General features: G+C 68.9%; 46 protein-coding genes, 1 pseudogene and 1 CRISPR repeat array (1 of these 48 running past the window's edge). Of the genes and pseudogenes, 32 read left to right on the plus strand and 15 right to left on the minus strand.

The window, feature by feature from the left end:
• The first annotated feature begins 2,154 nt into the window (after positions 1–2,154).
• A CRISPR array of direct repeats spans positions 2,155–3,235; the repeat unit is 29 nt; unit sequence GTCCGCTCCGCGCACGCGGAGGTCCACCG.
• Between the two features lie 1,197 nt (positions 3,236–4,432).
• The 3 genes from ABZ721_RS33035 to ABZ721_RS33045 all read right to left on the minus strand — a co-directional run bounded on the left by ABZ721_RS33035 (position 4,433) and on the right by ABZ721_RS33045 (position 6,850).
• Complete coding sequence (locus tag ABZ721_RS33035) at positions 4,433–4,684, minus strand: hypothetical protein (RefSeq protein WP_358792463.1); 252 nt, start codon at positions 4,682–4,684, stop codon at positions 4,433–4,435.
• 15 nt (positions 4,685–4,699) lie between these two features.
• Positions 4,700–5,176, minus strand: a complete 477-nt coding sequence (locus ABZ721_RS33040; protein WP_358792464.1) for a hypothetical protein — start codon at positions 5,174–5,176, stop codon at positions 4,700–4,702.
• Positions 5,177–5,323: 147 nt separating this feature from the next.
• A complete protein-coding gene (locus tag ABZ721_RS33045) occupies positions 5,324–6,850 on the minus strand; it encodes a hypothetical protein (RefSeq protein WP_358792465.1) in 1,527 nt (508 codons plus the stop codon).
• 956 nt (positions 6,851–7,806) lie between these two features.
• Between ABZ721_RS33045 and ABZ721_RS33050 the strand changes: the two genes are divergently transcribed.
• The gene (locus ABZ721_RS33050; RefSeq protein WP_358792466.1) at positions 7,807–8,445 is read left to right on the plus strand and encodes a hypothetical protein; all 639 of its coding nucleotides are present in this window, start codon (positions 7,807–7,809) and stop codon (positions 8,443–8,445) included.
• Positions 8,446–8,686: 241 nt separating this feature from the next.
• On the opposite strand, the gene ABZ721_RS33055 is transcribed toward ABZ721_RS33050, so the two are convergent.
• From ABZ721_RS33055 to ABZ721_RS33065, 3 genes are all read right to left on the minus strand, one after another.
• The gene (locus tag ABZ721_RS33055) at positions 8,687–9,496 is read right to left on the minus strand and encodes an inositol monophosphatase family protein (RefSeq protein ID WP_358792467.1); all 810 of its coding nucleotides are present in this window, start codon (positions 9,494–9,496) and stop codon (positions 8,687–8,689) included.
• Positions 9,493–10,056 (minus strand): DUF5919 domain-containing protein, encoded by a 564-nt coding sequence (locus ABZ721_RS33060; protein ID WP_358792468.1) that lies wholly within the window; start codon positions 10,054–10,056, stop codon positions 9,493–9,495. Before ABZ721_RS33060 ends, ABZ721_RS33055 begins: the two co-directional genes overlap by 4 nt.
• 306 nt (positions 10,057–10,362) lie before the next feature.
• A complete protein-coding gene (locus ABZ721_RS33065) occupies positions 10,363–10,860 on the minus strand; it encodes a winged helix-turn-helix domain-containing protein (RefSeq protein WP_358792469.1) in 498 nt (165 codons plus the stop codon).
• 737 nt (positions 10,861–11,597) lie between these two features.
• Here ABZ721_RS33065 and ABZ721_RS33070 point away from each other — a divergent pair.
• From ABZ721_RS33070 to ABZ721_RS33125, 12 genes are all read left to right on the plus strand, one after another.
• Positions 11,598–12,080 carry a WhiB family transcriptional regulator gene (locus ABZ721_RS33070; protein WP_358792470.1) on the plus strand — a complete coding sequence of 161 codons (483 nt, stop codon included), beginning with the start codon at positions 11,598–11,600 and terminating at the stop codon, positions 12,078–12,080.
• The gene (locus tag ABZ721_RS33075; RefSeq protein ID WP_358792471.1) at positions 12,077–12,244 is read left to right on the plus strand and encodes a hypothetical protein; all 168 of its coding nucleotides are present in this window, start codon (positions 12,077–12,079) and stop codon (positions 12,242–12,244) included. Before ABZ721_RS33070 ends, ABZ721_RS33075 begins: the two co-directional genes overlap by 4 nt.
• A 467-nt stretch (positions 12,245–12,711) precedes the next feature.
• Positions 12,712–12,975: a DUF5999 family protein gene (locus ABZ721_RS33080; RefSeq protein ID WP_358792472.1), complete on the plus strand. Its 264-nt coding sequence runs from the start codon at positions 12,712–12,714 to the stop codon at positions 12,973–12,975.
• A 226-nt stretch (positions 12,976–13,201) separates the two neighbouring features.
• Entirely contained in the window at positions 13,202–15,379 is a 2,178-nt protein-coding gene (locus ABZ721_RS33085) for a DUF2637 domain-containing protein (RefSeq protein WP_358792473.1), read from the plus strand.
• A gap of 257 nt (positions 15,380–15,636) precedes the next feature.
• Entirely contained in the window at positions 15,637–16,113 is a 477-nt protein-coding gene (locus ABZ721_RS33090) for a hypothetical protein (protein ID WP_358792474.1), read from the plus strand.
• Positions 16,110–16,418: a hypothetical protein gene (locus tag ABZ721_RS33095; RefSeq protein ID WP_358792475.1), complete on the plus strand. Its 309-nt coding sequence runs from the start codon at positions 16,110–16,112 to the stop codon at positions 16,416–16,418. The genes ABZ721_RS33090 and ABZ721_RS33095 overlap by 4 nt, the downstream gene beginning before the upstream one ends.
• A gap of 130 nt (positions 16,419–16,548) precedes the next feature.
• Positions 16,549–18,789 carry an ATP/GTP-binding protein gene (locus ABZ721_RS33100; protein ID WP_358792476.1) on the plus strand — a complete coding sequence of 747 codons (2,241 nt, stop codon included), beginning with the start codon at positions 16,549–16,551 and terminating at the stop codon, positions 18,787–18,789.
• A 24-nt stretch (positions 18,790–18,813) separates the two neighbouring features.
• Positions 18,814–19,230 (plus strand): conjugal transfer protein TraB, encoded by a 417-nt coding sequence (locus tag ABZ721_RS33105; protein WP_358792477.1) that lies wholly within the window; start codon positions 18,814–18,816, stop codon positions 19,228–19,230.
• Positions 19,231–19,310: 80 nt separating this feature from the next.
• A complete protein-coding gene (locus ABZ721_RS33110; RefSeq protein WP_358792478.1) occupies positions 19,311–21,464 on the plus strand; it encodes a chromosome segregation protein ParM in 2,154 nt (717 codons plus the stop codon).
• Positions 21,465–22,078: 614 nt separating this feature from the next.
• Entirely contained in the window at positions 22,079–22,639 is a 561-nt protein-coding gene (locus ABZ721_RS33115; RefSeq protein ID WP_358792479.1) for a hypothetical protein, read from the plus strand.
• 126 nt (positions 22,640–22,765) lie between these two features.
• Positions 22,766–23,599, plus strand: coding sequence for a hypothetical protein (locus tag ABZ721_RS33120; protein ID WP_358792480.1), 834 nt, complete (start codon positions 22,766–22,768; stop codon positions 23,597–23,599).
• Between the two features lie 100 nt (positions 23,600–23,699).
• On the plus strand, positions 23,700–23,942 hold the full coding sequence (locus ABZ721_RS33125) for a hypothetical protein (RefSeq protein ID WP_358792481.1): 243 nt from the start codon (positions 23,700–23,702) through the stop codon (positions 23,940–23,942).
• Between the two features lie 59 nt (positions 23,943–24,001).
• Here the strand turns inward: ABZ721_RS33125 and ABZ721_RS33130 are convergent, their stop codons facing one another.
• Positions 24,002–24,502, minus strand: coding sequence for a hypothetical protein (locus tag ABZ721_RS33130; protein WP_358792482.1), 501 nt, complete (start codon positions 24,500–24,502; stop codon positions 24,002–24,004).
• Between the two features lie 465 nt (positions 24,503–24,967).
• On the opposite strand from ABZ721_RS33130, the gene ABZ721_RS33135 reads away from it, so the two are divergent.
• From ABZ721_RS33135 to ABZ721_RS33175, 9 genes are all read left to right on the plus strand, one after another.
• Positions 24,968–25,147 (plus strand): hypothetical protein, encoded by a 180-nt coding sequence (locus ABZ721_RS33135; protein WP_358792483.1) that lies wholly within the window; start codon positions 24,968–24,970, stop codon positions 25,145–25,147.
• A gap of 94 nt (positions 25,148–25,241) precedes the next feature.
• Entirely contained in the window at positions 25,242–25,928 is a 687-nt protein-coding gene (locus tag ABZ721_RS33140; RefSeq protein WP_358792484.1) for a GGDEF domain-containing protein, read from the plus strand.
• On the plus strand, positions 25,928–26,329 hold the full coding sequence (locus ABZ721_RS33145; RefSeq protein ID WP_358792485.1) for a hypothetical protein: 402 nt from the start codon (positions 25,928–25,930) through the stop codon (positions 26,327–26,329). Before ABZ721_RS33140 ends, ABZ721_RS33145 begins: the two co-directional genes overlap by 1 nt.
• On the plus strand, positions 26,326–26,874 hold the full coding sequence (locus ABZ721_RS33150; protein ID WP_358792486.1) for a hypothetical protein: 549 nt from the start codon (positions 26,326–26,328) through the stop codon (positions 26,872–26,874). Before ABZ721_RS33145 ends, ABZ721_RS33150 begins: the two co-directional genes overlap by 4 nt.
• The gene (locus ABZ721_RS33155; RefSeq protein ID WP_358792487.1) at positions 26,874–27,416 is read left to right on the plus strand and encodes a hypothetical protein; all 543 of its coding nucleotides are present in this window, start codon (positions 26,874–26,876) and stop codon (positions 27,414–27,416) included. The genes ABZ721_RS33150 and ABZ721_RS33155 overlap by 1 nt, the downstream gene beginning before the upstream one ends.
• A 3-nt stretch (positions 27,417–27,419) precedes the next feature.
• Entirely contained in the window at positions 27,420–27,650 is a 231-nt protein-coding gene (locus ABZ721_RS33160; RefSeq protein ID WP_358792488.1) for a hypothetical protein, read from the plus strand.
• Between the two features lie 439 nt (positions 27,651–28,089).
• Positions 28,090–28,890 carry an ISL3 family transposase gene (locus ABZ721_RS33165; protein ID WP_358792489.1) on the plus strand — a complete coding sequence of 267 codons (801 nt, stop codon included), beginning with the start codon at positions 28,090–28,092 and terminating at the stop codon, positions 28,888–28,890.
• A 424-nt stretch (positions 28,891–29,314) separates the two neighbouring features.
• Positions 29,315–31,102: a reverse transcriptase domain-containing protein gene (locus tag ABZ721_RS33170; RefSeq protein WP_358792490.1), complete on the plus strand. Its 1,788-nt coding sequence runs from the start codon at positions 29,315–29,317 to the stop codon at positions 31,100–31,102.
• A 151-nt stretch (positions 31,103–31,253) separates the two neighbouring features.
• Positions 31,254–32,033 (plus strand): transposase, encoded by a 780-nt coding sequence (locus ABZ721_RS33175; RefSeq protein WP_358792491.1) that lies wholly within the window; start codon positions 31,254–31,256, stop codon positions 32,031–32,033.
• Positions 32,034–32,450: 417 nt separating this feature from the next.
• Here the strand turns inward: ABZ721_RS33175 and ABZ721_RS33180 are convergent, their stop codons facing one another.
• Positions 32,451–33,038: a hypothetical protein gene (locus ABZ721_RS33180; RefSeq protein WP_358792492.1), complete on the minus strand. Its 588-nt coding sequence runs from the start codon at positions 33,036–33,038 to the stop codon at positions 32,451–32,453.
• 3,735 nt (positions 33,039–36,773) lie between these two features.
• On the opposite strand from ABZ721_RS33180, the gene ABZ721_RS33185 reads away from it, so the two are divergent.
• From ABZ721_RS33185 to ABZ721_RS33200, 4 genes are all read left to right on the plus strand, one after another.
• The gene (locus tag ABZ721_RS33185; RefSeq protein ID WP_358792493.1) at positions 36,774–37,604 is read left to right on the plus strand and encodes a ParA family protein; all 831 of its coding nucleotides are present in this window, start codon (positions 36,774–36,776) and stop codon (positions 37,602–37,604) included.
• Positions 37,604–38,653 (plus strand): hypothetical protein, encoded by a 1,050-nt coding sequence (locus tag ABZ721_RS33190; protein ID WP_358792494.1) that lies wholly within the window; start codon positions 37,604–37,606, stop codon positions 38,651–38,653. The genes ABZ721_RS33185 and ABZ721_RS33190 overlap by 1 nt, the downstream gene beginning before the upstream one ends.
• A gap of 542 nt (positions 38,654–39,195) precedes the next feature.
• Positions 39,196–39,663 carry a hypothetical protein gene (locus ABZ721_RS33195; RefSeq protein WP_358792495.1) on the plus strand — a complete coding sequence of 156 codons (468 nt, stop codon included), beginning with the start codon at positions 39,196–39,198 and terminating at the stop codon, positions 39,661–39,663.
• A 583-nt stretch (positions 39,664–40,246) separates the two neighbouring features.
• The gene (locus ABZ721_RS33200) at positions 40,247–41,902 is read left to right on the plus strand and encodes a hypothetical protein (RefSeq protein WP_358792496.1); all 1,656 of its coding nucleotides are present in this window, start codon (positions 40,247–40,249) and stop codon (positions 41,900–41,902) included.
• Between the two features lie 14 nt (positions 41,903–41,916).
• Here ABZ721_RS33200 and ABZ721_RS33205 read toward each other — a convergent pair.
• A pseudogene (locus tag ABZ721_RS33205) lies at positions 41,917–42,105 on the minus strand (IS630 family transposase); the annotation flags it as partial.
• Between the two features lie 34 nt (positions 42,106–42,139).
• On the minus strand, positions 42,140–42,724 hold the full coding sequence (locus tag ABZ721_RS33210) for an IS3 family transposase (RefSeq protein WP_358792497.1): 585 nt from the start codon (positions 42,722–42,724) through the stop codon (positions 42,140–42,142).
• Between the two features lie 804 nt (positions 42,725–43,528).
• Between ABZ721_RS33210 and ABZ721_RS33215 the strand changes: the two genes are divergently transcribed.
• The 3 genes from ABZ721_RS33215 to ABZ721_RS33225 are packed head-to-tail and all read left to right on the plus strand — an operon-like array spanning position 43,529 to position 45,883.
• Entirely contained in the window at positions 43,529–44,539 is a 1,011-nt protein-coding gene (locus ABZ721_RS33215) for a DUF6192 family protein (RefSeq protein ID WP_358792498.1), read from the plus strand.
• A gap of 2 nt (positions 44,540–44,541) precedes the next feature.
• On the plus strand, positions 44,542–44,970 hold the full coding sequence (locus tag ABZ721_RS33220) for a RacP protein (RefSeq protein WP_358792499.1): 429 nt from the start codon (positions 44,542–44,544) through the stop codon (positions 44,968–44,970).
• Between the two features lie 58 nt (positions 44,971–45,028).
• Positions 45,029–45,883, plus strand: a complete 855-nt coding sequence (locus tag ABZ721_RS33225; RefSeq protein ID WP_358792500.1) for an IS5 family transposase — start codon at positions 45,029–45,031, stop codon at positions 45,881–45,883.
• A 360-nt stretch (positions 45,884–46,243) separates the two neighbouring features.
• Here ABZ721_RS33225 and ABZ721_RS33230 read toward each other — a convergent pair whose 3' ends face one another.
• Both ABZ721_RS33230 and ABZ721_RS33235 read right to left on the minus strand, forming a co-directional pair.
• Positions 46,244–46,741 (minus strand): DUF6233 domain-containing protein, encoded by a 498-nt coding sequence (locus tag ABZ721_RS33230; protein WP_358792501.1) that lies wholly within the window; start codon positions 46,739–46,741, stop codon positions 46,244–46,246.
• 136 nt (positions 46,742–46,877) lie between these two features.
• Positions 46,878–47,105, minus strand: coding sequence for a hypothetical protein (locus ABZ721_RS33235; RefSeq protein WP_358792502.1), 228 nt, complete (start codon positions 47,103–47,105; stop codon positions 46,878–46,880).
• Positions 47,106–47,451: 346 nt separating this feature from the next.
• Between ABZ721_RS33235 and ABZ721_RS33240 the strand changes: the two genes are divergently transcribed.
• From ABZ721_RS33240 to ABZ721_RS33250, 3 genes are all read left to right on the plus strand, one after another.
• Positions 47,452–49,371 carry a beta-propeller fold lactonase family protein gene (locus tag ABZ721_RS33240; RefSeq protein WP_358792503.1) on the plus strand — a complete coding sequence of 640 codons (1,920 nt, stop codon included), beginning with the start codon at positions 47,452–47,454 and terminating at the stop codon, positions 49,369–49,371.
• A gap of 593 nt (positions 49,372–49,964) precedes the next feature.
• Positions 49,965–50,393, plus strand: coding sequence for a YidB family protein (locus ABZ721_RS33245; RefSeq protein WP_358792504.1), 429 nt, complete (start codon positions 49,965–49,967; stop codon positions 50,391–50,393).
• 1,851 nt (positions 50,394–52,244) lie between these two features.
• On the plus strand, positions 52,245–53,540 hold the full coding sequence (locus tag ABZ721_RS33250; RefSeq protein WP_358792505.1) for a replication-relaxation family protein: 1,296 nt from the start codon (positions 52,245–52,247) through the stop codon (positions 53,538–53,540).
• A 227-nt stretch (positions 53,541–53,767) separates the two neighbouring features.
• Here the strand turns inward: ABZ721_RS33250 and ABZ721_RS33255 are convergent, their stop codons facing one another.
• The 3 genes from ABZ721_RS33255 to ABZ721_RS33265 form a co-directional block, all read right to left on the minus strand.
• Complete coding sequence (locus tag ABZ721_RS33255) at positions 53,768–54,448, minus strand: hypothetical protein (RefSeq protein ID WP_358792506.1); 681 nt, start codon at positions 54,446–54,448, stop codon at positions 53,768–53,770.
• A gap of 884 nt (positions 54,449–55,332) precedes the next feature.
• Positions 55,333–55,854, minus strand: a complete 522-nt coding sequence (locus ABZ721_RS33260; protein ID WP_358792507.1) for a hypothetical protein — start codon at positions 55,852–55,854, stop codon at positions 55,333–55,335.
• Positions 55,854–57,671, minus strand: partial view of a Helicase associated domain protein gene (locus ABZ721_RS33265; protein WP_358792508.1) — the 3' portion only. Its footprint extends 588 nt past the window's final position; only the last 1,818 of its 2,406 coding nucleotides appear in the window; its start codon lies beyond the right edge, outside the window — the gene reads right to left on this strand; it ends in the stop codon at positions 55,854–55,856. Before ABZ721_RS33265 ends, ABZ721_RS33260 begins: the two co-directional genes overlap by 1 nt.

The following is a 57,671-nucleotide window of genomic DNA, read 5'->3' on the forward strand; positions in this document are numbered from 1 at the left end:
CGCTCGTTTGCGCAGCTCAGCGGGATAGGAGGAAGGGCGTGCCATGACTCGATCCTTTCATGGAATCGAGTCTCTACCGAACCCGGAACGGTTCACATCCCGCCGTTCCAGATCCGGCGGTGCTGCTCCTGGCTCTGCGCACCGTGAAGTTGACTGCGCGCGCACGGAGGTTCTTCGCAGGGGACCAGGCATGACGTCTCGCTACGCTGTCTCCATGTATATGGCGGTATACCAGCCATCGCCTCTTGACAAAAGAATCGCAAAGCGCGACCAACACTGCAGGTCAAAACGGGTCCGCTCCGCGCATGCCGAGGTCCACCGACGCCGATGCCGGAGTTCATGCCCACGTTCGAGTCCGCTCCGCGCATGCCGAGGTCCACCGGACACCTGCCGGTTCTTGACCTTGCGGGTGAAATCCGCTCCGCGCAGGCGGAGGCCGACCGAAACGGGCGGGTCTATCCGCCGCCCCGAAAGAGTCTGCTCGCACGTGGAAGTCCACCAAACCCTGAAGGCCTGCTCGACCGCCCCGGCGTCCGCTCGGCGCACGCGGAGGTCCACCGATGTGCGCAGACGCACCCGGAGCACCAGCTCCGTCCGCTCCGCGGACGCGGAGGTCCACCGCACGCGTACGCCGGGCTGCGCATCTACAAGGGGTCCGCTCCGCGCACGCGGGGGTCCACGCGGGGGTCCGCCGGACGAGCTCATGACTGGCTCAAGGCCAGCAAGTTGGCTTCGTGCACGCGCGGAGGTCCACCGATCGAGCCGATGATGCTCCCGACGTTCTTCCCGCCCGCTCCGCGCCCGCGGAGGTCCGCCGCAGGTCAAGGAGTTGTCCGGCCTGCTGCTGGCGTTCGCTCCGCGCACGCGGAGGTCCACCGGCCGGCGACCCCTACACCGCGGGAGACCCCGAGTCCGCTCCGCACACGCGGAGGTCCACCGATCCCGCTGTCGATGCTCCGCAATCTCAAGGAGTTCGCTCCGCGCACGCGGGGGTCCACCGGCGATCAACCACCTGGGCCGGGAGCTGCACCTGTCCGCTCCGCGCACGCAGAGGTCCACCGACGCCGATCTGGAGCAGGTCGTCCACGGCCACGTCCGCTCCGCGCACGCGGAGGTACACCAGTAAAGGGCGCCTACCTGGAGGCGGCCAAGGCGTCAGCTCTACGCACGCGGAGGTCCACCGTCGATCACCTGCCCCGACTGCCGCACCTGGCGGTCCGCTCCGCGCACGCGGAGGTCCACCGTCCATCAAGTTGTCGAAGAGGATGACCGCGGGTTCCGCTCCGCGCATGCGGAGGTCCACAGCTGGCACACACTAAGAAGTGGATCCGCCGCGGGACCGCTCCGCGCACGCGCAGGTCCACCGAACAGCGAAACATTCCGCTCGATCGTGCTGGCGTTTGCTCCGCACGCGGAGGTCCACCGCCGTACCCGTACTACGTTTCGGACGCGATGATGTCCGCTCCGCGCAAGCGGAGGTCCACCGCCCAAGGCGCGTCCGACCGGTGCGCCCCGCCCGTTCGCTCCGCGCCTGCGGAGGTCCACCGTTGAAGGTCAAGGCCACCCGGGACCACCCGATGTTCGCTCCGCGCCTGCGGAGGTCCACCGGTGTGGAACGGCGACCTGTCGGCGGCCCCGGAGCTCGCTCCGCGCATGCGGAGGTCCACCGCTCATGCAGCCCGGCATCACCGCGGTGACCTGGTCCGTTCCGCGCACGCGGAGGTCCACCGAACAGTTCGGCGTCGAAGCGGCGGCAGCGGGCGTCCGCTCCGCGCACGCGGAGGTTCACCGAACAGCGAAACGTTCCGCTCGATCGTGCTGGCGTTTGCTCCCCGCGCGGAGGTTCACCGCCGTACCCGCATTACGTTTCAGACGCGGTGATGTCCGCTTCGCGCACGCGGAAGTTCCCGGCCATCGGTTCGCTGCTCGGGATGGCGCCGCTGTCCGCTCCGCGCAGGCGGAGGTCCGTCGGGTCTGGTCCGCTCCGCGCATGCGGAGGCACACCGCTTTCTGATGTCAACGACGCACTGGTGCCACGGTCCGCTCCGGGCATGACGTGTCGCTACGCTGTCTCCGTGTATATATGGCGGTATACCGGCCATTGCACCTTGACAAAGAAATCGCAAAGCGCGACCAACACTGCAGGTCAACAACGTCCGCTCCGCGCACGCGGAGGTCCACCGTAGCCGAAGATCCCTTCGTCGGGCCGCTGGGGGGTTCGCTCTCCGCGCACGCGGAGGTCCACCGACCTCGTTGTCGACCGTGCCCTCCAGCCCCAGGTTCGCTCCGCGCAGGCAGAGGGCCAGCGCACATTGAGGTGGTGCCGACGGTGGCGACGCCGCCCGGTCCGCGCACGCGGAGGTCCACCGCCAGAACCCCGCCCGTCACCTGTCCGACGCCGGTCCGCTTTCGCACGCGGAGGTCCACCGACTCCCAGCGTCACCATCTCGCGCGTGCCGTTATCCGCTCCGCGTACGCGGCGGTACACCGTCGTCCATCCCGGCCACGTCCAGAACCATGATGTCCGCTCCGCGCACGCGGAGGTCCACCGACCACCGTCCGTGCCCCCTACCACCCCGAGTGGTCCGCTCCGCGCACACGAGGTAACCGGCTACCGCGCCTTGGTTGCAAAGGTCGACGAACGCCGCAGTTCAAAAAGGGGTCCGCTCCGCGCACGCAGAGGTCCACCGCACCTCTGCAACATACCCGGCTGTCATGGCCCGTCCGCTCCGCGCACGTGGAGGTCCACCGCCGTGCGGGTTGGGGAACGCGATCATGCGGTCGTCCGCTCTGTGCATGCGGAGGTCCACCGGCGATCAACCACCTGGGCCGGGAGCTCCACCTGTCCGCTCCGCGCATGTAGAGGTCCACCGTCGGCCGTGACCACGCTGGTCCACGAGATCAGGTCCGCTCCGCGCATGCGGAGGTCCACCGTTCAAAGAGGGACTGTGGGTCGGCGTCTTCGCGTCCGCTCCGCGCACGCGGAGGTCCACCGCTCTTCTGGCACCACTTGCAGTGGTACGACCTGTCCGCTCCGCGCACGCGGAGGTCCACCGTCGGTGATCGCCGGGCACAGCGTCCACGTGGGGTCCGCTCCGCGCACGCGGAGGTCCACCGGCATCGTCACGGACGAAGCCCAGCCGACGATTGTCCGCTCCGCGCAGGCGGAGGTCTACCGGGGTGCTGCTCGCGGTGTGTCCGGCGGCGTCCGCTCTGCGCACGCGGAGGTCCGCCACAGACGGTGCCTGCGGTGAAGTTCGCCGCGCAGTGGGCTCCGCGCGCGGAGTACACCGAGCCTGTTCTGCACGTCGAGCTGCAGGGATTGGTCCGTTCCGCGCATGCTGAGGTCCACCGGACGAGCTCATGACCTGGCTCAGGATCAGCAAGTTCGCTCCGCGCACGCGAGGTCCACCGGTACTGACGATCGCAGGAATGATCGTCATCGTGTCCGCTCCGCGCACGCGGAGGTCCACCGTTCTACAAGGGCACAATCACCGCCGCCGTCCGCTCTGCGCGTGCGGAAGTCCACCGCGCCTGGCCGTCGTGAGATGTGAGGCTGAGAAGTCCGCTCTGCACATGCGGAGGTCCACCGATCCCCCGAACATTCTTGGCGCCCGCCGTGGCATCCGCTCCGCGCACGCGGAGGTCCACCGACCGGCTGGCCGAGTTCATCTCGGCTCGTCCGCACGAGGCCGCTCCGCACAGACGGAAGTCAACCGATCAAGGGGCTGACGCGCGCTGGCGCGTAAGGGTCCGCTCCGCGCATGCGGAGGTCCACCCCCGCCGACCAGGAGCAACGTCGGCCGGTGCAGGTCCGCTCCGCGCACGCGGAGGTCCACCGTAGGCCGTGAAGCTGAACCGGTTCGGCAGACCGTCCGCTCCGCGCATGCGGAGGCCCACCGAAGTCCGCTCGCCGGCCGGTGGGCCGCAGCACGTCCGCTCCGCGCACGCGGAGGTCCATCGCGGGAGGTCAACCTGCACTACACGGGCAACGGGTCTGCTCCGCGCGCGGAGGTCCACCGCGGTCCGCTTGGAGATCACGGACGGAGATGTCGTCCGCTCCGCGCACGCGGAGATCCACCGCAGGGCGGGACGACGTTCCCGGCTGACGTGAAGTCCGCTCGCCCGGGTCCGGCCCGCTCCGCGCACGCGGAAGGCCCACCGGACCGGGTCCGGGAGCTGGAGCACCTGCGGGAGTTCGCTCCTGCACGCGGAGGTCCACCGCCGGACTATGTCGACCTGGTGGAGGCGATGGGGTCCGCTCCGCGCATGCGGAGGTCCACCGAGCGCTGGCTCGCGCCACGCGATGACAACGCGGTCCGCTCCGCGCACGCGGAGGTCCACCGCCGTCCGGGATCGCGCCGGGCATCGAGCGCGGGTCCGCTCCGCGCATGCGGAGGTAAACCGGCGGAGGCGTGTGCGGCTGCCCCGGTCAGTGCCCGGGAGGCACGGGGCGGCTGCGCTTGGCAACCCGCCGGAGGTTCATCCGCAGATTCCGCAGTGGTCGTCGGATGTGCTCGTGGACCCATAGCTGCCGACGCGTGGGTTCGGCGTCGCTGTGGCCCAGCGACATGCTCAGGACCGGTTCGGCCTGGTGGCCTGCGCGGGAGGGTGAGCCGGGAGGGTTGTAGCCGAGGCGGGCGTGCGCCATGAGGTCGGCGAGTTCCTGTTCGGCAGGCTTCACGGCGTCCCCTTCTGGTCACGAGCAGTCATTGAGGGTTACCACGGTCTCGTTGAGGTTCGTTGCGGAACCCGTGTCCCAGTGTGTGGCATGCAGGAGCAGGATGTCGGCCTGGTAGCTGGTCCGGTACACGCCTGGGCGGCAAAGCGAAGACAGTTTCGATATCTTGCGGGCGCCCAGGCCGGGCGCGCTGTCGAACTGCTGGCTGCTGACCGAGGAGAACGTGCGGGTCCCGGGGTCTTGCTTGAGGAGGGAGATGGTGAGCTTGCTCTGCTGCACCGCTTTGTCGCACACGATGTCGACCTGCGCGATGATCTTCCGGCCGGACAGGTACGGCTTGCTGACGTAGTAGTGGCAGGCCCCACCGGGCTGGTTGCCATGCTGTTGGACCTGCCCACCGGAGGCGTTCCCAGCCCCGTCTTCCGGCTGGCAACCGGCCAGCAGGACCGCAGCTGCGGCCAGGGCCAAGGCGGCGGGCGTGCGAGGTGATCCCATGACGCCTCCAGAATCAGGGAATAGTCACCGTTCAGGATCCTGCATCTGGACGCCCGCGGTCAGAGGGCGGACCGGGCCGTGCGGCGCGGCGGACTCGAGCCGCCGCTGGCGCCCGTCGTCATCAGCCCAGGAGAGCTCGCAGCACGATCACCCCGGTTGCCGGTGTTCGGGGGGAAGGTGACGCCGCTGACGTGGGCGGGGAGACGGCGGCCGCGATGTCGGGCCAGCGGTCCAGCATGGTTCCGCCGGTGCCCGGGAAACCGGCAGTGCAGCCGCTCCCCCGTCGACGGCCCGCTGGATCTCGCAGTCCCGGCAGGCCCCGGACGGATCGTGCCGGCTGCTGTGATCGAGGCACAGGCCCTGCTCCAAGCGCTGGGCTCGCCCGCGGGCGGCGAACTTGTCGGCTACGACCTCCCCGCACACCGCGCAGCGCTCGCCGTTGGACCAGCGGACCCCGGACTCGCAGTCCCGGTCCCCGCAGCCCCACCGCGGCAACGCCACCCCGAGCAGCCATCGGCCCGGGTCGCGGATGTCCGCGGTCATGACCGCGGCGAACCGCGCGGTCAGCCGCTGGCGCAGTCGCTGCGGATCCGTCCCGGCTGTCAGCTGGCGGCCGGCCTCCCGGGCAACTTTCCGCGCCACGAACGGGTTGTCCACCCGGGCTAGCAGCAGATGCACCGGCTCCAACACCGCGTAAATCTGCTCGCTCATGGTCAGCGCCGGTCCGGTGTAAGCCGGCCATACCGACCCACTACCGATGCTGCTGTGGTGTTCATCGGTTGGGCGGATACGGGAGGGCTGGCGGTTGTCCTCCGCGCGCAGCGCGAGACCACCCACCACCAGTCCCCGCCTGTTGGTGTCGGCCGGGTTGTCCGCAGCCTCTACTACCGGTACCTCGCCTACGGCGGATGAGGAGTGCGCGTTCGTTGTCGGGTCAGTCAGTCCTACGTCTTCCCTATACGCGAGGGATCCCTCACCAACCGACAGACCCGATCCCTCACCAACCAACGAACATGCAGAGCGATCCGCAACGTTATCCACAGGCTCCCGCAGGGGCTCCTGGACCGTCTCCTTCGCCGCGGCCGCGACGGGCTCACCGTCCTCCACACCTGCTCCCGGAGCGATGTCACAGGCGACGAACCGGTGGCGCCCCTGCACACCGGCCCGCCGCTGCACCGACACCCAGCGCGCCGCCTCCAGCTCGTCGACGACCACCCCGGCCGCCGCCACGCTGAGCGATTGGCCGGCCCTCTTCCCCGAGTGGTGGACCAGGTGCCCGGCGAGCTCCCCCTCGGTCAGCGCGATGCCCATCTTCTCCGTGAACGCGATCACCGCGTAAGCACGCAGCTGTCGAGGCGTGAGGTCCTCCGCGGCCGCCACCGGCAGCCACACAAACGACTCCGTCCGCCGCAGCGGCCGGGTCGTGCGCACCGCCGACGTGCCGGTGCCGCCCGGCAGCGTCCGACGCTCCGACCGCAGCTCGACCACCCCGTCCGGCGCCGCACGCGACAGGGACGTGAGGCCGCGCTCCACCGACGCTTGGGACAGGTGCAGGTACGAGGCCATCGTCGCCGCCTTCGCTTGGCACCCTTCCGGGCGCGCCCCGAGCGCTTTGACCTTCAGATAGACCGACAACGCCACATCGGGATGCGCCGCTGACAGCACCAGCCGCACCGGGACCCTCACCCGCTGCCGCCGCACCGGCCCCTCCCCCGCCGCCGACACCGGAGACCGCTGACTGGGCACGAAAGCGGCCTCGACCGGCTCCCCGCTCATCGGACCACCGCCACAGCAGGGCGGTACACAGACCCGGACAGGTGGGCGGACTTCACGGACGGGGCCAGGATCCGCTTCTGCCGGACGCTGGAACGCCGGGTCTCGCTCCATCGCGGTCGAGCCTTCCCCCGACACGAGAGGGTGCGAAACCGGGCGAAAACGCCACACGGGAAAGCCTCGGCAAAGCCAGAATGGCTCATCCGGGCATGCCTGAGCTGACAAATGGCAGCACTATGCTGCATCATTGCGCTGCGGCCTTTCTTCGGAGGGCAGCACGAAGCCCCTAGCGGGTGCTTCGGATCCTGGGAGGATCAACTCGCCCGACCCGGGCCGGCGCCAACCGGTCCGAACTGGGCCCTCGCTCGGCTTGCGCGCTGAGCGGCGACTTGAAGGCTGCTAAGCCTGGTGTGCTACCACCAGGAGCGGCCGGGCGGCAGCACCCATGAGAGCCAGCTGCCGCCCAAGAAGACCTATGCCAAACAAACTCCCAAGCCAGAAGTGCGCCCATACGGGCCGGAAGCTGGAGGGGCGCCCAGCCGGAGCGTCACGAGAGTGACTGCTGCCACGGCGGGCGCCGAGAATGTCTGAGGGGCCTTGCGGGTACGCTGACCCATGTCGAGACCCCTGTCAGTGGTCGTCGGCCGTGATCCCCGGAGAGCCACCTCGCGGGGATTAAGCCTGTCTGCACGCTTATGAATCTTGCCGAGGGCCACCCTACCCCTCACGCCCCGTGACAGGGCCAGCGCACCCAGAACGTGTCGCCGCCCCTTCAGGGCCTCCTGACACAGCGCCAGCGGCCCAAAAGTGCCCGGCAGTCTCAACTCGCCAACCCTGAACACGGCATGATGACCCCCATGACCACGCCCGATGCCCCGCCTGTCGACAGCTACGCCCCGCCGGCCCGGCGCCGCGCATTCGTGCAGGCGATGGAGCAACTCGTGGCAGAGCGCGCCCCAGGCGCTCCGGTGCGCGTGTACGTGAGCACGCCTCCCACGGTGCTCTCCCGCCCGCACTGGGACCGGCGCTTCGCCGCTGTACGAGACTCCCTTCCCCACGGTGTTGACCTGCTCTACTATGCGACGGCGTTCCCATCCGACGTGGACCTGGCCGAGGCATGGCCGCCGTTCGCTACGACCCTCGACGGGCTCGTCGTGATCGGCAAACGCAACAAGCCGGGGGGCATGGGCCCCACCCTGATCCTCGGACCCGTGGCCAGGATCGAGCTCCGTACCGTGGTGGCGGCAGGAAAACCAGTGCTGCTCCACACGATGGAACATGGCCTGGTGCCCGTCCTGGACTGCAAGCCGCGTCGTACTGGCACCGTTGAAGGCCGGCAGCGCCTGAAATTGACCATCCCGGGCGCTTGGGACCCCCAAGCGCCGACCCTCACCGCGGCCCTGGCTGCGCTGCGCCCAGCCGAGAGCACGAACCCGGCTGCCCAAGACGTCTCCACCCCAGAACATTTGGCTCACCCCTTCACCACCTCTCGATGACGCACCCCGGCCGCACTCTTTGTGGAACAACGATGAGCCGATCACCTATGAAGAGCTGCCAATGCCGTTGGGCCTGGCCATCGGAATCCTCCCTCTGTGCGTGCAACGACTTCACTGCGCAGCCCGCCTGACGGGACGCGTTGTCTCACGAGCGGGCCGGAGGCTTTGGTCGGAGCTTCGATCGCGGTGGCAATCTCGCGGAGACTGAGCCCCATTGCGTCAGCTGTCCCAGGCGATTCCGTCACGCCGCCGGCCTTGTGGCCGACGTCATATCCGCCAAGACCTTTAGGATGTCCTCCCGAAGGCCTGGTGCGACCGCGACTGTGGCGCGCGAGGACAGCATGTGTGGTTCTCCCTTGCTATCCATGACCAGAGCCCCCGCTTCTCTCGCGATTGCGGTTCCAGCAGCCATATCCCATGGATGGTTGCTGAGTGCGATACACGCATCGAGTTTTCCCGAAGCGACCCAAGCCAGGTCGATAGCGGCCGATCCGAACATTCTGACTCGCAACACACGCTCCGAGAGGATTCGAGTCATCGCGAGACGCTCGCGGTTGCGTTCATTCGCTCCTTCCCCTACGGCGTAGTCCCCGATAGAGACGATCGCTTCTCCCAAGGACGATGCCCGGCTGGCCTGGATACGGATATCCCCGTTGTGGACGCCGTGTCCTCGGGCGGCCTGAAAGCGTTGCCCAAGAAATGGTAGGTCGATTACTCCCAGCACTGACTCATTATTATCGATCAAGCCAAGGGAAACGGCACATAGAGGCAGTCCATTGACCAGGTTGGCGGTTCCATCGACCGGATCAAGGGCCCAAGTGAGCGGTCCTTCGATTCCAGATCCTCCATTCTCCTCGCCGAGGAAGCCAATCTCCGGGGTCTCCCTTGTGAGAAATTCCCGGACTTTCTCCTCGACTGCGAAATCGATATCCGAGACCATGTCGCGGTCGCCCTTCGCAGTCACAGTGCCTACGGCGGTCTTTCCTACTACAGCCGTGGCTAGGTCAACCGCCTTGGAGGCAATGCGAAGGAGCGCGCGAAGATCGGTCACTCGGTTTCCCGCCTGTCCCAGAGTGTCGAGAAGATTTGGTCAAAGGTAGAGTAGAGCCCACCGGAGATTCGACGCTTGCGGATGAGGAGAGTCGGAGAATCTACGCCACGTATTCCGGGCAAATATGGCTGCGCTACGCATAGCTGTGAGTCAATTAGGAAAATATTGAAACGGATCGGCTCATCGTATACGCCGAATTCAAGACGATTTGCTGCGGCAGGCGTCAATTTATCCGCCACGCGCTCTTGCAGGATTGTGAGATTCATAGCCGTGAGCGCAGAAAGGCGACCCTCTGGGTATCCTTCCTCTTGCTCGCGTTCGGCGATAAAATGGCCATATGGCTTAAGGAAGAGGCAGCGAAGAGTCGCGCCGTTCTCGATTATTTCACGCAGTCGCGCATCGGAGTACGTCTGGCATAGCATGTTCAATGAAAGCCCAGAAGCCCGAATATCTAGTGCGCTATCAAGAAGTTCCGAAGTGGGAAGTTTCGCTTGGAACTCGGATCGGCTCGCGTAAACGCCAGCCAGATCGGCAAACTGGTCACCCACGATCTGCGTCAAGGCATCGCGAGGTTCCCCTTCTGTGAGCCCAGGAGGCGACTGTCTTACCAGTAGCTCAGCTGCGACCACGACGTCGCCCGGGGGGACGGCAGTCGTCTCCCACGCGCTAACTGCGTCAGGAGTGACGGGCCAACCAAGCATCGTCGTCAGCAGCGCGGCGAACTCATCCAGGGGCAGCGCCTTGGCGGTGCGGGCCGCAGTCAACTGGTTTCGCGCAAGTTGCCCCAGATCTGGTCGGTACGAATTCCGTCCGTGCAGTGAGACGACGGCCCCGTTCATTAGCATGCCTTTCGGTCGGTAGTGAAGTCAGGCTCCGGCGGCGCGCCTCGTTGGAGTGGCGGGGATCTCTGCCTGAAGCGGGGCGGAGTCCCTCTGGTACGGCTGTCCGAGCCGACCGTACAGATCGATCAACTGCGTCTGCAGTACTGCGACTACACGCCGGAGCTCGGCCAGCTCGGCGCGAAGGTTCATCAACTGCTCCGGGTCGCCGGCCTGCATCTCATTGACCTGAGACTGCACTGCGGCAAGGCCGGTCGCCAGCCGTTCCACGGATTGGTGCTCGCTTTGGGCGTCCTGAGGTAGCGCTAGCACGTAGACCGCCTTGCCGGGCTGGCCGTAGAGCAGCCCTTCGGCGCGGAGCTCGCGCACGGCGCGGCGGACCACGGTGCTTGATACGCCGTACTCCTTCTCCAGGTTCACAGTTGAAGGGATCGCGCTCCCGACCTCCAATCGCCCGTCGTGAATCTGCCGACGGAGGTCGTTCATGATCCGTTTGTACTCCGGCTGGCCGATCTCGTCGCCCACTAGACCTCCCATGTGCACCTGGTTGTACATGCCGTACCTAGTCCAACACATACGAGCAGCCGGACCAACGGCGGTGGGGCGGCGGTTCATAGCGGGCTCCCTTGCTTGACAACCATGTGCACATGGATGAGCATAGTGCATATGGCAACGCGGCGCCGCTCTTCTGGCGCTTCGAGGTCGCAGTGCTTGACCGCCCGGAGATCCCCCCGGCAAGCCCGGGGCCGAAGGCAGCGGCCGGTATTTGAGAACTCCATAGCGTGATCCACTACCGCAGTACCGGCCGTGATCGCACCGGCCGGGGTGAGTGGAGACCCGTCGCGAGGTGTCATCACCGCTGGTGGTGGCAGTCCACACGCAGACCGCCGGGCGCAGCGTCAGCTGTGATCAGGTGCAGTAAAGGCCAGGTGCTTATTACCGGCGGTCAATGCGGAGGGTGGGCATCCTCGCGACGTAAAAGAACCGTGCGCGGCAGACATCGCCCTGGAGAGATCTCCCAGGACGCACGACGCGATTCCGCGCACGCCCGAAGATCTGGGGTTACGGCTAGGGAGCCCTGACCACCGCGCCACCACTCACTACTTGTAGCCCTGCGCTACCCGTGGTCGCCGTACCGCACCTTGGGTGCGGGACGGCGGCACGCGGGGGGCCGGCAGGGCCCCAATGCGACGAACCCCCAGGGATGAGACCCCCGGGGGTTCGCCTTTGCAGGTCACCCTCGCGAAAGGACTGACCCACACATGAACACAATGACAGCATCCCGGGCCTGGCACTTGCGTCGGCCGGCCTTGCAGGCGGCCGTCGATGCCGGCAGCCGCTGCAACGGCCTGGATCCGGATCTGTTCTTCCGCGGCGACGGAGAACAGCACATCACCTGGCAGGCCCGACGGACCGAAGCCGTCCGGGTGTGCGCCACCTGCCCGGCGAGGGCAGCGTGCCGGGAACTGGCGCTGCGGGACGCCGACGGCGACGCGCAGGCCGACGACCGGGTGCGCGGCGGACTGACCGGCCCCGAACTCGCCGACACCCGCGACCGCCAGGAGCAGCGCCTGGCCGCCGCGAGCGCCACTGATCGAGACCAGGAGTGGGCCACCCTGGTAGCCCTCACCAAGGAGATGCGCACCAAGGCCGTACGCAGCCCGCGCGTTCGTGAGCTGGCCGAGCAGGCCCGTACGATCCGTACGGCCCGCCGGGCACGAGCCGGATGGAGCACAGCGGCATGAACATTGAAGAGGCCCTGCGCCGCTCCCGCTTCATTCCCTCGCCCGCACCAGCCCCGGACGCTCTGGACGCGGCGCGCACTCTGGCATCCCGTCAGCAGCCGAACCGGCAGGCGCAGGACGACTTGGCCGCCGCCCGTGCGCGCCGGACGGGCGGCGCCCGGTGAGTACTCCCGCCGACCAAGGACACGCCGCACGAGCATTAGCCGCTGCGACCGCCCAGCGGATCGCAGCCGCCAAGGCTGCCGCGGCTGCCGCGGCTGCTGCGGCAGCCGCCCGCCGCGCAGCGGGCCGCAGCTGATGGGCGCCGTTCCGACGCCACCGCGCTTGTTCGACCGTTATATGGCGGCTGCTGCCGCCCACCGGATGCACGGCGAGACCTGCACCAGGTGCTCGCCGGACGCACGGTGCATCGACGGCGAGCGTTTGTACGAGTCGTTCGCCCGTCTTCAGGACGCTTACCTCGTCCAGCAGAAGCGGGGGCGAGGCTGACCGCACGGCGGGACACCAACCCAACTGCTTCCCCGCACCTCGCTGTTCCACCAGGTCGGCCGCCCGCACCCCGGGCGGCCGACCTTTCGCATACCCCTCGCCCGGGGCAGTCTCGGGCCCTCTTCTCCTCGTAGGAGTGCTCATGCGCAGCGCCCAGTTCGACACCGCGTCCCCGGCCGACACCGGCCGCCAGCCCGAATCGCTCTGCACGCACACCCCGACGTGCCCTACCGCCGACAGCTCGGACCGCGAGGCCGCATGTGTGATCGCTTCGTACCCCGAACAGGGCTGGGCGCTGTTGTGTAACGCCGTCTTGTTGTTTGAGGACACCGGTGAGCTGCTGCCCGACGGGCGGGTCATCCCCCCGCACCGGCCGCTGGGTACCGAACAGCTCGCTACGGCCTGACTGCTGCCTGATCTGCCCGTGAGGCCGCCGTTGCCTGGCTGCGCCACCACTTTGGACAGGACAGCAGTGCGTTGCCCGCTCGGCGCTGACCGCTCCAGTACAACGGCCCTCCGAGTCCCCGGCATTTCAGCTGCCGGGGGCCCGGAGGGCCTGGTCACGACCCTACCCACCGCCGTAGATCCACGGTGACCTCTTGCACGGAGGCGCCCGGAAGAGAGGACACCTCGTGGCCACCAGGACCGCCACCCGCCGCAGGCGCCAGCCCGCGGCGAACATGAAGCCCCGCAACACCGGGCGCGCTAAGGCACCGGCAACGCCGGCCTCCATCCCCGCCCAGGTCGCCGCCCCCGAGATCACCGCGCCGCTGGTGTACCCGGCGGCCGACCCGGCGGCGGCCGACGCGGCCGACCGCGCTGCCGACCTCCGGGACCAGGCCCTCGACGACGTCGCGCAGATCCTCGCCGACGGCGAACTGCGCGCCATCGAACTGCTGGACGGTGCGCGCAGCGAGGCGGCCTCGGTGATCGAGGCCGCCACCACGGAGCAGTCCCGCCTCCTGGCCGCCGCCGCGACGGACGCCGACCGGGTCCGTACGGAGGCCGTCACCACAGCGGCCGCCGACGCCGACCAGGTCCGCGCCGACGCCGACGCCACGGCGGAGCAGCTGCTCACCGACGCGCGCCGCACGGCCGACACCATCGCGGCGACGGCGGCCGGTGAGGCCGACCAGATCCTCACCGACGCCCACGCGGCTGTCGAGCAGCTGCTCGCCGACGTGCGCCGCACGGCGCAGGAGGTCACCACCACGGCGGCCGCGCAGGCGGAGCAGGTCCGCACCGAGGCCGCGCAGGCCGCGGCGAAGGTCCTCGCCGACGCGGAGATGGAGCGCGCCGAGCTGCTGGCCGGTGCGGAGCGCACCGCGGCTGAGACCCGCACCCGTGCCGCCACCGACGCCGAACAGGTGCTGGGGCGGGCTCGGGGCGAGGCCGACCGGATGCGCGAGAGCGCGGATGACCAGGCCGTGCAGGTACGGGCCGGAGCGGAGAAGGTGGCCGCCGGCCTTCGTCAGGATGCCGACCGCGCCCTGGCCGACGCTCGCATCTGCGCTGAGGAGCTGCGGGCCGCCGCCGACAGGGACGCCGTCCGGTTGCGCGAGGAGGCCGCAGCTGATGCGAGGACGGCCCGGGAGGCGGCGGCGCAGGCCACGGCCGAGCAGGCCGCCTCCGTACAGGCCCGCGCCGAAGCGGACCGGGTCCTGGAGGCGGCGACGCAGCGCACGGTGCAGCGGGCGCGGCGCCGGGAGATCCGGACCGAGTCGCGTGCCGCGCGGCGCAAGGCCCGCAACGATGCCCGGCCTGCCGGCGGGGTGCCGCCGCTGTCCGGGCAGGAGCTGGTCGGCGTGGTCGCGATCGTCCTCGCGGCCGCGACCGTCTCCACCCTCGGGCTGCTCTCCTCCTACACCGCGCTGGAGACCAAGGCGGCGACGTGGGGCTGGGACTGGCCGTGGCTCCTGCCGGTCGGGATCGACGTTGCGATCCCGGCGTTCACCGGCGCCAACCTGATCCTGATCCGGATGGGCATGGAGCTGCGCTGGATCCGGTGGGTGCCCCGGGCGCTGACGGCGGTGACGGTCTACCTGAACTGGCAGGCGTCGACCACCGCCGGAGGCCGCCTCGGGCACGCCGCTCTCACGCTGCTGTGGGTGATCTTCTCGGAGATCGCCTCGCACGTGTACGGCACGCGGATCGGCGCGGTCACCGGCAAGGTGCGGATGGAGTCGGTGCGTCGCAGTCGCTGGCTGCTCGCCCCGATCGCGACCGCTCGCCTGCGGCGCCGGATGATCCTGTGGGAGATCAACTCGTACGACGAGGCGCTCACCCGCCTGCAGGAGCAGACGTATCTGCGAGCGCAGCTCAGGGAGAAGTACGGGCGACGGTGGCGGAGCAAGGCTCCGCTGGAGCATCGGATGGCACTCAAGCTCGGTGAGGCGCCCGCCGCGCTCGCCGACACGCTCACCCCCGAGGACGCGCTCACGGTCGAGCGGGTGGAGGAGAGCGCCCACGCTCACCCGGACATGAGCGCGCTCACCCCCGGGGAGACGCGGGGCGAGCGCGAGCGCCCGGCGCTCACCTCCGGCGCTCACGAGGGTGAGCGCGCCACGGACGATGACGACGCTCACCGAGCGGAGGGCGCTCTTTCGCGCAGGGAGAGTGACGCGCTGACCGAGCGCCGCCACGCTCGTATCCGTCTGCTCTACACCGAGCTCGGGCGCCGCCCCGAGTGGACGGAAATCCGCGACGCGCTGACCGACGCGGGCCTGGACGGTACGACCGGAACCCCGGTCTCCCGGCCGACCGCCCAGCGCCTGCGCGCTCAGGTCGAAGAGCCCGCCCCGGGCGCGTAGGTGAGCGCCCGGTGAGCGCGTGACGCTCACCCGGTGAGCGCCGATGCGCTCACCTCTGGCAGCACCCCTGCCGCTCATGGTCGCCCCCGGCCCGCGCTCGCACCCCGAGCGCGGATCGGTGACGGCCACGGCCGGCAGGCCGCTCGCCCGCACCCCGCCCCGAGCGCGGCAGCGGGCCAGGGCACGAACCCAGCACTACCCCACCCCGCGCAACAGCCTCGGGGACCAGCAACCCCGAGACCTGGAGGTCTTTACGCATGCACAGCAACGACCCGAATCACGCACCCCTGCGCGATGTGGCGCAGAACCCCGAGGCGACCGCCCGGTACCTGGCCGATGTCCAGCGGGTCCTGCTGGACATCGGCAGGAACCTGGAGACCCTTGCCCTGGAGACCCGCGTCCACTGCCGCGACACCCATGTCGACGGCGACCGGTTCTACGACGCCTGGATGCGCGCCCAGCCCGTGGAAAGGGCCCTGAAGAACGTGCTCAAGCACGTCGAGGACGTCACCAAAGGCCTGGAAAAGAGCACCTTCAAGCGCCGCGCCCACGATGAGGCGGTGGCGAATACCGCCAAGAAGAGGAAGGAGAAGGAGCTGGAAAAGAAGCGCAAGAACGCCCCGCCGCTCCAGGCCGCTCCGAAAAATCCGCCGCAGCAAGGTGGACAGGGCCAGAATTCCAGCTATGGTGTTCCTACGTCGATTTACGACCTGGGTAACAGGGAGTCGGCGTGACGCGCCCTCTCAGCAGCGTCGAACGCTCACTTCAAGGGCGGAACGACTGGCTGCAGGAAGAAGAGCGCAAGGCGATCGAAAGTCGCGGCGAGATCGGCCGAATGGAATTCTGGCTCCGCCTCACTCGGTCCGCAATCATCAAGGAAGTTAAGGCCAATCGCGGCGATGTCATTGCCGGATTCACGATGGTCTGCCGCCTCTTCCAGCTCGTGGTGCAGAAGCGGGCCGCGGGCGACCCGCGACTGTTCGACCACCTGATGCAGTACGCCGACACCGTGCTCAAGCAGCACGGCCCGCGTCACTGACACACCCAACCAGGAAGGCCCCGCCGGACTCCGGCGGGGCCTCGCGCGCGTAAAGCGTGCACACGTGCACGTGCACACGCGTGCACACGAGACCCCACCCTCTGTCAACCCCCTTGAAGGGAGGTGCACCGTGTCCGACGACACGGACGACACCGGCGGCGGAACCCTGGTCCAGGGCCCGTGGAGCGGCGCTGCCAGCTACACGCTGCCGCCGATCCCGGATTTCATCGACACCATTCCACCGCCGGAGGACATTCCCGCCGCTCCCCCGGAGGCTCCGGAAGAGACGACGATGCAATTGCCGAGGATCCCGGCCGCTCCGGACCCGGCGATGGCATTGCGCTCGGAAGGAATTAGCCCGCCGGAAGTCGAAGAAGATGAAGGCGAATACGAGGAAGGCGAATACGTCCAGCCTCGTTCTCTCACCGATCGTCTCGGTGACTGGCTGGAACTCCGGTTGGAAATAGCGCGGACAAACCACGAAAGCCAGGCTGCTTTCCGTGAGGCTGAAATGGCACGGAAGGTCGCGCTGCTGGGGGGCCGCACCGCGCAGGAAGTCGCGATGATGGAGCAGAACGCAAAGCTCCACACCGCGATGATGAAAGCGAAGGGCGACAAGGCGGCGGCCCGCACAAAGGCCGACGCGAGCCGCATGCAGTCCACCGGCTCCGGTATGGGGGCGGACAAGGGCCGCTCGAAGGCCGGCGGTGGGAGCGGGTCGTCCCCGCGCGGCGGGGGCGGCAGCGCCGGTGGGCCGTCCCGCAACAACGCGGGGCCCGGGGCGCATGGCTCCAACTCCGGCGGTAGCGCCGGGCGTTCGGGGCCCGGAGCGGCCGGGACCGGCAAGGGCGGCCCGAAGGGCCCTGAGCGGCCCTCTGGCGGCCGTTCCAACGGCTCCGGGCGCACCCGGCCCGGCGGGGGCTCGAAAGGCTCCAACGGCGGCTCTGGCAGCTCTGGCAGCTCTGGCAAGGGCGGCGGCTCGAAGGGAAACGGCTCGAAGGGTGACGGCGGCCGGGCGCAACACAACAACCCGGCGTCCAACGCCCGTGCGGAGCGGGCCCGTAGCCGTGCTGAGCGGGCCGGAACCCGTCAGGCCGGGCGTCAGGAGCGGCGCAGCGCCGGGCACAGTGCCGGGGTCGTCGACCGGGGCAAGAACCGGGACCAGGCGCGCGCCAACCGGCAGAAGGAGTGGGAGGACCGCCGGGCGAAGAAGGCGGAGCGGGACACGGCGCGGAAGGCGAAGCGGGAAGCCGCAGCGGCGGCCGATCCGAACCGCACCACGCTGGGCCAGGCCGTCGGCGAGGAGGCCCAGCGCCGCTGGGACAAGCGCCGCGCCGACGCGACGGCCGGCGCGGCCAGTGCGAAGAAGGTCAACCTGACCAAGAATCCCAAGGGAAAGGGCGCCGCGGGAACCGGCGGAACCGGCACCACGGGCACGGGTGCCGCTGGCGCCGCCGGAGGTCCCGGCGGCGCCGCGGCCAAGGGGGCGACGGCCGGGGCTGCCCCCGGCGGCGGAAAGGGCACACCATCGGCCGCTGGCGGGGCGCCGGGCGGCTCGAGGAAGCGCCGCTGGTTCCGTCGTCGTGCCAGCGGTGCGGGCGGGGCCGGACGCCCCGGCCGCACCCGCCGTGCCGGACGTGCCGGACGTGCCGGTCGTGCCGGACGGGCTGGGCGTGCCGGTCGTACGGCGGGCGCCGGTCAGCGCGGCCGGTCCGAAGGCTCGGACAACCGGTTCGGACCGCCGCCCACCCCGACGATGGAGTGGCCCGACCACCCCACCCGCCCGCCGCAGCCCGCCGCCGGCGAGGACGAGGACGACATCGTCGACGCGGACATCGTCCCCGACGCCCCCGCAGCCCCTGCCAAGGGCCTGCCGCCCGCACCGGAGCCGCACACCGCACGGCCCGGCACCAGCCGACCCACCAGCACCGAAGGGAGCAGCGTGAGCAGCGCACCGGTCAACAAGCCGTCCGGGCAGGGCAATCTCAGCGCCCAGCACCGCACGGACATCACGTTCGACGAGTTCCTGATGGGGATGGCGAACATCGCCATCAAGGCCGCCTCTGACCAGGAGCGCGCCGAAGCCCTGATGGAGGCGCTCGGCAGGGTCGCCGACGCGCTGCGGGACATGGCCGCGGACCTGGTCGGCGATCACAACATTTCCACCGCCGTCACCGACCTGATCACCGACCTCGCGGACTCCGCGGCCCGGATGAAGGCGCAGGCGCAGCGGTGCGCGGAGCAGTGCGGCCTGGCCAAGGAGGCCGCCCGGCTCGCGGCCACCCAGGTCGCCCGCGTCTACGGCCAGGACATGGCCGCCAAGGAAGACGCGGGCCTCGCGCACGCGTCGGCCGCCGCCCACCACGACTAGAAATCAGAAAGGGGACCTGTACTGATGAGCGATCTCGTACCCCGCCCCGCCGCAGCCGCGCCCGCCCCGGCCGACGGCGACAACCGCTACAAGGCCGTGCAGAACAAACTGAGCCACCTCGCCCGGGCCATGGACGACTCCACCCTCGAGCTGGAGTCGCTGCAGCGCAGCATGCAGGCCAACGCGAAGCACACCGAGAACGTCGCCCGCGACATCGAGAACGCCGGCCTGGACGGCAAGTTCGTCGAGGTGACGAACCTCGTGACGGTCGCCCTGGGTGGCGCCGCCGTTCAGGTCAGGCGGCTGTGCGACACCGCGCAGGAGACCGCCGACCTCACCCACGAGACGAAGAGCACCCACTGCGAGCTCTACGGGGCGCTGGACGACATCCGATCCAACCGGCGCGAGAAGACGCCCCGGCCGGGCTTCTTCGACCGCTGACCCCGCCCCTCCCCCACCTCGCCCCGGGCGGCCCCGCAGACTTTGCGGGGCCGCCCGACCTGTTCCCGAAGGAGCCCACGGTGTCCACGCCGCGCAGTGTCGTGCTCGAACGTCTCGCCTACACCCTTGCCGCGCCCGTGCTGGCCGTGGCCCCGAACCTCTACCCCGACAGCCCCGTCAACCAAGTGATCCAGCTGTCCGGCTTCTGCGGGATCGGCGGCTGGTTCCTGGCCGCCAAGAGCGACGAGCACGGCGCCGGACGCAAGATCTTGCGCTGGTCCCCGCTGGTCCTGGCCGCCGCCATCGACATCGCCGCCGGACACACCACCGGCTTCGGCCCGTACGGCCTGGACGGGCTGCTCGCCGCCGGATGGGCGGCGGCCGGCTACCTGGTGATGCCGTTCTCCCGGCACGCCCGCACCCGTCACCGCCCCGCCCTCGCCACCCCGGCCCCGCAGCTGGCACCCGCCGAAGCCTCGGAGCCCGCTGCGGCGGTGCCGGCCGACGACGCCGACCTGCTCACCCGCGAGGTGCGGAGGATGTGGGAGAACGCCGGGATGCCCGGCCGTACCCACGTCGTCAAAGCCACCAGGCACCCCGGGATGCGGCACGACATGACGATCCTCCTGCGCGCCGCGGAGACCGGGCGGCCGATCACCGGCCTGTCCGAGGCCGCCGTCGCCGCACCGTTCGCCGTGCCCGCCGCCGACGTCGTCCTGATGGACGTCGCGGTCCAGCCCGGCCGCCAGAGCGGGCCGGGCTGGCTGGAGGCCCGCATCACCCCCGACGCCAACCAGCGCCGCCGCACCAAGCCGACCGACCAGGAGCGCTGGACGGACAAGATCGGCACACCTCAGGGCGGCGCCCCGGGCTCCGAGCTGGTCCACAAGACCCGCGACGACGTGCGGGGGGTGACGTTCTACCGGGCGAAGATGGCCGACGCCACCACGTCCCCGCGCATCGACCTGGCCAAGGTCTGCCGCGGCCTGAAGCTCCCCGAAGACGACAGTTGCGTGTTCGTCCTCATCGACGGCACCGAGTTCCTCATCAGCGCCTTCGACAAGCCGCCGCTGTCCGCGATCTTCCCCGCCGCCCGGGAACTGCTCACCCCGGACGCCAAGGGCATGTACGTGTGCGGGTTCACCATCACCGGCCAGCCGGTGAAGAACATGGTGTTCCAGCACGACAAGAACGCCGCAGCCCACGGCCTCATCCTCGGGGTGTCCCGGTCCGGGAAGACGCAGTTCTTCGCGATCAACATGGCCGCGCAGTCCCTGGACGGCCAGGTGGTGTGGCTCTCCACCGTCCGCAAGGACGAGAAGACGTCCACCCTGGGCAAGCACATCGACCGGCAGGGCTCGAACGCCCTGTGGATGGCCCGCTCCCTGCGCGCGGCGAAGGCTCTGTGCGAGATCCGCGCGGAGATGCCCTGGCCGCACGACGGCGAGGCGCACGACTACAAGCCGGGCGACTCCCGTTGCCCCTACCGGCAGCTGAACGTGTACGCGGACGAGTTCATGACCGCAGCCCAGGACGGCGACTTCGGCGAGTTCATCCAGAAGGACGGCGACGACCTCACGGTCACCGGGCTGAAGTACGGCATCGGCTTCAACCCCGCCGGCCAGTCGCCGTTCGCACATAACGGCTTCAGCACGGAGATGAAGGACAACCTCCGGCAGAACAGCCGGCCGACCATCTTCAACATGGGCTCCCCCGGCGCCACCCGCAAGGCTGCCGAAGGAACGATGGACAACGCCTACGACGTGCCGACCATCCCGGCCCGCTACGCCCAGCAGGAAGGCTCCGCGATCGAGCGGGCCATGCGCGGCGAGGCCGACCCAGAGAACGGGGTCAGCACCGGCGGGGTTGCCGTCATGGTCTTGGACAACGGGCGCGCCGTCCTCATGCGCTCGCTGTACGCGGACTTCGACACCGACCTCGCCGACCTGTTCCCCGACGACGTCAACCACCTCACCGACCACGAAATCAGCGAGCTGACCCAGCGCGGCCTGTGGTTCGACTGGAACGAGCCCGTACGGCCCGGCGAGTTCTGGCCCGAACCCCAAGCAGACGACAACGGCTCCGGTGACGACGACGGTGGCTACCGCCGGCGCGGCGGCGGCAACGGCTCAGGCGGCAAGCGCGCAGGCAAGTCCGGTAGCAGCCGGTCCGAGTCCCAGATCACCTCGCCCCGCCAGGCACTGGAGGCCATCAGGAGCCTCAACAACACCTGAGCCTCTCCCATCCCACCACCAGTGGGGCCGGCCCGCCCGAGCACAGACGGCCCCACCCGAACCCCCCCCAGGACCCCGCCGCTTCCCTGCTCCTCTCCCCCGGCGGCAGGCCAACACCGCGGACGCCCTGCCACAGGGCGGCCGCGACCGCTTCGGCGCCCTCAGACCTGCCGTGGTCGGCTGCACCCGCGCTGCGACCGGCCTGACCCCAACCGTCAACACCGCCTCGCGCCACCGGCCGGATTGCTTGGGCGCGTCTGACTACGCCTCGGTCCAGGGCGGGTCGGGGGTGTAATTGAACCCGTCACAAAAGCGGCAGTCCCACTCCGAAGGGATCTCCCACTTGTCCGTCCACCAGCCGACCTGCTTACCCACGAAGTAGTTGTCCCCGCCGCACCACCCGCATTCGAAGACGAACTCCATCCGGCCCCCTCTCCCCTGTACGGCCCGCCTGCGTACAGGCTGCCCGCCCTGCGTGCGTGACGGCAACAGCGCAGCCGAGTGCGTGCGTTGGGCCAGGGCCGGCCGTCCACACCATCTCCGTGCCCGCCCAACCGGAGCCACCGACATCCCCTGTCGGCGGCGCCCGTTGTCGTGCCCTGCCTGGAGCCCCGATGCCCCACACCCCGCCCGCCCCCGCGATAACCCACCGGGCCCCGCCCGCCACGCCGGTCGTGGCTCCCGCGCCGCCCGCGGCCCTGTCCCTCGAGGAACGCCTGGCGTTCATCAACGCGGCGATGACCGTGCGGCTGGAGGAGGCCGGCGTCGCCTACGAGGTCAACACCGCGCACATCGACACCGTGCCGGTCGACCTGGCCGACGTCGTCACCGTCCCGCTCACCCCCGGCCTTCAGCCGCCACCCACCCCGTACCCGACCCCGGTCGCAGCGCTCCTGCAGCGTGCCCATCAGCGTCTGCTCACCGGCGGCTGGTGCACCGGCGCCCTGGTCGACGCGGCAGGCGCGCGCTGCCTGTACGGCGCGATCCGCATCGAAGCCCGCGGCCACCGGGGCCTTGAGGCACGCGCGGTGGACCTTCTGATGGAAGCGATCCGCCGCCGGTTCGGCGAGGACGTCGACTCCGTGCCGGGCTTCAACGACGCCTGGGGCAGCAGCCGCACCCCGCTGCGCACGCTCGACCAGGCCGCCGACCTCGCCGACGCCCGCTGCCTGTGACTCCGGCCCCTCCTTCCGGAGCACCTGCCTCGCACCCGAACCCCCGCGGTCGGGTGCGAGCCAGGCCCTCCGGCCTGCCCACCACCGCCCCACCACACGAACCCGAATCAAGGGAGCACCCCTGCCATGCAGCCCGACGACAACCCCGCCAACGACCGGCCCCACCCGAACAGCCCGAGCTTCTTCGACCCGCTCGACCCAACGCTCCCGCCCGCCCCGGACGGGCAGAAACCGCCCGCCCCCACTAAGCAGCCGGACACGGTCCGGTTCGCGGCGCTGCGCGCCGGGTGGACCCGCGCCTGGGACACCGGCGGTGTCCTGGCCCGGATGTGGGAGGACATCCTCAACGCCCCGCAGGACGGCTTCCGGCACATGGCCCGGTGGATCCGGATCGTCCTGACGGTCGCCGCCGCCGCGCTCCTCGTGCTGCTGGTCAACGCCGCGATCGACGTGCTCCTGCTGTCGCTGCACCACCTGGCCGCCGCGCTCCCGACCACCCACACCGACCGCAGCGCGTCGCACCGGTACTGGCACGTGATCGACACCCCGATGCGGTCCTACATCGCCCACCACAGCGCCGGATTGAGCGTCAGTAGCTCCTCGATCTACACGTTCTGGCAACTGACCGGCCTGTTCGGGCTGGTCGGCGGCTTCTTCGGCAGCACCGGCGCCCGCATCACCTGGGTGCTGTGGGCCACCTGCAGCGCCGGAGCCGTGTGGGCCGCAACACCCGCCGACAGCCGCCCCATCGCCACCGGCATCGCGGTCCTCGCCTGGGCCCTGGCCTCCACCGTCGCCCTGCGCGGGCTGAGCCTGCGCCCGATCATCCACACCGTCCCCTCGCCCGCCCCGATCGTGCAGCCCCAGATCGAGATCCGGCCGGAGATCCACCTGCCTGCCCAGAGCACCTCGCCGGCCGTCGACGACCGTCCCGCCCCCGCCGACCCGCTGCAGCACTGACCCGTCGCCCTGCCCGGCCACCGCCCGCCCCGTGCGGGCGAGAGCCGGACAGGCCGCCCGGCCACCGCACCATCCCGTATCCGTTGAGGAGAGATCTGCCGTGGCGAAACCCGCCCCGCACGTCATAGGTATCCTGGTCGAGCCCACCCCCGCCACCTGGTGGCGGAAGTACCGGCACCGCGTATACGGCATTTTGGGCCTGGCAATCGGCTTCACCCTCGCCAGCGGCGGCCCCCACCTGTCGTCCCCGACGACGCCCGCGCCGCGCCCCACCCACAGCACCCCGGCACCCAGCCACCCCACGGCGCCCTCCTCCGCGACGACCGCGCCGATCCACGCCTGACCGACCCACATCCGCCGACCACGCCCGCCGTCCCGACCCGGGCGGCGGGCGCCGTTGTATCAGACAACCTGCTGTGTTCCGTCGAAGGCGTACGTCCGGACCGGGTCAAGGTGCAGCTCGTACGGCCCGGAGCAATCTGCGGCGAGAGTGGCGATCCGGACCCCACACGGGCAGGCTCGGTTGGATCCCTCGGTTCCATTCGGGCCGCAGCAACCGGTGCTGTTCTCCCACCCTGGCAGCGGCTGCAGGTTGGGGGCGTCATCAGGGTGGACAACGACCGTGTCGCGGACACCAGCCGAGACTACATAGCCTTCCTCGGTGGCCATGAGCGGTCCCCGAGGATAACCCGGCACCGGGTCGTCTTGGTCTTCCTGCCGGACGAAAGGCGCTCCCCACGGCTCGGGTTCGATCGCATAGCGACCCTGCGGCACAGTCGGAGACGCCTGGCGTGCTCCCCTGGGCCGAGCCATGCCGAGGTCCGGGACGATCGGAATGTCGGACAGCGCCGTCAAGTCGGGCGTGAGCGCGACGCCGCACTTGGAGCAGTAGAAGACCGTCATGGGACCCGTTGTAGTCGCAGATCCATAGGCTCCGCATCCCAATTCGCCTCGTCCACCCTCCATTGCCGACAGCGAACCTGGACCGAGAGGGCGCTGGCTACCCTGCCGCTACTCCCCCGGCATGAGCCGGGCGGAAGCTGTCAGGGCACGGGCGGGTGACCCTGGCCCGCCACGGCGGCGCCGCCGACCCCCACTGGGGCGCCTACGCCCTGATGGTCACCATCCAGCGCCTGGACGCCCAGCACACCGAAGCGGTCATCGCGCCACCACACCCGAGGATGTTGACCCGGCCTGGGGCCTGCACCGGCCTCTCCCCCACGGCCCCACCGGCAGCTCCAAGCGCCCGCTGCTGGAGTACGCCACCGCGAGCCTGCCCTCAGCCCCAAAGCCCGTCCCCACAACGCCGCCACACACCACCAATGGCTGCAGTTCCTGCTCCGTGCCGGCCTCGCGCTGCGGCTGTCCGTGTCCCAGCCCGGCACCGTAGATCTGCCCTGGGCGCGGTGGGAGGTCGACGTTCACCACACCAGCGCCCTGCCGACTCTGCCCGGCGCGGCCGTCGGCTACAGCGTCATCACCGTCGGCCGCCTGATCACGACCTGCCCGATCCGTCCCGTCGTCCACGGGGCCGACTGCGGCGGGTAGATCCGCCCCGGGACGACCGCCTAGCCGTCAAACCTGACGGCCGTCCCGGGCTCCCCCCATCCGCGCCAGCACAGCGAACAGGAAGGGCACCATCATGCCCGCACCGACCGCCTTACGTCATCGGCGACTTCTCCTGATCACCGCCACCGCCCTGCCCACGATGGCCGCCTGGGCCCTGGACCATCACCGGCTCGGCACCCAGTTGACTGCCGCCCGCCGCGACCCGCTCACCGGGCTACCTACCCGCGACGAATTCACCACCCGTGCCACCCAACTCGCCGACCGCCACCCCGACGACACAATCCTCCTGGTCGTCGACGTCGACCACTTCAAGGACACCAATGACGCGTTCGGTCATGCGGCGGGCGACGCGGTTCTGGCCGCGGTCGCTCACCGCCTGCGGACGTGGGCCGACCGGCACCACGGCATCGCCGGGCGCCTCGGAGGCGACGAGTTCACCGCCGCCGCCCGCCTGCAGCCCACCAGCACCCTGGCGGCGCTGGCTGAACTGCAGCACGCCCTGACCCGCCCCGCGCCATGGGACGGCCGGCAGCTGCCCGTCGCCGTGTCCATCGGCGCCGCCCCCACCCAGCACCACACCGTCGCGCAGGCGCTGCGGGCGGCCGACACCGCGATGTACGCCACCAAGCACACCGGAACCCCCCGACTCTGGGGCCCGGCCGACGCCCCCGCCCTGACGGTCAACGGCCGCCGGCAGGGACGCCGCGGCACCCATCACCCGGCCGCGGTCGCGGCACCCGCTGGAAGGGATCCCCGCTGATGACCGACCTCTCCCCCCGCCTGGACACCATCCTCGGCCCCGAAACCGCAGCCCAGCTCGTCCACCAGCTCACCGCCCACCTAGTCCACACCGACGCCCTGCCCACCCAGGTGGCGTTCCGGCTGGTGTGCGAGCGGATGGCCGACGGCGACCCGCTGCTGCTCGCCGCCCCTGGCCAGATCTGGGCCCGGCACCCCGACGCCGACCCGGATGACGTCCCCGCCCACCGCCTGGCTATCCGCGACCGGCTCACCGAACCGCCCCGCGTCATCGCCACCTACCTGGACGGCGACGCGCTCGGCGAAAGCGACGAGCTGCTGCTGGACGTCCTGCACCTGTACCAGCTCGAGTCCTGGCAGCCCACCGACGTGTGCGCTCCGTGGATCGGGCAGATCCGGTGACCGCCACCGCCCGCGACATGCTCGCCGCCGGCGCCTGCGTCCAGGACATCATCGACGCCACCGGCCTGACCTCCGGCGAGATCGCCGCTATCGCGGAGAGCGCCGGCCTCACCCAGGCCCACGCCGACCAGGCCGCCCAGGACGCTGCTCGGCAGGGCGAGAAGCTGTTGGACCTGCTGGCGTGGGGTGAACAGCACAGCGTCCGCAGCACTCAGGCCCTGGCTGCCCGTGCCCGCACCGCGCTGACGGAACTCGACACCCGCCGCACCCGAGAGCAGGAGGTCCAGGAGGCCTCCGACGAAATCGCGCGACTGGAGCGGGCCATCACTGCAACCCGGGCCAAGCTCAGCACGGCCAAGGGCGGCACCTCCACCAGGCGCACCGCCCCGGCCACGACGAAGACGCCTGCGCGCACCTGCGAGCACCGCCAGGCGCGTGCGTGGGCCAAGGTCCAGGGCCTGGACTGCCCGACGGTGGGCATCGTTCCTGCCCGGATCCTGACCGCCTGGCGGAACGCCGGGGCGCCCGGGCGCACCGCCAGCTGATGGTCGCCCCCACCACCGCCGCTGTCCCGGCGCTGGCTGGGCGGATGCTGGCGGGCCACGGGCGGGTGACCGTGGCCCGCCACGGCGGCGGCGCCGGGCCGGATTGGGGTGCTTACGTCCTCATGGTCACCATCCGCCGCCTGAACGCCCAGCACACCGAAGCGGTCATCGCCGCCACCGCACCCGAAGACGTTGACCCCGCCTGGGGCCTGCACCGACCCCTCTCCCACGGCCCCACCGGCAGCTCCCGGCGCCCCCTCCTGGAATACGCCGCCGCCAGCCTGCCACCCACCCCCAGAGGGCGGACCCACCACGCCGGCGCGCACCAGCAGCGATTGCAGTTCCTGCTGCGCGCCGGCCTGGCACTGCGCCTGTCCGCCGCGTCCCAGCCCGGCACCATCGACCTGCCCTGGGCGCTGTGGGAGATCCGCGTCGAGCACACCGGCCCCCTGCTGACCTTGACCGGCAGCACCGTCGGCTACGGCGGCCACAGCACCATCACCATCGGCCGCCTGATCACCCTCACCCCGAAGGAGACCTGAACCATGGCCCGCTACACCGCCCCCGTCACCCCGCTCCACGCCGACAACACGCCGTGCGGCCACCCGGTCACCTCCACCGGCAAGCCCAAGGACCCGGCCTCGGGCTGCACCGGCCGGACCCACTACCGCGCGGCGTGCTCCTGCTCCTGGTCCACCACCTGCGACGCCCGCATCTTGGCTGCCGACGCCCGTACCCAGCACCTGCGCACCCACCTCACCGCCCCCGCCGCCTGAACCCACCAGCGCCACCCCCAACGGCCCGGGGCGGCTGCCGGCTCCAGGCCCGGCCGCCCCGGCGCGACCTCTCGAGGGTGGAACACCTGATGGCAGACCGTGAACCGCGCTGGCGACGCTGTGGAAACAGGCCCCGGCGAGCTGCAACCGCGCGACCGCAGGGTAGTAGACGCATTCCGCGCCGTTCTGGCCGCCCGCCCCCGCCCCTTCACACTCGACACCGACCTGGCGGTCCTCACAGGCAGGATTGGCTTTGCCCACGGGCAGCGCATGTTCGCCACTCCGGGAGGCACTTGCGATTCGAACAGCGCGTGACCTGCGGCCGGTCAGGGTCTGTACGGTCTTCGGGTCATCCAAGATTTCGTAGGCGTTGATCGGCTTTCCGGTTCGGGCCCAGTAACGGGCGGCGTGCGGCAGGCTGGTGCCGTGTGATGTCGAGTTGAAGGATTTGCTGCCACACCTCGCATTGGTGCTGGTCGAGGCGGTGGAGACGGGTGAGGGCCTGGTCAGGATCACGGTGCGGACCCCGGACGCGGTGCCAGTGTCCTGCCCGGGATGCGGGCAGGATTCGCAATGGGATCACAGCCGCTACGTGCGGCACGTCGCCGATGAGGCGATCGGCGGAAGACCTGTACTCATCGATGTCTCGGTGCGGCGTCTGTACTGCGAAAACCCCGGCTGCGCCAGGACCACGTTCGTCCAGCAGGTCGACGGTCTGACCGAGCGTTATCAACGCCGGACTCCCGCACTGCGGCGGATTGTGGAGGCTCTGGGCATCGTGCTGGCGGGCACCACCGCCGCCCGCCTGCTGATGCTGCTGCATCAGACGCTGTCACCAGCCTCGGTCCTGAGCCAGGTGATGCGGATCCCGCTGCCACACCGGCCCACCCCCGAAGTTGTCGGCATCGACGAGTTCGCCCTGCTCAGAGGCCAGAACTACGCGACGATCATCATCGATGCCGAGACCGGCCGGCGCATCGAGGTGCTGCCCGACCGGAAGATGGCCACCGTTACCGGCTGGCTGCGCACCCACCCCGGCATCCGTGTCGTGTGCCGGGACGGATCCGGAGGTTTCGCCCAGGCCACCACCACCGCCGACCCGACGATCATCCAGGTCAGCGACCGATGGCAGTGCGCCATGAGGCGCCTTGTCGTATCCCCGATTCAGTCGGGAAGAATTTGGAGGGAGGTTCTTGGGTCCAATGGCTTACCTAATCCGGAAACGGTGAGGGGACCGTAGCATGCCAAGAAAGCGACGGCCGAGCCCAGGCATTGGGGACGGGGCGTCGCGGGACCCGCGTGATAGGGCGAAAGCTGGATTGCCTGAATCCCAATCCCCAGAAGATTGAAGGTCGAATCCACCGGAAAGATGCCTGAAACCGGTGCCGCGCCCTGCGACGACTTAGTGCCATGGCCGACGCAACCTCCAGAGCGCGGAGCGATGCCCAGCGAGGGCATTTAAGGGGATGAGTGGGACGCCTACGTCACACTGATACGTACGACAAGACGAACATGGGATCGCCTAAGGGAAGGGATCTTCCTATGGCGACGGAGGCCCCGTAGTAGTCGCCGGAGTCACGACCGGCCAAGGAGGACGGGAAAGCCGTCCGCACGGGCGAAGGGGGCCAGGTGATCGGACACCCAAGAATCGGGAGGTATGCGTAATGCAGAACGCCGAAACGGTGCTGGGTGTTCTCCGTGAACGCGGCAGGCGTGGCCTGCCATGCGATGAACTGTATCGACAGCTGTTCAATCCGCAGTTGTATCTTCTGGCCTACGGGCGTCTGTACTCCAACAAGGGAGCGATGACGCCCGGGGTCACCGGGGAGACCGTGGACGGCATGTCGCTGGGCAAGATCGAGCACGTCATCGACGCGCTGCGCCACGAGCGCTACCGGTGGAGCCCGGCCAGGAGGGTCTACATCCCGAAGGGGCGGGACAGCACGAAACTGCGACCGCTCGGCCTGCCGCCGTGGTCGGACAAACTAGTCGGCGAAGTGGTGCGCCTGCTGCTTGAGGCATATTACGAGCCGACGTTCTCCGACTCCTCCCACGGTTTCCGTCTCCGCCGGGGCTGCCACACCGCGTTAGAAGATGTGGCCTACACCTGGACGGGAACGGCCTGGTTCATCGAGGGCGACATCGCCCAGTGTTTCGACCGGCTTGACCATTCGGTCATGCTAGGAATTCTGGGCGAGAAAATCCACGACAACCGGTTCCTGCGGCTGGTGCGCAACATGCTCACTGCCGGATACATGGAGGACTGGGTCTGGAACGCCACGCACAGCGGAAGTCCGCAAGGCGGGGTCGTTTCACCGATCCTTTCCAATATCTACCTGCACAAGATGGACGAGTATGTCGAGAAGGTTCTGATCCCGGAATACACCCGGGGAAGAGTCAGGAAGCCGAACCGCGCCTTTCATCGGGTGTGGGCGGCGATAGGACGCGCCCGCAAGCGCGGCGACCACACTCAGGTGCGGGAACTGCGCAAGCAACTCCACAGCATTCCCAGCATGGATACTCATGATCCAGGCTATCGGCGGCTGAGGTACGTGCGCTATGCCGACGACACCCTCCTCGGGTTTGCCGGACCAAAGGCAGAAGCCGAAGAAATCAAAGAGCGTCTGGCGCAGTTCCTGCATGACGATCTCAAGCTGGAACTCTCGCCGGAGAAGACCCTCATCACGCACGCCCGCACCGAGGCTGCAAGGTTCCTCGGCTACAACATCACCGTGCACCACAACGACCGGAAGATCTCCGGCAGACGCCGCTCTGTCAATGGGACCATCGGTCTGCGTGTCCCCCGTTCGGTGGTATCTGCCAAGCAGGCCCAGTACATGAAGCGCGGCAAACCCGCGCGACGACCCGAACTGCTGAACCAGGATGACCACGTCATCATCAGCACCTACGGGTCGGAGTACCGGGGCATCGTCCAGTACTACCTGCTGGCCGGCGATGTCTTTCGACTCGCCCGGCTGCAATGGGTCATGGAGACCTCGATGCTGATGACGCTCGCGAACAAGCACCGCTCGACGGTGTCGAAGATGGCCCGCAAGTACGCGACCGTCATCGACACGCCGTTCGGGCCCCGCAAGTGCTTTGAAGCCCGCGTCGAACGCATCGGCAGGAAACCACTGGTCGGACGGTTCGGCGGAATCCCGCTGAGACAGAACAAGAAGGCGGTCGTCAACGACCGTCAGCTGGCCCCGGTCAACATCAAACGCAAGGAGCTGGTCACCCGGCTCCTCGCCGGACGATGCGAGGCATGCGGACGCGCCGACGAGGTGGAAGTCCACCACGTCGCCAAGCTCGCCGACCTCGGAAAACCGGGGACCGACCTGCCCCCGTGGGCAGATCTCATGGCCTCACGGCACCGCAAAGCCCTTGTGGTTTGCGGAAGTTGCCACGCGACCATCCACGGCAAGAAATCTATCCCAGCACTCACGGAATAGTCACTGGAGAGCGACGTGCGGTGAAAGTCGCATGCGTCGTTCGGGCTGGGGGCCGCCGGAGAAGGACCTGCTCAGCAGGCACCTCGCCGACGGCCCACCAGTACCCTGTGGCACGGCCTGGCCGAGACTGTCCGTAAAGAAGTCGGCGCCCATGCATCGTGCTGGGGGGAAGTTCGGCCCGCCGATCAGCGAGGGCAAACGCGCCGCCACCACCCGGGAACGCTGGCGGCAGATCCACGAACTCCTTGACCAGGGCGTCGGCCTGCTGGCCTGCGCCCGCCGCCTGTCCGTTTCACTCAACACGATCAAGCGCTACGCCCGCGCGACCGAGCCCGACCGCATGGTCCGCGCTCCCGTCTACCGCGCCTGCCTCGTCGACGCCTACCGCGACCACCTGCGCGAGCGCCGCACCGACGACCGGGCCGTCCCCGTCACCCACCTCCTCGCCGAGATCCGCGAGCAGGGCTACACCGGCAGTGCCAACCTCCTGGTCCGCTACATCAACCAGGGCCGCGTCGAGGCCGACCACGCCGCCCTCTCCTCCCGCAAGGTCACCGGACTGCTGACCAGTCACCCCGACAACCTCGACGACAAGCAACGCGCCCTGCGTGACCAGCTCGCCGGTGCCTGCCCCGAGATGACCGCGCTGGCCAGCCAGATCCGCACCTTCGTCGCCCTCCTCGTTGCCCAGGAGGGCAACGTGGACAAGCTGACCGGCTGGATCACCCGAACCCGAGAAGCCGACCTGCCCTTCGTGCGCTCCTTCGCCACCGGCCTGGAACGCGACCGGGCCGCCGTGGACGCGGCCGTTACCCTGCCCCACCACAACGGCCGCACCGAAGGCACCAACTGCAAGATCAAACTCCTCAAGCGTCAACGCTACGGCCGGGCCGGGCACCCGCTCCTGCGTCAGCTGGTCCTGCTCAACTGACCGCCAGCTGCCGCCGATCAACGCCTACGAAAATCTTGGATGACCCGAAGACCCCGTACAGACCCAATTGGGTGGTGGCCGTCCCGCCGTGGCGGGAGGGTCCGGTGGCGGCTGTGCTGCCGGACGTGTATCGCGATCTCGTCGAGGTCGTCGCGGATGCTCCGGGCCCGTTGCAGGCCAAGCAGATCGTGCCGCGGATCGGCCTGTCGGCGACGACGGGGAAGATCGAAGGAACGCGGGCGAGGCTGAAGCGGCTGGGTGGAACGGGGCGGGGCTTCACCCCTGTGCCCCGCCGAGGGCGCGGCACAGGGGGGCGAACCGCAGGCGCCGCCCCCCTGTGCCGTCGAGGAGGACGACCGTGTCGCACGTAGCCCTGTTACGTGCCGCTTGTCGACGCATCGCGGTGTTGGAGGAGCGCTAGTACATGTTGGCGGATGCGTTCGGGCAGGTGGTCGAGAGCGCTTCGTCCTCTGGGTCGGACCTGAACAGGGCAGTGTGGAAGGCTTCCACCGCGTCGTCGCGTTGCGGATGGCACCACCCGTCCTGCGCGGCGATGCCCTGTCCGACCTCGTACCAGATTCCTGGGCGGGATGACTCGGACTGAATTTCGCCCGTGAGGCCGGCCACGTGGTCGAGGACCTTCGGCGTCAGCAACGCCTCCACACTCTGGTCGTCGCGGACCTGCAGATAGCGGCGAAGGAGTGCGGACGGTACTCCCGCTCCCCGGAGGAATCCCGCGATAGCGCCCACCAGGAGGAGGTAGTGCTCCAGGCCGTCGGTGTGCTTGTACAGCACGAGGCGCTGCCATTCGGTGAAATCGGCCTCGTAGTATCGGCTGTTGTCCATGGCGTCGTTCAGATGACTGGTGACCCGCGTGGTGTGGTATCGCAGGAGGTCAGACAGGACTTTCGGTGTCGGTGCATCGTCATGGCACGGACGGGTCGGCTCGATCGCTGCCGTATCCAGGCGGCGGTGCTCGGCGCGGTCTATGCGTGCCTCGTTCAAGGCGGCGGCATACGGCTGCCCCGTCTCCTCACATCGGCGTCGAGCTTCCTGCTTGTCACGGTGATGGGGGTTCACAACTCGTGTCCTTCGTGGCGGTGCGGTCCCGTGACCCGGCGCGCCTGTACGAGCTCGTTCACCGGTTGACTGGATGCTGCCGTGCCACTTTCGGCTGTTGCGCCCTGATCCGGTCACGGGCCGGAAGAACTAAGCCGCGGCCGTCGCAGGCGGCCGCCTCGTCCAACGAGCCAGCGGCCGTCACCGTCACGCGAACTCACGCTTTTGATGCCATGAGGGTGAGCGTGACGACCGCGACGGGTGGTGCCAGGGGCGATCGTCCCGCCCGGACACGGATTGGTCGCCACGCCCCGATGGTCTGATCTGATGAAAGGCGACCCCGCGGTCGGCGCCCACCCCGCGGACCCCTCGAGTACGGTGCCGCCGGCGCAGACCGTGACGCTCCACACGGAAGCCGGTCCGACCCTTCCCTGCTGCCCGCCGCCCTCCCAGAAGGGCACGCCTGGTCTCGCCCATACCTTGCCTGCGGGCTTGCCCAGGTTCACATCCCGGCCGGAGCGGCGAAGCCCGGAAGCCTCTCCCCCGGGTCGCCCAGGCGCTGCGGGGCGGTGTTACCCGCGAGGCGCCTGCCAGCAGAATCGATCCTGGAGAAGAATCGAACATATCGAACAGGGCGGTATGCGCGGCAACTATCTGCTCGACGGACGTCTTCAAGGGAATCTCGGCGAGTTCTCGCCCCTGCGGCTCGAGCGGTGCACCACATTGACGAATCCGTCGGGCAACAGCCTGTGGGACGCCGGGGTCTCCACCGAGCACCTGGCGGAGTTCGGGGTGCTGCGCCCCGCCCATCCCCGAGCCCCTCCCGTCCAGGTCTGCGGCGGGCGTCCTCGCTTGCAGGCGCCGTTCGGAGACGGTGACGTCAGGGCTCGCCGCCGGTCGCCAGGCGCTCGGGGCTACGACGAGGGCGCTGACCAGTTGACGGGGTGATCGCGGGTGCACTCGGCCGTGCGAGGCCCCCCGCTGTCCGAGGCGGGAAGCGGCGGGTATTTGGTCCGTCCCGCCGGCGCCTGTGCGCGCAGGAGATGGCAGGCGGAGGCAGTTGCCGTGGGCGTGACCGGGGGAGCGGCACGTTCCGCCGGCTGCTGCGCACAAGGGGAGTGTTTGCCGTGAGCCCAACGCCGTGCGGAGGATGCCGGAAGTTCTCGTTGAGCTGGTCGCGGCGGCGGCCTCGGTGGTCGAACTGAAGGCAGGGTACTGCCAAGGTTTCCGCTGGACCGAGGCTGGTCGGTAGGTTCGTGTCATAGCATCCGAGGGCGTTTCCCGTTGGGGACGTTGGATGGTGGGGCTGTGGTGTGTGGTCGCTGCTTCCTCGGGTCGTTGGTTCGACTGCGAGGAGCTTGTCCGTGGCCACTGAGAAGTCCAGGTGCATGGCCACCAGACGAGCCCCCTCAGATCAGGCACAGAGCGTGACTGAATCAGTCACTGCGCTCGACCCCCAGCCGGGGACTCTCCGACTGCACACGAGCCCCTGAACGGCCGTCAGCAGCCCCCAAGGGAGTCGGGCAGGGTCGTCTGATCACGCGAGGGGTATCGGATGGAGGGCTTACTACCTGGGACGACGCGGTAGCTGCGAGCTGCGTCGCCTCTCGCTGATCGACTCGGCAGCCGACCTTGTCCGTCCGCGAGAGCACGCGCGTCCTCGCGAACGCCGTGGCGCTCCTCACCTCGATGAGTCCCGGGAAATCGACTGCACTTAGTGACGAGTTGGCCGTCCACCGGGAGCCGACATGGCCACGGGCCGAGATCCGCTCGGCCACGTACCGGGATTTCCCGGTGGCCACCCACAGAGCTGTCCTGCCTTCCGACCGGGCGCCTTGTGGAGCCAGCAGGTCGCGAGAGCGGGAGGAGCATCGGCGCATCCGTGGACTGAGCATGTCCATACGGGGGACCGGCGGTGGCTCTTTCGTTGGTGTGTCGTGCACCAGCAATACAGTCGGCGATGAGGGTGTTCCCTTCCCTTCCTCAGGCGGTGCCAGGCCTTGTGCCCGAGATGTGGTGAGTAACTAAGGGGTTCGGGGTCATGTCTCCGGTGCTGTTGTCGCGTCATGGTCGGTCCTGAGGGGGACGTCGGTGGCTGCTCGGCAGTCCTGAAGGGCTCGTTGCGAGGGACTGGTTTGCGTCTCTGTGTTTCTCGCTGAGCGTCTTTTGTGGGTGCGTTCTTCCAGCTCAGCTTAGGAGGCCCATCAGCCTCCCTTCTATTGGTAAGAGCCTCTGAACTGCATGTTTCACAAGTTCACAGCTTACGCATGGGGAGTTGCGCGCCAACATGAACGATCTCATGCACGACATTCTGCATCTTTCACAGCACGGGAGTTTGCATGACATGATGCGCGCCATGTGGTGCGACCTTATGAACGACAGCCTGAACGTTGACCTGAGCGTCGATGTGCATGGCATTACGCATTGCTAATTGCTCGTCTGTTTGCATTGCTGCATGGGCACGTGAATGGATGGATGGGTGCGCCGTTGTGTGGACGATCGTGCTGGTGTGGCGCTGAGCATTCGTAGGTTCTGTTGCAGGTGCGGGCGGTGGTTGCGTTTCGGGTTGGACGGTGTTGGTGGGACGCGGTGGGGACGTGTTTCTGTACGAGTGGGAGTGCTAGTGGGGCTTTGGTGGCTGGGAGGTGGTTCTTGATGGGCGGGGGGATTGGCGACTAGCTGAGGGTGTTCTTGGTTGTGCGTGTTGTCGGTAGGGCGCGTTCGTGTGTGGACGTTGGTCGAACCGCCGGTTCGTGAGGGTGGCTGGTTTGTCGATGTTATGTGCGTACGCGCATTGCTTTCTATGGTGAAGTGTCTGGTGCGGGGGTTGTTGACGTAGGTTGCGGTGCGTTTGGTTGCGGGTAGGTGCTGGCGGGTGCGTGACCTGATGGGTGCGCGGTTCTTGCTGCGTGGGGTGGTGCGGTCAGGGGGCGGGGGGTTCGCCTTGGCGGTGAGTGGCGTGGTTGGCGGTGGATGCTGCTGGTTGGGGGGTCCGGCGCTGGTGCGGTGGGACTGACGGCCGCGTTCGTGGTGGCCCTGGCGGGTGGGGGCGTGGTGAGCCGAATGGGGGTGGGGAGGTGCAGGCCTTGGGCGGGCGCGGTGGAGGGTGGGCAGGAGGCGCTGAGCGGCGGGGGGTGGGCGGCGCCGAGGAGGGGGTGGCGGTGGCGGCGTTGGCGGGTGAGGGGGAGTGGGCGGTGGCCGCGTGGTGGGTCCGGGTGTCGGGGTGATGGTGGTGGGGGGCGGGTGCGGGATGGAGGCCCGGGGTGGGGGGTGTGCGGCGGGGGTTGGTGTGGGGCGGGGCGGCCGGGCCGGGGGGCGGGTGGCTGGCGTGGCGTTAGCCGGGGCCTGGGGGTGTGCGGTTGGGGTGTGGGGCGGTTGGCCCTGCTGAGGGGCGACACGCGGGTGAATCTGGTGGGGGGCCGGGCGCCGGTGTGATCGACTGCTAGCCTGTCAGGAAAATATAGTGGTGATCGTTTACCGCAGTGCGGTGGATCTTCAGCCCGAATAGTCGTGCTGGTCCGCATCTATCGGGCCTTGCGGGTCGGTTGATGGGGTCCTTGCGGCGTCAACTTCCTTCCCTGACAGCAGTAGTCGGGGCTCGTGCTGTACCGCTAAATACTGCTCTGTCCGCTTTGGGGGAACTCGACGCGGTGACCGGGCCAACCGTGGAGAGGATGGATTGTGGGCGCTGTATTGACCGTGGCAAGCCAGAAGGGGGGCCCGGGTAAGACGACAACGACGGTCAACCTGGCCAGCGCGCTGGCGATAAACGGGGTCAAGGTCCTGGTGGTGGACCTGGAGCCGCAGGCCCAGGCTGGTGTGGCGCTGGGGGTTGTGCCCCAGCCGCAGCGGTCGGTGGGCTTCGCGCTGTACGCCAGGTTGAATGACATGGCGCCCCCGCTGGGGGAGATGATCTACTCGCGCAGCGAGCTGATGGACGGCTTCGAGGACGCGGGCCGGCTGGACCTGTTCGCGTCGGTCCAAAGCACCATGGTCGACGCCGAGCGCAAGATCGCGGGCATGGACTTCCAGGGCACGATCATCCTGCGGCAGGTCCTGCAGGACGTCCGCGACAAATACGACCTGATCCTCGTGGACACGCCGCCGAGCGTGACGGCCCTGTCCGCGGTCGCGTTGGCCGCCGCCGACTTCGTGATCGCCGTCTGCGAGCCGCTGTACGCGACGGTTCCGGGTGTGGCGGTGGTCAAGGGGCTGACCGAGGCCACCGTGAAGCGGACCGAGGGGCAGTGCAACCCGCGGTTCCTGGGCACGGTGCTAAACAAGGCGAATCCGCCGTCGAAGCGCACGATCGAGGACGCCCAGGTCGAGGAGCGCCTTGTCAAGCTAGGGCTCAATCCGTTCGAGACGCAGATCCGACGCAATGGGCTGATCTCGCAGGCCTTCGATCAGGGGCAGCCGGTGTGTATCGCCAACCCCAATCAGCCGCCGAGTATCGCCTACCGTGACTTGGCGATGGAGATCGCTGACCGTGTGAAGCAGACGGGGGCGTGATGGCTGACTCCGACAAGCACGACGAGGCACCCAAGGGGCGCTCGCGTAGTCGCCGCCCCCAGCAGCGAGCGAAGGTGCAGAACGATGTCCTGCGCCAGTCGATGGCCGATGCCATCTCGGGAAGCTTCCTGAACGCCGGCACGGATTCGACGGCCGCGCTGCTGGCCCAGATGTCGGCACCGGCGCCGGTCGCGGAACCGGCGGCCCCCGAAGCCGCCGCGGCGCGGGAGAGCAGCCGGGTGGTGACGGCGGAGCCGGACGTACCGGAGACGGCGCCCGAAGCCGAGCCGCCGTCGCCGGCCCCGGAGACGGCGGCGTTGCCGGGAGCCCGGTCGGCCCCGCGCCAGGAGCCGGCCCTTCCCGCCCCGGACCTCCAGCCCGCGGCTCCGGTCGCCCCGGCCCCGCAGGCCGCGGCGCCGGTTGCCGATCTGGTCGTGGACGTGGTGGCGGAGTCGGCGCCCGTCGCCGCTCCGCCTGTTGCCGCTCCGGCGCCGGTCGCTCCGGCGCTGGTCGCTGCCGTGCCGGCTGGGGTGCCGGACGCCCCGTCGGGGACGGCTGCCACGCGCAAGGCGAAGAAGAAGACCAGCGGCGGCTGGGCCCACGCCGCTCTGCAGGAAAGCTTCCTGGACAACCGGATCAACTCCCAGGGATGGGAGACGTGGGGCTTCCGCCTCGTCCCGGATGTCAAGAAGCGCCTGGAGGAGCGGCTGGCGGAGGACAAGCGGTCCGCTGACAACCGGCGCCTCGCCCAGGGGCACTACGTCAACGCCGCGATGCTGCACCTGCCGGACTCCGTCGACGAGCAGCTGGAGATGATCCGCGAGTTCGTCACGGCGCGCGGTGGCTACACCGACCCGGGTAAGCCGTCGAACTACCGGGTGAGCCAGACCGTGTGGCAGGTCTCGCGGGACCTCGACATGGACATCACCGCAGCCGCCAAGCGGGGTCTGGTGGTCTTCTTGTTCTCCGCCGCCGTGGAGCGGTTCTTGGACTCCCTGGATGCCGAGGGCACCTTGGCCCGGCCGGAGATCTTCCGCCGGGTCCAGTAGCACCGCCGCACCGAAGCAGGGGCGCAACCAGCCTGGTTGTGCCCCTGCGGCATGTCCGCAGCCCTGCGGCGGGACCCGCATCGATCGACGACGGCTCCCCGGCACTCCCGTCGCGCCCTCCCAGGACGCCTCCTTCGGTCCTAAAACAGCCTCTGACCTGGGACTTGCACGGCAACCTGCACGGGATAACGCATGGGAGCCTGCATGTCTGAAGGTGCGGCTGTGTGTGCGGGGGCAGGGGCGGGCGCACGGTGGGTGGTTGTTGCGCCACGCGGGCTGGTCGGTGCGACGTTGTTGTTCTGTCAGGGGAGCACGTGCGGTTCCGGCGCGGGATGTGCACCGGCAGGGGAATCCTGAGCAGGGATCGAACTGAAGGCCGTATGTGCCGATTCTCCCTGCGCTGTCTGGGATCTGAGGCTGCACCAGGCACTGCGAGCTAGCAGCCTGAACGACACGCCGAAATCCCTGACAGGGAAACTTTCGGGGATGTTTCGCGCTACTGTGCGTCAGAACGATATTGAGGTGAAAGGAACGCCGGGCCGATGCCTCCACGCGTACAGCGCTGGACCCTGTTGAAACTCGCGAACCTGGCCGGCGTGCCCAGCAAGGTCGCCTACGAGGCCCGCGACCGCGGAGTCCTGCACCCCGACGTCCTGACCCCCAGCGACGTCCTGCCCCTGCTGACGTTCGACTCCCTGCGCCGGGTGAGCTGGCCGCGCGAGAACTATGCGCGCAACACCCCCCAGCGGCTGCGCCTGTGGGAGTCGATGGCCATCGAGCGCTCCCGTATAGACATCGACGCGGTGCCCCGGATCGCCGGCCTGTACGTCCACCCCGCCGGCGCCGACCTGGCGACCTTGCCCAGCCAGCACGCGATCACCTCCCTGGAACTCGCGGAGAACGACACCCCGCATCTGTATCTGCCCCTGGGACTGTGGGCAGTGCAGACGACGGTGGCCCTCCAGGCCGGCGCTGACGGGCTCCACCGGCCCGAGGACGGCGTGGCATGACCCGCCGCACCGCGCAGCCGCCGCGGCACCCCGTCAGCGGTTGCGATGCCCCGCCCCGCCCGCGCACCCCACACACGTCCGGCCACCGATCACGCACCCGCGTGGACCGCCGCCGGCTGCTCGAATGAGCGACGGCCCGGGACGGTGAAGTCCCGGGCCGCTGATTTCCCAACCGGCGCCCTGCCAGGCGCCCAGACAGCAAAGAGGTAGTGACCGGCTCCATTCCCAACTGAAGAACACCGACCCGCTCCGCCGACCACAGGCGCTGAGCGGGCGATTCCGTATTCCCTCTTTCACTGACCTGGAGCAAATCATAGCTGCCACGCCAGGGGTCGGTTCCGTGCTGCCCAAATCAGGCTGCACCCCCGCCCCTTCCCCCGCCCCCTCCTCCCACCGCCGACCGGCCACCCACACCGCTGCGCCCAGCGCCCCCCGGTGCGCAAACGCCCAGGACACCGCACCCGTCCACCACCCCGCTGAGTCCGGCAACCCGCAGCACCCGTGTGCCCTCCCGGCCGCCGAACAGGCCCAGTCCCCGGCCCAGGACAGCGCTCCGATCCGCCGCCAGCGGATCAAGGTGCCGATGCGCCTGGTGGAATCAGCCCACTACTCCGACGCGGCACTGGCCGTCTACATGAAGATCAGCGCCCTCGGACGGCGCGCCGAAGGGTGCACCGCCGCCGTCCCGGTCCTCGCGGCCTATCTGCACCTGGGCCGGGCCACCGTCGAGCGGTCCCTGACGCAGCTGCGGAACCCGGGCCCCGACGGGGTGGTGGAACTCCCGGACACCCAGCGCCGGACGCTGCGCGGCGGCCGCGGAACCACCGCCGTGCGGCGGGTGCGCACACTCAGCCGCTCCGAGCGGTTCGTGTGGCTGCCCGTCGCCGCCGCCGAAGACCTCTCGCCCCGCCAGTTGCGCGCCTACGCGGTCCTGGCCTACGCCGTCGCACAGAACATCCCGCTCACCGAGGCCGAGCTCGCATCGTTCCTGGTCCACCACCGTGGCTTCCGAGCCCAGCACCCGATCACCACGTGGACGGCCAGCAGCATCATCGACGCGCTCGAGGAGCTGGGCTGGATCAGCGTCGACCGGCGGGCCGGCGCCTACGGCCGGCACGTGTTCACCGTGCGCTCCTGCGCCCCCGAGGACCAGCCGTCGGCCGCCCCCGAGGCGGGCACCGCAACCCCTTCGGAGCAGCCGGCAACGGCGGTGCATGAGACGGACCTGGGTTCGGGTGTTGGTGAGGGATCCGGTCTGGGTGTTGGTGAGGGATCCCTCGCGTATAAGGAAGACCCTAGTACTGTCCGACCAGACGACGAGCGCACGATTGCCTCACCCGCCGTAGGCGAAATGCCGGTAGTAGAGCGCGTCGGCGTGCGCGCGGACGCCCTGCGGGACCGTGCTCCGGCACGGCGCGATTGCGCGCTGCGCGCGGATGGAAAACCCTTCGCTGCCAGCCCGACCACACCTGACGCACCGGCACGCACGGTGCGCGCGCAACACCACGGGCCCTACAAGGGCCCGCAGCTGAGCTACCACCCGGAGATCCATCAAGCGCTGGAACCCGTGCGCTACCTGCTGTCGCGTGTCTCCAGTGTCTACCGGCAGCGGGAGATCGGGCGCGCGGTGGGCGCCGCGGTCCGTGCGCACGGACTGGAGCGGGTCCAGCACCGGTTGACGGTACGGTTCGCGACGGCCGCTCCGGCGGAGATCCGGGACCCGGCCAGTTGGCTGCTGAGGGTCGCGCTTCCGCACTGGGGTTGTGGTGACCTGGACTGTGAGCAGGGCACCCGGTGGTCGACCGGGCAGCGCTGTGAGATCTGCCAGGACGTGCTGATCTTTCGCCGCCGGGAGATGCTCTCTGCGGCTGGAACACCGCAGTCCCTCCGCACGGTGGAGCCCCCGTCCGCCGTGTCCACGACGCCGCCGCTCCGGGGGCGTTGTGGGGACTGCCAGTGCGTGATCAGGGTGTGTGGCAAGGCTCTGGTCGACGGGTTGTGCCCCCTATGCCGCACGGAGCGGGCAGGACGGCCGTCGTGCCCCGCGCGGGATGCCTTGCCCGCTGGGGGCCGTGACGTCGGCCGCCGTGCGGCGGGCAGTACAGCGTTGACCGGGCCGCCGATCTCACCCGCTGCGGGGGTATCCGGCAGGGTGCGACGTCTGGGAACCGGCCAGGAGCGAGGGACCGAGACTGCTGAGCGGCGAATGGGTCCGTCGCTACGACGGCCCGCGCAATGAGCTGGAAGTCCTGGTTACTGAGGTTGTAGGCGTGGTGTCGTGAGTGTGAGTCCGGTCCCGGTGAGGCATCCGTCGATGATGTCGCTGCGGTATTGCATCTGGCGCAGGCCGTGTCGTAGCCGGCGGATGAGGTGGTCGGGATCGGCGAAGGCAGTATTGGCCTGGGCGGTCCGTCGCAGAACCGACCAGATGCCTTTGAGGGGTCTCGTGCTTCTCGGACAGCGGTTTGATGGGCTTCTATGCTGCGAATTGCTGTTGCTCATAGTCGGCTTGGACCTCTGAGGGGGTCCTGTAGCCGAGCCCCGAATGGAGGCGTTGACGGTTGTAGAACACTTCGATGTAGCGAACGATCGCACGTTGGGCGTGCGCGCGCGTCGGGAACGCAGTGCGGTGAACGAGTTCGTTCTTCAGGGCACCGAAAAACGATTCGGCCATGGCATTATCCCAGCAGACGCCCGTGCGGCCGACGGATGCCCGCATTCCCAAGGAGCGTAGTTTGCTGCGAAGTTCCTGGGAAGTGTACTGACTTCCGCGATCCGAGTGGAATATGCAGTCGCCGGCGAGATCCAGGATCCGGTTCGCCATGTCGAGTACGTCCGCGATGAGAGAGGTCTTCATATGGTCAGCCATGGACCAGCCGACGACTGCTTTGGTGTGGCAGTCGATGATGGTCGCTAGATAGAGGAAGCCGGCCCAGGTGTGGACGTAGATTATATCGCTGACGAGTTTACGGCCGGGTGCCTCAGCGGTGAAGTCGCGGGTCAGCAGGTCGGGGGTCGACGGTGCGGTCGCTGTAGGCAACGCCCAGGATCTCGTCGACATCGCCCGCTCGCCCGCTCCAGCGTTACCCGGCGGCCGCCGGTGGTCGACAACCGGTGCACGACGATCGGCGCGCTGGTCATACCTCCAGCCTGCGACGCCACCTCAAGAGGCACCCATCGCCGCGCTCCGGACAGGTGAGGAGAGCGCTGCTGCGCACCGCGCGCTTGGCGGTGCTCTCCGCTCGTCAGCGGAGCGAGGACGGCTGCAACGTGCTTCGCTCGCTCGCAATCGAACCGCGAAGGTCTTCCCTCAGGCCCTGACCTGCTGGGTTAAGTGCCTGTTTCTGATCCCGGGTCTTGAGTAGCTTTGGGGCCTAGGCTGGCCGGGTGTCCGAGGGCGCCGGGCAAGCCGGAGAGCGGGTGTGCGCGGGCTGCGGTGAACGGCTGAGGCCGGAAGCACGGCCCGCGGCCGTGTACTGCTCGGCGGCATGTCGTTCCAGGCAGTGGCGTCGGGACCGTCGGCTGCGCAAGCGGGTGGGCGCGGAGTTGAGCGGTGTCGGTCAGGCCAAGTGCCCGGAATGCGGGGCCACTTGGGTGGCCGGGGTGGACCGGCGTTCGAATGCCGTCTACTGCTCGCGGCGGTGTGTCACGAGGGCCTGGCGGGCCCGGAAGGAAACGTTCGACGAACGGTCACAGTGACCGCACCGCGAACGCATTCGAACCGCATCTTCGATCAGATTCCGGTCACTTCCGGTCACTGATTGTGATCATAGGACTTATGGTCTGACTCTCGGTCCCAGATGCGGGCCGGGTCTTGTCACGGCCGCGGGGCCGTGCCCCGGCCCCGCGGTGGGTGGTGGATGCCATGCCCGAAGAGATCGAGACCGCCGACAAGGTCGGCAGTGTCAGCGTGAACCGTTATGCGGAAATCGTGGCTGAGCTGCGGAAACTGGTCGAGACGGCCAGCCGCATCCAGTTCACGATCGGCGATTACGCGCTTGAGGTCGAGCCGATGCGTGAGTTCGGCGGCCAGGAGCGGGGCGACGAACTGTTCACGGTCAAGGACTCGCTGTTCCGCCTGGCCGAGGACATCGGAGTGTCGTACTCGCAGGTGAAGGACGCGAGGTGGACCGCTTCGAAGTGGCCGAAGGACCGCCGGGTGTCGGAGGTGTCGTTCACAGTCCACAAGATCTTCGCGTCCATAGCCGACGACGAGGAACGGTTCGACACGATCCTCAACCCGCCCGAGGGCAAGGCCCGGTGGACACCGGACGAGGCGAACCGCCGGACAGGCCGGCAGGTCGTCAAGCCGGTCACCCCGCAGGAGAAGGTCAGCGCGATCCACACCCTCGCGCAGGACGAAGAGGTCGCCGCCACCGTCACCAGCGACTTGCTTCGGCGGCCGACGGTAATCGCCCAGGTCAAGCAAGAGGACAAGGTCCGCGCCGCGGAGGAACTGACCCGCGACGACCACGTCGCCGCGAAGGTGACCACCGGCCTGCTGCGCAGGCCGGACGTCGCCTTCCGGGCGATGTCGGACGACACCGCCCGCCACCAGGTCAACCACGCTCAGGTCGAGCGGGGCCGGCAGGCCCGCGAGCACTTCGAGGACACCAGTCCTGTCGCCCCGGCGATCCGCAGCATCGACCGGTCGGTGGAGTTCCTGGACCTGGTCACCGCCTGCCACGCGTTCGTCGCGGCCGCCGGCCGGGTCGTCCCGGGCATGCGCGACCGCCAGCTCGGCGACGACGAACGCGTGATCGTGCACGAGAACGTCGCCCGGGTGCGGGCGACGCTGGACTGGATCGAGACGGCCGTCGACACCGGCAAGGTCGACGTCGACGGCGAACTGGCCAAGCTCCTGCAAGGCGAGTAACCGTGCCACGCGCCTCCGAGCGCAGATCGGCAGCAGCCCAACGACACGCCGACACCGTCCGGTTCGTACTCTTCGAGGCACGTCCGGCCGGTCTGACCTTCGTCCAGCTGGTCAGATCCAGCGAGCTGTCGCCCCATCAGACCCGCTCGGGCCTGGCCTGCCTGCGGGACACCATCACCGAACGCGGCTGGCCGCCGCTGATCTGGACGAGGCCGGACGGCTACAAGTTCTGCGCCGATCCCGCCGAACTCCAGGCATACGAGGTCGCGATCATCCGCGGCAAGCTCACCGAGATCCGCCGCTTCATCACCGCAACCGTCGCCCCGCACGCAGCTCTCCAGCCCAAGGGCCGGTGGATCAAACACCTCAACACCCAGCTCAACTCGGTCGAATCCACCCTCGATGTGATCGCCGACTACACCGACGCCTGACCGGTGGGACCGGCCGCGAAGCGGCCGGTCCCACCCTGTCTTGAGGGAGGAGAGACCGTTGCCGCGGCGACGCTGCTACCCCTCAGACACCTGGGACGACGAGTGGGTCCTGATCGAACCGCTGCTGCCGACACCGGCCTGCGAGACCCCGGCCGGCGGCCGTCCGGAGAAGCACCCCCGCCGGGAGATCGTGGACGCGATCCGCTACGTCGTCGACACCGGATGCAAATGGAGGGCGCTGCCCAAGGACTTCCCACCCTGGCGCACGTGTTACGGCTTCATGGCCCGCTGGGCCGCCGCAGGCGTCATCGGGCAGATCCGTGACCAGCTCCGCAAGCGAATCCGCCGCGAGATGGGCAAGGCCCCCGGAGCGGTCGCCACCGTCATCGACTCCCAGTCGGTCAAGGCCGCCGACACCGTCGGCAAGGACTCCCGCGGCTACGACGCCGGGAAGAAAATCAACGGCCGCAAGCGGCACCTGGTCGTGGACACCAAGGGCCTGCCTCTCTTCGTCATGGTCACCCCGGCCGACATGACCGACCGCAACGCGGCCAAGGAAGTGCTCTTCCGGCTGCGGCTGATGCACCCCGAAATCACCATCGTCTGGGCCGATTCCGCCTATGCCGGTCAGCTCGTGACCTGGGCAAAGACCTTCCTGAACCTGACGATCAAAACCGTCAGCCGCCCGAAGAACGTGCCCGGCTTCGTCGTCCTGCCCCGGCGTTGGGTCGTCGAACGCTCCCACGCCTGGGTCATGCACGCCCGCCGGCACGCACGCGACTACGAACGGCTCATCCAGCACTCGGAATCGCTCATCACCTGGGCTGCGATCACGCTCATGACCAGGCGGATCACTCGCCGAAGCTCCCGCAGGAGCGGACAGCCGACGTCCCGCGAAGCACAACGGGACTGATCATTCTGAAGGTGGTGGTCACCACCGCCACCCGGATCCGCCACAAGGACACCGCCCTCACCAGGCGGCCACCCGAAATCAGGGTCTGGGACGGCGGGCGGCCTAACCGAGTGCGGGGTCGCGGCAGCCAGCTGACCTCAGCTTAGCCCTCTGCCATGCCCGCCACCCGGCGTTTGAAGACCTCGATCACCCCGAACCTTTCGTTCGATTCCTGAGCTGGTCAAACGCTCAGCGGAGCTTTGCAAACAGGCACTCAGGTGGCCTGAGAGGTCATCCGCCTGTTTTTCCTGGCAGTGGCGTTCTCTGGTTCGTCTGGGAGCTGGGAGCGCGGCGACTGTCCCTTCGTGGCGCTGGTCACGGTTATGCGGCGCGGCTGAGGGGCTGGTCGGGGCGGCAGACGTCGCAGGGTGCGCCGTCGGGGCGCGCCAGGGTGGCGCGGGCCTGCTCGGTGGTGGCGGGGTGGGAGAGGTCGCGGACCGCGTGGCAGTCGCCGCGGTGCACGATGCGGGCCGGCCCGCGCTCGGGGCCGAAGTACACCGGCTCATCCACCCGCCAGGCCGAGGCCACGCTGTGCCGGTGGGTGGGCACGGTGTCGTACGCCTGCCCCTCGACCGGCTCGCACCGGCCGGCCGGTGCGGTGAAGTCGATGGGCGCGGGCTCGTCGACCAGGCGGCCGCGCTGCTCGGCCGCGGCGGGCAGGTGGATCTGGCACCAGTACCACCAGGTGCCGTCGCGTTCCTTGCGGCGGCCCTTGACCACGGCATAGAGCTGCTGCCCGTCGTGCAGCCGCACCCGCACCAGCGGCCCGTCCGCCGCAGGCAGACCCGCCGCCTGCTCCCCGCTCCGCTCGCTGCTCACCGTTCGATTCTAGTTCGATTCCAGGGTGGAACGCCGGTCGGCGAACGGCATGACCGACGTTCCACGAACATCACTGGTCCAGGTCACAGCGGTGCGGTCCTGGAATGAAGCGGCGGTGGAGCCGGCCCGGGGTGGTTCAGGAGGCGGTGGCCCACTGGTGGGGCCGGCCGCCGCGCCACTCCACCCAGAGCGGCTGGTCCAGAAGGGGTTCGGGGTCCTCGATGCCGACCCGGCGCAGGAACTCCAGGACGTCGCGGTCGTTGTAGGCGACGCCCAGGATCTGCTCGACGTCCCCGGCCCGCGCGGTCACGTGGCGGCCGCCGGAGGGCGACAGCCGGTGCACGACGATCGGCGCGCTGGCCATGCCTCCAGCCTGCGACATCACCGGTCGCGCCGCACGCCACGGTGCTGGGGCCGTCGGTCTGTCGTGCGCTGGATCGCGGTGCTGCCGGTCCGCACCAGCTGTGGGGCCGTTCTCGGCGCGTCGTAGTGGTGAGCGGATGCACGTATTCAGCGGTGCTGCGGGCCTTGGGGTGTCATGCTGGGCGGGTCGAGGGGCCAACACGTTTGGTCACCATGGATGTTCGCTCCGTCGCGGGTGTGTCCCGGTGGCGGTGACCGGGGGGCGGCGAACGCGCGGCTCCTTCTGGCCGCCCCTCCGACAGGCATCCTGACGCGGGGCGGGCCTCGAAGAAGGGTTGAGGCACCTGATGTCCTCACGTTCCGTCTTACGCCCGTCGCGTCTGCGACGTAGATTCTCCGCGCTGGTCGCCGCCGGCGCGCTCGCCATCGCCGGGCTGGTCGCGCTGCCCGCTCCCGCCGCGCAGGCGGCCCCGTCCGCCCCGGTGGCGTACGTCGCCGACCTGATGGACAACACCGTGAGGGCGCTCGACACGGCCACCAACACGACGGTCGCGACCATTCCCGTCGGTTCCTCCCCGATCGGTGTGGTGGTGTCCCCGGACGGTGCGTCCGTCTACGTCGCAAACAACGGGTCGTCCTCGGTGTCGGTGATCGACACCGCCACCAACACCGTCACGGCGACGATCGCGGTCGGCAGCGGCCCCCTCAAGCTCGCGGTGTCCCCGGACGGCGGCACCCTGTACACCGCCGACTCCGGCGCGAACACCGTCTCCGTGATAAACACCGCCACCAACACGGTCACCGGAACCGTCGCGGTCGGCGCTCTCCCGTTCGGCATCGCGCTGACCCCCACCGGCACCCGCGCCTACGTCTCCAACAATGACGGCAACACGGTCTCGGTGATCGACACCACCACCAGCACCGTTGTCGCCACCGTCGGCGTCGGCCAGAAGCCCAACGTCATCAAGGTGACCCCGGACGGCACCCGCGCCTATGTCGGCAACCAGAACTCCCACAACGTCTCGGTGATCGACACCGCCACCAACACCGTGTCCACCACCATCCCCGTCGGCATCAGCCCGTTCGGCCTCTCGCTGTCCCCGGACGGCACCCGCGCCTACGTCAGCAACAACTCCTCGAGCTCGGTGTCGGTGATCGACACGGCCACCAACACCGTCACCGCGACGGTCGGCGTCGGCAACGGCCCCTTCGAGTCCGCGGTCACCCCCGACGGCGCCTCGGTGTACGTCCCCAACGGCTACGCCGGCACCATGTCGGTCATCGACACCGCCACCAACACCACCACCGCGACCTTCCCTCTCGGCTCCTTCCCCTACGCGGTCGCCTTCGCCCCCGCCGCCATTGCCGCCCCCTCCGCGGACTTGGCCTCCACCGTCACCGACTCCGCCGACCCGGCCGCCCTGGGCGACACCCTGACCTACACCCACGCCGTGACCAACAACGGCCCGGCAACCGCGACGTCGACCACTTCCGCGCTGACCTTCTCCGGTGCCGCGGCCACCATCGTGTCCGCGAGCAGTTCCCAGGGCTCGTGCACGATCACGGCCCCGGTCGTGAACTGCACGCTCGGCACCCTCGCGCCCGCCGCGTCCGCGACCATCACCGTGACCGTGGAGCCGCAGACGACCGGCACGATCACCGCGACCGGCACCACCACCTCCGCCGTCGCGGACTCCACCCCGGGCAACAACACCGCCGTGCAGAACACCACAGTGAACAACGCGCACGGCTGCACCATCACCGGCACGTCCGGCAACAACACATTGACCGGCACCAACGGCGCCGACGTGATCTGCGGCCTGGGCGGCAACGACACCATCAACGGCGGCAACGGCAACGACATCATCTACGCCGGGACCGGAAACGACACCGTCGACGGCGGCAACGGCAACGACACCCTCTACGGGGGCGCCGGCGACGACATCATGGGCGGCGGCAACGGCGCCGACTACCTGTACGGCGAAGCCGGCAACGACACCAACTACGGGGAAACCCTGCTGGGCTCGCTGCTCTACCTGTTCGACAACGGCGACGACCACATCTACGGCGGCCCGGGCAACGACGACCTCGACGGACAGAACGGCAACGACACCCTCGTCGACACCTCCGGCACCGACTCCATGAGCGGCAACCTCGGCAACGACAGCATCAACGTCCAGGACGGGGCCGGCGGCGACACCGCCAACGGCGGCCTGGGCTCCGACACCTGCACCACCGACCCGGGCGACACCGCCACCAGCTGCTGAATTCACAAGCTGACGTAACCGGGGGCCGTTCGCAAGCGCGGGCGGCCCCTGCCGGTGTGGTGGCACCGTCAATCATCGGGCTATGTCCCTGGCGCGCGGTGAGGCGGCCGCCGGAGGGTGACAGCCGGTGCACGACGATCGGCGCGCTGGTCATATCTCCAGCCTGCGACGCCACCTCGCGGGGAGCACCCGCCCACCGGTTGCACCGACGACTGGCTCTGTTCACGAGAACCGACAGCAGTTATTCACGAATTCGGGAGGCACCTGAGGGCCGGGGTGTTCGATATTGGGCAGTCCGCGGGGAGGCCGCTCCCGCCTATCTTTGGCCCCCGGATCAGCCTGCCCGGACAGCGGGTGACAGGAGGTGCCGACGGCCTGTCAACAGGCGTGGTCGCTGCGGCGATCGAGTTCTGTGAGGCCGGAATCGCCAAGTTGGTCACAGCGCCTGCCATCGTCATTCAAGATCGTTCTTGGGGGCAGCGATGGTTGCCGCCCGTGACGCCAGAGGGTAGGGCCAGCCCATCCAAAGATGACACGTTGCTGTCTCGGCCAGGCGACCTCCGTCACGTAGGTCCGTCGAAAGGATGTTCCGAATGAGTAACTTCGAGACCAGCGAGGATGGTGGGACCGTGCAGCCGACGACCTTGACGATCTCGGGAGAGAGCCTGGCGGATGCCGGCTTGGAGTCCCAGGTCCAGTCGTGGATCGGCGGGGGGCGCAACGAGCCAGTCACCGCTGACCAGATCACTCTGATCGTCGGCCGGGAACAGCTCGGCCAGGCCGCCGCGAGTCTTGGGAGTGATCCCGCTGAGCTGGCTGCGGACCTAGCGACCGCCCTCCCGCAGATCATCGATGCGACCACCGACACGGCCCGGGCCGAGGATGGGATTCCCAATCTCGTCGAGCTGCAGATCGCGCCGAAGCTCGCGAATGTCACCCTGACCGCCGACTACGACTACTCCGCGGGCGACCGCATTGAGCAGCCGTGGGGGTCGAACGTCGGGGTGCGCTACTCCTGGTGATTTGATTGCCGCCGGGCCCACGGTCCGGTGTCGCGGGTCGGCGCTTGGGGCACCCTGGAGCCCTGCCCGCACGGAAAGCAGCTCCAATGTCTGCGGGCTCCCTGCTCATCCGGCGGGGAGCCTGTGCTGCCCGAAGCCATGGCCCGTTCGATTTTTCCGGGGGATCGACTGCTGCTCAAACTCGTGAACAACTGCTGTCGGTTCTCGTGAACAGAGCCAGACGACCTTCGGGCGGGCGCGCCTGTGATCCGCAGGTTGCACCCCTTGCCCTTTCGGTCCTTCACCGGCAGATGCCCCCTTGTCCTCCTTTGGATCAACGGACACGGCGCCCAGCTTGTCGATGGGGCGTGAGACCACCACCCGCCAGCTCGGTCCTGCGTGGCGGTGTACGTCAACGTCCGAACCGGTCCCTGACCTGCTGGGTTGACCGAACTAACCAGGGAACTAACCACGGGTCCGTAGTGAACTAACCATGGGCTGCACATCGCGGTAGACGACCGTTTCCCGCCGAATAACACCGGAGCCCGGTCGGCCACCGAACCGGCTTGGAACGCCATGGAAGGGCATGGAACGAGCGGAAGCCGGCACCGGTGGAATCGTGGAACGCCCTGCCGGTTCCCTGGTGGAACGCGCCCGGCGACACGGCTGCCCCAACTCGGTCGCCCCAGGGGAGAGCAGCCGGTGTTCCGGCTCGGTGAATCTTGACCCGGCCCAACGAGCATTGAGCGCGATCAGGCTCGCCCGACAGAGTTCGCGCAGTCAGGGCACCTCTTCGTTGCCCTCAGGCTGGTGTTACCTGCCAGCGCCTGCGCGGACTGTTGCTCACCGAGCCGAGTCCAGAGCCCGGAATCCGGGGCGGGAATCCACCCCCAGCCAGCTTCTTGCGGCGACTCCACAAAGTGGATGCATGCTCCAGGAATGTGGGCGTATCCCGTTGGCGACACCAGGATCACGTCGGCTGTAGTTCCCCACTGAACCCTGGGAGCCGCGCTCGCGCCGTCTACGCGCTGCGGAGTGGTTCCGTCCAGCGGGCAGTCGCATCCCTCCCCAAGGAAGAGGTCGCATCTTTCGCATCGCGTTCGTTTCACACCGACATGATTGCGCTCATGCCGCTCCTGCTGCGTCGCGGACCTGTGGAAGGGACGACCTCTCCGCCGCTGCATCAATGCTCTGATCTGGGTGCTTAGCCTTCGATGAGGCGAACTGCGATCCATCAGGGTTCGGTGCGATTCACTCAAGTTGGGTGCGACAGACAGCCAGGCTGATGCCGGTGGGGTGCACAATGAAGGGGATGCCGAACAGCGGCGCTGCCAGGTCGGGTTCGGCTTGTTCCTCGCGGTGGTGTTGCGGCCGTGGGAAGTGCAGCGCCGGTAGGTGTTCGGGCGTCTCGGTGAGCGGGTGCAAGCGGCGGTAGTGATGACGTTGCTGTTCGGTAGCGCTGCAGCAGCTGGCTACCGGGTTTCCTTCCGCTGCTTCTACCGTTTCTACTACCGGCACTACTACCGACAGAAGTGCGCCCTGATCCGGTGTTTGTGCAGTTCAGGCCCCTTGACCAGGTGTCACTGGGGATCCTGACAACCCTCTTGCCTCCCACCCCCTGCTGTACCCGGTGAAGAGAACGGGTACGGCTGGGTGGTGGGGCGGGCGCGAGGGTTCGAACGGGGTGTTCTCAGCCTCCGGCGGGCCCTGTGCGGGCTGCGTGGCCGCCGCTGGTGCGTCGGCCGGTGAGTGTGGGGTCGGTGTGGATTGTCGTACCGGCAGGCGACCATGGAGAGCTTCCACAGCAGTCGCACGGGGAGGCACCACATGGCGAGGACGGAATCACAACCGAAGCCGAAGGCGCGGTCGACGGTGCGGGACCAGAAGGACACCTTGAAGGTGCTGGGGGTGCTGAAGGTGGCGACCGCCACGCAGATCCTGCACCTGGTGCGCCCGCACCTGTCGGACAACAAGGTGATCCGCAACGCGCTGCTGGACTTGCAGGCGGCCGGTGCGGTGGTCTCGGAGGGGAACACCGCGGGCCCGGCGGGGAGGTTCGGGGCGCCGGACCGGACGGGGGAGCCGTCGCAGAAGCTGTGGGGCCTGACCCCGGCCGGTCTGGACGCGGCCGCGAAACAGCTGGGGCGCGACCCGGAGGACATGGGCGGCCGCGCCCGGGGCGCGGGACGGGGCGGGGCGCCGCACGCGATGGGCGTGAACGCCACGATCATCGCGTTCACCCGGGGCGGTGTCGGCGATATCGCCGCGTGGCGAACCGAGGTCCCGCACGCACTCGCCGGCACCGGCAAGCAGAACGTGCGGGCGGATGCGGTGCTGCGCGCGAAGGAGGCCGGCCTGCCGCTGCTGATGGTGGAAGTGGACCGGAACACCGAGCCGGTGCAGCGCGTCGCGGACAAGCTCGCCGCGTACGCCGCGTGCTACCGCCGCCGCGTTGCGGATCCGGCTGTGCCTTGGACGTCGCGCCGGGCGGGGGAGGAAGGGGTGCCGTACTGGCAGACCCTCTACCCCGAAACGGCTTTGACGGGGTGGCCGCCGTTGGCCTTCGTGTTCACCGGCGCCGGCCCGCGCGCGCTGCACAACCGCATGCAGGAACTCGCCGCCCTGACCAGTGAGCACTGGGCAGCCGCCGACCGCCAGTTCGACGACGGCGACGGCTACCTCGACTTCACCGACAGAGTCCCGCTGGTACTGACCACCTTGGACCGCTTGCAGGAACACGGCCCGCACGGCCCCACCTGGCGGCGCGTCGCGCAGGAACGCGGTGCGGACTTCGAACCGCTGCTGACCGCATTCACCGACACCCGCACCAAAGCCGCCTACCAGCAGCGGGCAACCACGCGCCGTGCAGCAGCCGAGGCCCGCTGGCAGGCTGAGCAGGCAGCGCATAAAGCCGAACAAGCGCAGCGGCTGCAGCAGTGGCAGGCCGAAGAAGATGAAGAAGATGCGGAGCCGGCCCCGGTTGTTGCGCAGTGCGCGACGCCGGGCTGCGAGCAGCTGGTGGACGCACCGGTGGACTGGTACACCGAGATCACCGTCCCACCCCAGGACGGCATCTACTGCGGGCCCTGCCGCCACGCCCAGGCCTACCGCAACCGCGGACTGCGCGGCGCACTGCGCCGGATGCGCAAGCCGTCACGCGAGGCGTAGCTGTCACGCCGACTGTCACGGCCGGTGTCACGCCCGATGTCACACGGGGTGTCACGCCGGGTGTCACGCTGCCTCGCGACAGCGCTCTGACCTGGGAACCGCAGCGAGTTCGACCACCAGACTCCGCGGCTGAAGGTCAGATGCTGTGCGGGGCGCACAGGATGACGATGACGGCGGCCAGGTACACGAGGGCGCCCATGGCATCACCGGTGCCGGTCCAGCGCAGACTAGCCCCGGTCGGGCCCCTCGAGCATCTGCATGGAGGCACTCCGCCTGACGTAGGGAAGCAGCTCATTGAGCGACGCCATATGGGAAACGCCAGCGAAGAAGTCGTCGGAAGGCATCATGTCGGAGGACTTCGACGTCTGCCGAGGCTCCCCGAAGAACATCTCCCGCTCGGGGACCCCCTCGGGCGAGATGTCGTCGACGCCGAGCAGGAACCGCTGACCACCGTTCTCACCAGCCCATCGGGGATTTTGGACGCTGACGGCCGCGTACGCCTGGCGCTCGGGGTCGGGCCGATCGAAGAACACCATCTTCTCGGTCTCGCCGGGGCCGAACTCCACGCGGATGGGGTTCAGGGAGGTGCGGTTCTGGGGGTCGTTGATGTTGAAGATGAAGGTGACGGCCAGGTCCACCACCACGGCCTTGCTGGTGTCACCGGTGAGCGCGTTGAGCCAGGTGGATTTGTGGCCCGGGTTGCTGATCGTCTGCTCGTTGCCCAGCCAGTACTCCGTCCAGTACGTCCGGTCCCCTGGAGCTGTCTCGAACTGCATGGCCTCGCGCAGCACCTTGGCACCGTACGTGCCGACCGTGGCGCCGCGGCCGATCCCGTGCACCGACAGGACTGTGACGTTGTCGAAGGTGTGCGGTCCGTTGGATTTCTCAGTCCAGGTCTTCGCGCCCATGATGGCCCTGCTTTCTGCTCGGAGTGGTGCCAGGTCCGAGCCTTCCAGGCTGCTGGCCAAGGCGGAGCCGTGAACAGGGAATGCGTCGAAATTCGTCCTGATCCGGCCAAACCTCCCGGGTGCGGGACAGGGGATGCGAGTGCGTCGCTTCACGTCGTAGAGCCACACTTCGACAGCAGTTCGGGAGTCAGCACGCGAGCTCGGATGTTCACGAGAACGGTCAGCCTTTCCCAGGCGGTCGCCAGAACCCCCTCTCTGTATCCAGAACAATGGCGCTGACTACGGGGCAGATGTCAGCCCGCGCCGGCAGCCAGCGTTCCTGGCGGCGTGACAGCGTGACACTTCACGCGTCGACGGCGATGGCTTGGCGCTCGTGGAAAGCCGCACCATGCTGCGCTCTCTCGGCCGGAACCCTGACCGCCAGGATGGCAGGCACAGCACCCCCGCACAGTGCTCGGCAAGCGTTGTGTCCGCTGCCGGTGCGGATCCGGCGCCCACTCCCGGCCGCCCGGATCCGAAGGCCGACCCACACGCCTGGTCCGCGCCTCTTGGCCCGGTGCCGTTAGGCAATGGACTGGGCAGCCGGCTGCGCAACGGGGTGCGCCACCAGCTGGGCAGCGGCCTGGGCACACCCTTGTGTCAGGGCCGCTCCGGAAAGGGTCCGTGACCTGGGGTGGTGATGTCTGCGCCACCGCTTTCGGATGCCGACATCCCCTCTGTGCCCCTCTCCTTGTCCTCAGCCCTGGTGATGGAGGGTGGGAGCAGCACTGCGGGCAGGGCGCCTGGGGGCAGCGGGGGCGGCCTGCCCCGCAGCCCGCTGTGATGGCCCGTACGCCGCACAGCGCGCCTCTCCGTCCCAGGCGCCGGCCTCGGCGCCGGCCACCTCAGCGCGGGACGCTCCCCACGGTGAATCCCTCACCGTCCTGAAACTCGATCAGCACTTCACTGTCGGTGAGGTAGATCCAGCATTCAGGGGAGCACTCCAACACCGCCTCCGCATGGCCCGCCACCACAGCGGCCTCCACGGCGACCGACGGCACTGCGAGATTGCTCCAGAACACGACCGCGAGCTCGTCCGCCGCAGCGCAGGAAGCCACCAGCCTGCGCAGCTCGTCGGCATCGAACGACTCGCTGCGCTCGATCACCACGGCCCCGGACCAGTCCAGCCGAGTAGATCCCACAGTCCCGAAGCGTTCCACGCTGAGCGCGGCGAAGGAGCGGTCTTCCCGGAACGACAGAACCATCATCGACTTACCGACGGCTTCCAGCAGCTCTGCGATCTCCTCTGGATGGGTTCCGTACCCCTCGCTAGCATTCCCAGCGCCCCCCGGGCAGATGTCGTGGCTCCGCTGCCGCGGATCCACGCTGACCGCCCGCTGCCCCGCTTCCTGATCGCCCGTGGTCATCACGCTGCCCCTTCCGTCGCCGCCCACTGCAGCCCGAGGTCGGCGAGCGCCTGGAGCTTGTCGGCGGTCAGCTTGGCCCGGCGACTGCGGCTGTTGCTGAGAAACACTCCGAGCTTGATCTTCGACCCGTCCGGTAGAACCTCTACGTGGGCCCTGGAGACCATCACAGACCCGGTGCGGGCCTTGTATTGCGCCAGGGCCGCCACGCCCTTCTCGAAGGCGCTCACGGCCGCCTTGGCCGGATCCCCGGACACCTCCGGCTCTGGGGCCAGGGCCAGTGGTGTGATGCCGAACTGCTCCAGACGCTCGCGCTGCCCGCCGGTCAGGGCCCGCCAGACGGCCGGGGTCTGCTGCTTGGCCAGCCACTTCCCCACGTCCATGCCGTGGACCGTGAAGCCGGGCAGGACATCTGCCGCGCTCTCTTCGTCGCGTACCAGCTCGCGTAGCGCGGCGAAGTGCCGCTGCCACTCCGCGGGCCATACCGGGTTCCAGTCCGCGTCGACCTCCGCCAGCGCCGTCTCCCATTCGGGGTGTGCGTCGAGGGCGCCGGGCCGCCGCAAATTCGCGAGCCACATCCCCAACGGCCTATCCAGCATGGTCGCGGAGCGGGGTGCGCAGAGTGTCCAGTGCTGCTCGTAGTACGCCTTCGCGGCCTGAAGGTTCTCCTGGAACCGCTCATCGGCCGGGTTCCAGACCATGCCCAGCTTCTCCAGCCGTCCCGCGCGCTGGCCGGTCATCTGCCCGGCCCCGTACGCCCGCCGCTGCTCCGCGACCCACTGCCCGAGCGGGTAGGCGCCTTCCTTGTGCCCGTACGGAACGCGGGCGTGATGCTCACGTTCGGTGAACGTCTTGAGGTTCGCCCAGCCGCGCGCCCAGTCCTGCTTCTCCGTGTCGATCACGTTGAAGGAAATCCAGTCCGCGACCATCACCGGATCATGCGGAGCGGCAAAGCGGAGCAGCAGACGGGATTCTTCCTCTTCATCTTCGGGCGCGGAACCGATGTACTCGGACGGCTGCACGACGTCCTTCTGAGGCTCCTGCGGAATCGCCAACAATTCCACGGCCTCTTCGTCGTGAGCCCGAAGACCCTCAAGAACCTTCACCAACGGCCGGTACGATCCCGACGTAAACATATCTTCCGGCTGCTCGCCCGGCTGGAGAAACACCGGCACGATCAAAGAGGCGAGCTTCCCTTGTCCCGGCTTTTGACGCAGCGCCCGGCCGATCGCCTGGACGATGTCGTGCGGCGCGCCCTTGGGGTCCAGGAGGGCCACGGAGTCCACGGCCCGGATGTCGACGCCCTCACCCAGGACACGGCAGTTCGACAGGACCGCCCGCCGGGCGGTGGACCCGAACTCGCCCAGAACCTCCCGCCGGCGCTCCGGCACGTGCTCACCGCACAGCCAGTCCGCCCAGATCACCGACGGGTACTTCTCAGGCTGGTCAGCGTGCAGCCGCTTAGCCACCCGCTCCAAGCCCTCCGCGTACGCCTGCGCCTCTATCGTCCGATGGTGGAACGTGATGCACGTCTGGAGCCGGTGCTCCTCCATGGTGTGCAGCAACGCCGCCTGCAACGCCCCCAGCCGCTGCCCCCGCACCTCCTCGCTCCGCCGCTCCTCACCCATCAACCGGTCTGGCGTGACGACCGGGTCCTTCAGCTCCAGGACGATGATCTGGTAGCGCGCAAGTAAGCCGCGAGACACCGCTGACGCCAGCGACAGTTTGTACAGGACGGGCCCGAACACCCGTTCGTCGTCCATGGAAGCCGCCATCTCCCGCGGCAGCGCCTCCCGCACCCCCTCCGCAACCTCCCAGTT

This window comes from Streptomyces sp. NPDC006733, from assembly GCF_040636125.1.
Taxonomy (GTDB): Bacteria; Actinomycetota; Actinomycetes; order Streptomycetales; family Streptomycetaceae; genus Actinacidiphila.

What these genes read in the sequence shown, in the direction of transcription:
- ABZ721_RS33080 (WP_358792472.1), top strand. Translation starts at nt 12,712, where the DNA reads ATGCGCAGCGCCCAGTTCGACACCGCGTCCCCGGCCGACACCGGCCGC.
- ABZ721_RS33120 (WP_358792480.1), top strand. Translation starts at nt 22,766, where the DNA reads ATGCAGCCCGACGACAACCCCGCCAACGACCGGCCCCACCCGAACAGC.
- ABZ721_RS33170 (WP_358792490.1), top strand. Translation starts at nt 29,315, where the DNA reads ATGCAGAACGCCGAAACGGTGCTGGGTGTTCTCCGTGAACGCGGCAGG.
- ABZ721_RS33075 (WP_358792471.1), top strand. Translation starts at nt 12,077, where the DNA reads ATGAACATTGAAGAGGCCCTGCGCCGCTCCCGCTTCATTCCCTCGCCC.
- ABZ721_RS33260 (WP_358792507.1), bottom strand. Translation starts at nt 55,854, where the DNA reads ATGACCACGGGCGATCAGGAAGCGGGGCAGCGGGCGGTCAGCGTGGAT.
- ABZ721_RS33105 (WP_358792477.1), top strand. Translation starts at nt 18,814, where the DNA reads ATGAGCGATCTCGTACCCCGCCCCGCCGCAGCCGCGCCCGCCCCGGCC.
- ABZ721_RS33245 (WP_358792504.1), top strand. Translation starts at nt 49,965, where the DNA reads ATGAGTAACTTCGAGACCAGCGAGGATGGTGGGACCGTGCAGCCGACG.
- ABZ721_RS33070 (WP_358792470.1), top strand. Translation starts at nt 11,598, where the DNA reads ATGAACACAATGACAGCATCCCGGGCCTGGCACTTGCGTCGGCCGGCC.
- ABZ721_RS33235 (WP_358792502.1), bottom strand. Translation starts at nt 47,105, where the DNA reads ATGGCCAGCGCGCCGATCGTCGTGCACCGGCTGTCGCCCTCCGGCGGC.
- ABZ721_RS33200 (WP_358792496.1), top strand. Translation starts at nt 40,247, where the DNA reads ATGCGCCTGGTGGAATCAGCCCACTACTCCGACGCGGCACTGGCCGTC.
- ABZ721_RS33040 (WP_358792464.1), bottom strand. Translation starts at nt 5,176, where the DNA reads ATGGGATCACCTCGCACGCCCGCCGCCTTGGCCCTGGCCGCAGCTGCG.
- ABZ721_RS33195 (WP_358792495.1), top strand. Translation starts at nt 39,196, where the DNA reads ATGCCTCCACGCGTACAGCGCTGGACCCTGTTGAAACTCGCGAACCTG.
- ABZ721_RS33255 (WP_358792506.1), bottom strand. Translation starts at nt 54,448, where the DNA reads ATGGGCGCGAAGACCTGGACTGAGAAATCCAACGGACCGCACACCTTC.
- ABZ721_RS33140 (WP_358792484.1), top strand. Translation starts at nt 25,242, where the DNA reads ATGCCCGCACCGACCGCCTTACGTCATCGGCGACTTCTCCTGATCACC.
- ABZ721_RS33215 (WP_358792498.1), top strand. Translation starts at nt 43,529, where the DNA reads ATGCCCGAAGAGATCGAGACCGCCGACAAGGTCGGCAGTGTCAGCGTG.
- ABZ721_RS33145 (WP_358792485.1), top strand. Translation starts at nt 25,928, where the DNA reads ATGACCGACCTCTCCCCCCGCCTGGACACCATCCTCGGCCCCGAAACC.
- ABZ721_RS33090 (WP_358792474.1), top strand. Translation starts at nt 15,637, where the DNA reads ATGCACAGCAACGACCCGAATCACGCACCCCTGCGCGATGTGGCGCAG.
- ABZ721_RS33175 (WP_358792491.1), top strand. Translation starts at nt 31,254, where the DNA reads ATGCATCGTGCTGGGGGGAAGTTCGGCCCGCCGATCAGCGAGGGCAAA.
- ABZ721_RS33210 (WP_358792497.1), bottom strand. Translation starts at nt 42,724, where the DNA reads ATGTCGACGAGATCCTGGGCGTTGCCTACAGCGACCGCACCGTCGACC.
- ABZ721_RS33115 (WP_358792479.1), top strand. Translation starts at nt 22,079, where the DNA reads ATGCCCCACACCCCGCCCGCCCCCGCGATAACCCACCGGGCCCCGCCC.
- ABZ721_RS33240 (WP_358792503.1), top strand. Translation starts at nt 47,452, where the DNA reads ATGTCCTCACGTTCCGTCTTACGCCCGTCGCGTCTGCGACGTAGATTC.
- ABZ721_RS33130 (WP_358792482.1), bottom strand. Translation starts at nt 24,502, where the DNA reads ATGACGGTCTTCTACTGCTCCAAGTGCGGCGTCGCGCTCACGCCCGAC.
- ABZ721_RS33050 (WP_358792466.1), top strand. Translation starts at nt 7,807, where the DNA reads ATGACCACGCCCGATGCCCCGCCTGTCGACAGCTACGCCCCGCCGGCC.
- ABZ721_RS33190 (WP_358792494.1), top strand. Translation starts at nt 37,604, where the DNA reads ATGGCTGACTCCGACAAGCACGACGAGGCACCCAAGGGGCGCTCGCGT.
- ABZ721_RS33160 (WP_358792488.1), top strand. Translation starts at nt 27,420, where the DNA reads ATGGCCCGCTACACCGCCCCCGTCACCCCGCTCCACGCCGACAACACG.
- ABZ721_RS33155 (WP_358792487.1), top strand. Translation starts at nt 26,874, where the DNA reads ATGGTCGCCCCCACCACCGCCGCTGTCCCGGCGCTGGCTGGGCGGATG.